We start from the raw sequence: 55,232 nt of genomic DNA on the forward strand, positions 1-55,232 counted from the left end.
CAGTGTCCCCAGGTGTGCCCGGCTGCGCCGTGGGGGGCCCCCGGGCTGGGCGGGGGGCCCCTCCCGCCGTCGTACCGGCGGCCGTCACAGCAGTGCGGCCGCGCGCCGTCACAGCGGTGCGGCCGCGCGCAGGACGAGGAACAGCGTCACCGCCGAGTTCGCAGAGGACATCGCCGACACGAGGGTGCCCGCGGCGGCGCCCCGGACGGCGAGGCCGGCCGCGGTGAACGCGGAGGGCCGGCTCCGGACCACCGGGGCCGGGCCGAGCAGGGCGGCGACCCGGCGCGGCACCGGACCGGTGGCGGCCACCGCGGCCGGCGTCGGCGCCGGAGTGCCCGCGGAGAGCAGCGCCGCCTTGCCGATGGCCCGTGCGACCGTGCGCCGGTCCCCCACCGAGCGGGCCGCCTCCTCGTCCGCCCAGCGCTCGGCCGTGTAGCGGACGGCGGTGCGCAGGGGCCGCAGGAAGGGGTTGGCGCGTGCCGCGAGGTGGACGGCGAGCAGGTGCCGGTGGTGCCGGGCGGTGAGGTGGGCGCGTTCGTGGGCGAACAGGGCCCGGCGTTCGCCCGGGGCCAGGCCGTCCAGGAGCGCGGTGGTGACGACGATCCGGTCGGGGAGCGCGTAGGCGTAGGCGGTGCTGTCGGGCAGCACGGCGACCGCGCGGCCGGGCAGTGCGGTGAGCGTCCGGCGGGCCCGCCGGGTGACGCGGCGGTGCCGGTGGAGGGTATGGCCGCCCAGGACCGCCACCGCGGCCAGGGCGGGGATGGCGGCGCGCCCGGCGATCGCGTCGTGCGGGACGGCGGCCAGCACCTCCGGGTCGGACCAGCCGTCCGGCAGGGGGTTGCCGGGGAGCTGGGCGGTGCCGACCACCATCAGCAGGGCGAGGCAGAGCGTGCTGCACCCGGCCATGACCACGGCCACCGCGGTGAGCAGCCGGGTGGCGGCACGCGGGTGCAGCCGCCCCTCGGTCAGGCGGGCGACGGGCCACGCGGTCAGCGGCAGGACCAGCGGCAGGAAGACGAAGACCCCCATGGGCGGTCAGTCTTCCGTACCGCCGTGGTCCGCGGGCGGGATGTTCCGAGTGTTCACCGGGCCCGGCCCGGCGGCCTCCAGCAGGGCCCGCAGCACCTGCTCGTCGCCGGGCGGCAGGGCGGTGACGAAGCTGGCGAGCACCGCCTCCCGGTCCCGTTCGCCGTCGAGGAGCCGGCGCATCCGCAGCGCGGCGAGCCGCGCCACGTCGGCGGTGGGCGTCCACAGAAAGGACCGGCCCTGCCGTTCGCGGGCGACGACGTCCTTGGCGAGCAGCCGGGTCAGGATGGTCACGACGGTGGTGTAGGCGAGGTCGCCGCCGAGCCGCTCCTGCACCCAGGCGGCGGTGACGGGACCGCCGGCCTCGCGCAGCGCGCCCAGCACCTGGCCCTCCAGCTCCCCCTGCCCCCGCCGGGCCCGTGCCATGGTCCCGTCTCCCTCCGGCGTCGGCATGTGGTGACACGCATCGGCGTGTCCGACCACGCTACTTCACGCCGGCCCGGCCTCCGTACGTCCGGCGGCCGCGACGGTGCGCGATCTCGCCGAGCACGATGTCCACGGCGAGGAAGGCGGCCAGCGGGATCCCCAGCAGCGGCACGAACCAGCCGAGGACCGCGACCACCGCCATCGCCGGGACGAGGACATAGGGCGGGACCTCGGCCCAGGCGCCGCGCGGGATCGGCCGGCCGAAGGCGGAGCCGCGGCCGCGCTGCCACCACATGCGGTAGCCCCACACGATCAGCAGGATCAGGGCGAGCGCGAGCAGGGCCAGGGCGAACTGGTTGACCAGGCCGAAGAGGATGCCGGTGTGCAGGTCGATGCCCCAGCGGGTGAGCTTGGCGAGCACCGGGTGGTCGGCGAAGCGCAGGACGTCGGTCACCTCGCCGGTGGCCGGGTCCACGGCGACGGAGTCCTGCTTCTCGGGCCAGCTGCGCTGGATCTGCCGCACCACGTAGGCGCTGTTCGCGTCGACGGGCGGGACGATCTCGACGGGATCGCCCAGCCCTTCCGCACGGGCGGCCGCGAGCACCTTGTCCAGGCCGACGCCGTGCCCGGCGTCACCGCCGGCCCCGGCCGCCGCACCGTGTCCCGCGTGCTCGCCGCCGGTCGCGGCCGCGGAGACGGACGGGGTGGCCTGGCCGAGCGAGGTGCGCAGTTCGTCGATGTTGGCGCCGGCGTAGGTGGACCAGGTCAGGCCGGTCGCCGAGAGGAAGACGAATCCGGCGGCGGCCCAGACCCCGACGGTGCCGTGCAGGCCCAGCGTGCGCCGCCGCCCGCTGGTGCCGCGCACCTTGCGCAGCGCCCGCCGCCGGGCGAACCACAGCACCAGGCCGCCGCCCGCGATCACCCACAGCCAGCTCGCCGCGAACTCGCTGTACAGCCGCCCGGTGTCGCCGAGGTGGAGGTCGCGGTGGAGTTCGTCGATCCAGGTGCGCAGCGGGAGCGCGCCGGTCGAGCCGTACTGTTCGAGCGCGCCGCGTACCTTGCCGGTGTACGGGTCGACGAACACCGCGAGGGTGTGGTCCGGGTTCACGCCCTTCACGCCCGACAGCAGCACCCTGGTGGTCGCGTCCGCCTCGGGAGACGGCCGTATCGCGGAGACCGTGCCCTCGGGGTGGGCCTTGCGGGCGGCGGCCACCTGCTCGGAGACCGGCAGCCTGCTGTCGCCCACCGGGACGGTCAGCTCATGGGCGTACACCAGCTTCTCGGCCTGGAAGGAGAAGGCGTACAGCAGACCGGTGGCGGCGGCGACCAGCAGGAACGGGGCGACCAGGACGCCGGCGTAGAAGTGCAGGCGCAGGACGAGGGGGCGCAGCGGGGCCCAGCGGCTCGGGGGTGCGGCCGGGACGGTGGGTTGCGGGGCCTCGTCCGTGGGGGGCGAAGGGGCGATGGACATCGGGGTCTCTCCGGGGGACTGGTGCGGAGCGGGGACGGTCCAGTAGTCGGACCGCTCGCCGGCGGAGTTCCCCGCCTCCGAAGTGACCTGAGTCACACGCCTCGCCATGGCATGCTGGCCCGATGGCATCTCCCAGTGATCACGCCCCCCTTGCCGAGCGGGTCGAGGAACTCCTCGCCCCTGGCGGCCCGTTGCCCATCGTCGCGGCCGGTGACCCGGTGCTGCGGCGCGGAACCGAGCCGTACGACGGCCAGTTGGACGCGGCCCTGCTGGCCCGCTTCGTCGAGGCGCTGCGGGTCACCATGCACGCGGCACCGGGCGTGGGCGTGGCGGCGCCCCAGGTGGGCGTCCCGCTGCGGATCGCGGTCATCGAGGACCCGGCGCCGGTGCCAAAGGAGGTGGCGGCGGCCCGGGGCCGGGTCCCGCAGCCGTTCCGGGTGCTGGTCAACCCGGTCTACGAGCCCGTCGGCACGGTCCGCGCCGCGTTCTTCGAGGGCTGCCTGAGCGTGCCGGGCTGGCAGGCGGTGGTGGCCCGGCCCGCGAGCGTCCGGCTGACCGGCACGGACGAGCACGGGCACCCGCTGGACGAGGTGTTCACGGGGTGGCCGGCCCGCATCGTCCAGCACGAGACCGACCACCTCGACGGCACGCTCTACCTGGACCGGGCGGAACTGCGCTCGCTGTCCTCCAACGCCGCCATGGCCGACCGCTGGACCCAGCCGACCCCGGCGACGGCGGCAGCCGAGCTGGGCTTCACACTGTCCTGAGCGCCGTCGCGCCCCGAAAGGGGCGCTGGGGGTACCCCCCGGCCGAAGGCCGGGGAGGAACCGCGTGGCGAGCCCCCACCGGCCCGCAGACCGCCCGCCCCCCGCGCCCCCGTCCGGCCCTACCCCCGGTAGGCCTCGAGCAGCCGCAGCCAGACCTCGCTCAACGTCGGGTAGGACGGCACCGCATGCCACAACCGGCTGATCGGCACCTCCCCGGCGATCGCGACCGTCGCCGAGTGGATCAGCTCACCCACTCCGGGCCCCACGAAGGTGACGCCGCGCAGGATCTCGGCCTCCAGATCGACCACCATCCGGGCCCGCCCCCTGTAGCCGTCGGCGTACAGGCCGGCCCCGGCGACGGACGAGAACTCGACGTCGACGGCCCGCACCCGGTACCCGGCCTGCTCCGCCTCCGCGAGGGAGAGCCCGACGGCCGCCGCCTCCGGGTCGGTGAAGACGACCTGCGGTACGGCGTGATGGTCGGCGGTGGCCACGTGCGCGCCCCACGGCGCGTCCAGCAGCGGCGTGTCCGCGACGCGCGCCGCGATCGCCGCGCCGGCGATCCGGGCCTGGTACTTGCCCTCGTGGGTGAGGAGTGCCCGGTGGTTCACGTCCCCGACGGCGTAGAGCCAGTCGGTGCCCTCGACCAGGAGGGTGTCGTCGACGGACAGCCAGGAGCCGGGCTGCAGGCCGACCGTGTCCAGGCCGATGTCGTCGGTGTGCGGGACGCGCCCCGTGGCGAAGAGGATCTCGTCGGCCTCGATGCGGTCGCCGCTGTCGGTCACGGCCACCACCGTGCCGTTCTCCCGGGTGACCGACCGGACGGAGGTGCCGGTGCGGACGTCGACGCCGGCCTCCTTGAGCCCGTCGGCGACGAGTTCGCCGGCGAACGGCTCCATGCGGTTGAGCACGCCCTTGCCGCGGACCAGGAGGGTGACCCGGGAGCCGAGGGCCTGCCAGGCGGTCGCCATCTCGGTGGCGACCACCCCGCCGCCGACGACGATCAGCCGGCCGGGTGCCTGCTGCGCGCTGGTGGCCTCGCGGCTGGTCCAGGGCCTGACTTCGGCGAGGCCCGGCAGGTCGGGCAGCTGGGCGCGGGTGCCGGTGGCGACGGCCACCGCGTGCCGGGCGGTGAGAGTGGTGAGGGTGCCGTCGGGGCCGGTCACGGTGACCGTGCGGGGTCCGGCGAGGCGGCCGTGGCCGCGGTACAGGTCGGCGTTGATGCCGTTCAGCCAGGCGACCTGGCCGTCGTCCTTCCAGTCCGAGGTGAAGTAGTTGCGGCGGGCGAGGACCGCGGCGGTGTCGAGGGGGCCCTGGACCGCCTGGGCGAGGCCCGGCAGGCGGCGGGCGTCGCCCCGGGCGATCACCGGGCGCAGCAGGGCCTTGCTGGGCATACAGGCCCAGTACGAGCATTCGCCGCCGACGAGTTCGCTCTCCACGACCGCGGTGGTGAGACCGGCCGCACGGGTGCGGTCGGCGACGTTCTCCCCCACGGGCCCGGCCCCGAGCACCACGACGTCGTAAGCGATGGATTCCGTTTCCGTCATGGGGCCAGTCTTGCGGGTGGTGTGCGCCAGGGCCACACGAGTGGGCAGCCGGAATACCTGCCCGGCCGGACATGTTGTCGCGAGCGGTTCCGCCCCGCCCCGGGGCGCCCCCCACGTCAGGAAGAGGGAAGCACGCATGAGCAGCACCGTGGAGCTCACCAAGGAGAACTTCGACCAGACGGTCAGCGAGAACGAGTTCGTCCTGATCGACTTCTGGGCGTCCTGGTGCGGCCCGTGCCGGATGTTCGCGCCGGTCTACGAGAAGGCCGCGCAGGACAACCCCGACCTGGTCTTCGGCAAGGTCGACACCGAGGCGCAGCCGGAGCTGGCGCAGGCCTTCGGCATCCAGTCGATCCCGACCCTGATGATCGTCCGTGACCAGGTCGCCGTCTTCGCCCAGCCCGGCGCCCTGCCGGAGGCCGCCCTGACGGACGTCATCGGCCAGGCCCGCAAGCTGGACATGGACGAGGTCCGCAAGAGCATCGCGGCGCAGCAGGACGGCGCACAGGGCGAGTAGCAGCCGACGGGGCGGCCGGGGCGCGGCTGTAGCAGTCGGCGGGCCGGGGTGCGGCCGTAGCGGCAGGCAGGCCTGGGGGTACGGCCGTCCGTAGCGGCAGGCAGGCCTGGGGGTACGGCCGTCCGTAGCTGCAGGCAGGCCGGGGTGCGGCCGTAGCGGCAGGCAGGCCGGTGGGCGGTCCCGGCCGGGATCAGCCGGACTCGCGTTGCACGACCGAGGCGCCGAGCACCCGGTGCGTCTCCGGTTCGGCGCAGGGTTCGCGCACCACGCGGTCGACCAGTTCGGCCAGCTCCCGGCCGGAGGGCAGGTCGATGTGGATCGTGGAGAGCCGGGGCCGCAGCAGCCGGCCGAGCATCAGGTCGTCGGCGCCGAGCACCGCGGTGTCCTCGGGGATGCGCACGCCCTCGTCCTGGAGAGCGCGCATGAACAGCATGGCGTACTCGTCGTTGTAGGCGAACACCGCGTCGATTCCCAACTCGGGCCAGCGGGCGGCGAGTTCGGCTGCCGACTGCTCGGTGTAGGCGAGCGGCACGGCGGTCACGGCGGCGTCGGTGCCGCGCAGGGCCTGGCGCACGCCTTCGAGGCGGGGCCGGGAGTAGGTCTCCAGGCCGGTCTCCTCGGGGACGACCACGCCGATCCGGCGCCGGCCGCGGGCGTACAGATGACGTCCGGCGCAGTGACCGACGGCGTCGTGGTCCATCAGCAGGGCGTGGGCGCCCTCGACGCGTTCGGGGCCGAAGGTGACCACCGCGCGGGCACCGGCCCGCTTGAGGACCGCGACCCCCTCGGGGCCGAGTCCGGCGTCGGGGACCAGCACGGCCACCGGCCTCAACTCCGCCCAGGCGCGGGCCGCTTCGTCACCGCGCAGGCCCGCGGAGCCGTACTGGACGACCGTGTAGTCGAGGCGGCTGAGGGCCCACTGGAGTTCGTTGATGAACTGCCCGTACAGCGGGCCCACCGCGATGGCCGGGGCGGGCATCAGGACCATCCTGCTGTGTCCGGCACGCAGGCTGCGGGCGGCCGCGTGGGGGACGTACCCGAGCTCCTTCGCGGCCTCGTGGACCCGGCGCCGGGTGGGCTCGCTGATCCGGACGGCACTGGTGTTGTTGAGGACGTAGGAGACGGTCGCGCGGGAGACGCCCGCCAGGCGGGCCACATCGGCGCTCGTGGGGACCGAGCGCGGGACCGGCGACGCTGCCGAGGGCGGTTTCGGGATGTGCACCATGACGTACGGCATCTTGGCAGAAGCCGGGGGCGGGGGGACCGGCGGGGCAAGGTGGTTGACGCTTCGACGAGTTGAGCCTTGATCAACCGGTCCGGGGGTCCTTCACGCGACCGGGCGAACATGTTCGTCACGAACTTGTTCGCAACGAACATGTTCGTTACCCTGGACGCATGCCAGCAACTCCCCGCTCCCGGCGGGAGCGTCCCGCCAAGCCCGCCCTGACCAGGGAGGGCATCGTCGCCGTCGCCGTGGAGATCCTGCGCGCCGAGGGCCTGCAGAAGGTCACCATGCGACGCCTGGCCCAGGAGCTCGACACCGGCCCGGCCTCGCTGTACGTCTACGTCCGCAGCACCGCCGAACTGCACGCGGCGGTCCTGGACGAACTGCTCGGCTCCGTCGGCCCGGCCCCGGCGGAGGGTGACTGGCGGGAGCGGCTGGAGCGGGTGCTCATCGCGTACACGCGGATGCTCATGGAGTATCCGAGCCTCGCCCGCTCCGCGCTGACCGCATGGCCGAGCGGCCCGCACTACCTGGACCTGATCGAGACCCTGCTGGGCCTGCTCGACGAGGGCGGGGTACCGCGCGAGCGGGCCGCCTGGGGCGTCGACCTGCTGCTCCAGCGCGCCACCGCGACCGCCGCGGAGCACGCGGGTGAGGCGTCCCAGGAGGACTGGGACGCCCTCGGCCGGGCGCTGAGCCGGGTGTCGGACCACGTCCATCCGCACATCGCCGCCGCCTCCGGGTGGCTCCTGTCGGGCGCACCCGAGGCCCGCGTGTCCTGGGCCTTCCAGGCCCTGATCAACGGCATCGAGCACACCGCCGTACCCGAACCCCACGACTAGGAGACGCACATGCCCATTCCCCACCACCCCGTGGCGATCGTCGGAGCCGGTCCCGGCGGGCTCACGCTCGCCCGGGTGCTGCGGGTGCACGGCATCGAGGCGGCCGTCTTCGACCTCGACGCGTCCGCGACGGCCCGTACCCAGGGCGGCATGCTCGACATCCACGACGACTCCGGCCAGGTGGCGCTGCGCGCGGCCGGGCTGTACGACGCGTTCCTCGCGCACGTCCACGCGGGCGGCCAGGCGACGCGGGTCCTGGACAAGGACGCCCGGGTCCTGCTGGACATCCCCGACGACGGCGCCGGCGGGCGCCCGGAGATCGACCGGGGCGACCTGCGCCGGCTGCTGGTCGGCTCCCTGCCCGAGGACGTGATCCGCTGGGGCGCGAAGGTCACCGGCGCCCGCCCGCTCGGCGACGGCCGGCACGAGGTGACCCTGGAGGACGGCGGCTCCTTCACGACGGGTCTGCTGGTCGGCGCGGACGGCGCCTGGTCCCGGATCCGCCCGCTGGTCTCGGACGCGCGGCCCGCGTACACGGGGGTCTCGTTCGTGGAGTCGGACCTGCCGGACGCGGACGTACGGCATCCGGTGAGCGCCGAGGTGGTCGGCTGGGGCATGCTGTTCGCGCTCGGCGCGGGCCGGGGCTTCCTCGGTCACCGGGAGAGCGACGGCAGCCTGCACGTGTACACGGCGCTCGAGGCGCCCGAGGAGTGGCTGGACGGGATCGACTTCACCTCCGTCGAGGCCGCCAAGCGGGCCGTGCTCGACCACTTCGGCGACTGGGACAAGAGCCTGCGGGCGCTGGTCGCGGACGCCGAGGGCCCGCTGGTGCCGCGGCGGATCCACGCCCTGCCGGTGGGCCACCGCTGGGACCGGGTCCCCGGGGTCACCCTGCTCGGCGACGCGGCGCACCTGATGTCGCCGTTCGCCGGCGAGGGCGCCAACCTGGCGCTGATCGACGGCGCCGACCTGGGCCTCGCGCTCGCCGCGCACCCGGGCGACACGGAGGCCGCCGTGGCCGCCTACGAGGAGAAGATGTTCGCGCGCGCCGCGCGGTCCGCCGCGGACTCCGCGGCGAGCGGCGCCATACTGCTCCGCGCCGACGCACCGCAGGGACTGGTCGACATGTTCACCGGGGCCGGCCCGGACGGCGGCGCGGCGGACGCCGGCGGGGTGGCTGTCAGCGGGGCGGCGCCGTCCGTGTGACGCGGTCGACCAGGTCGGTCCAGCCGGCCTCCAGGCGCTCCATCGGCATTCCGCACTGCCGGGTCAGATGGTGGATCTGGGCGGGGTCGAGGTAGGCGAGCAGCGTCTGCGCGAGCAGGTCGCAGTCGGCGTCCGGATCGATCTGCCGCAGCAGCATCGTCAGGTGGGTGCGCAGCGCCTGGATCGGCGGATTGGCGTAGCGCCGGGTGGGCTCGGGCTGGGCGGCCAGCTGGAGGTCCAGCTGCTCGGCCGCGCGGTAGAGCACCGCGACGCCGAACGCCCGCAGCCGTTCGACCGGTGGGGCGCCGGGGCCCAGGGGCGGCGGACCGCCCAGGAAGTCCGCCTGGAGCTGTCGCGAGGAGTGGTCGAGCAGCGCCATCAGCAGTCCGGTGCGGTCGCCGAAACGGCGGAAGACCGTGCCCTTGCCGACCTCGGCCGCCGCGGCCACCGCCTCCATGGTCACGCCGGCCACCCCGTGCTCGGCGATCAGCCGGGTGGCGGCCTCCAGCAGCCGGGCGCGGTTGCGGGCCGCGTCGGCGCGCAGGCACGGCCCTTCGGGAGCGGGTCCGACTTCGAGCAACTGCGGGGTGTCGAAGGGCTCCTGGGGCTGCGGGAGGGGCGGCAGGACGCTGGACATGAAGACAGCGTAAAGCATCCGGAACAGAACTGGACCGAGGTCCGTTTAGGGTGTTAGAAATTAACCGGACCGCGGTCCGGATTTATTACGGCAGTGTTTCACCCCCCTTGGAGTTCCCCATGTCTGTCCGCATCCTTGCGCTCGTCGGCAGCCTTCGCGCCGGTTCGCACAACCGCCAGCTCGCCGAGGCGGCCGTCAAGCTCGCCCCCGAGGGTGCCGTGGTCGAGGTCTTCGAGGGCCTCGCCGACATCCCGTTCTACAACGAGGACATCGACGTCGAGGGCGACGTCCCGGCCGCCGCCGCGAGGCTGCGCGAGGCCGCCCGGGCCGCCGACGCGTTCCTGCTCTTCTCCCCCGAGTACAACGGCACCATCCCGGCGGTCCTGAAGAACGCCATCGACTGGCTGTCCCGCCCGTACGGCGCCGGCGCCTTCGGCGGCAAGCCGGTCGCCGTCATCGGCACCGCCTTCGGCCAGTACGGCGGCGTGTGGGCGCAGGACGAGGCCCGCAAGGCCGTGGGCATCGCCGGCGGCAAGGTGATCGAGGACATCAAGCTGTCGATCCCCGGTTCGGTGACCCGCTTCGCCGAGACCCACCCGGCCGACGACACCGAGGTCGCCGCCCAGCTGACCGAGGTGGTCGCCCGCCTGCACGGCAACGTGGCCGTGGCCGCCTGAACCACCGCCCGAAGGGGGCCGGCACCCGCCGGCCCCCTTCGCGTCCCCCGCGTGCCGCTCCCGGTCACTCGATCCCGGCGAGCCGCTCGACGGCCGGGGCGGCGAAGGTCTCCATCCAGCCCGAGGTCTCGCCGAGGCGCGGGGACAGGATGACGGTGTCGAGGCCCAGCTCGGCGTAGCCCTCGATGTCCCGGGTGAAGGCGTCCAGGTCGCCGGCGGTGACCGGCTCGGCGCCGTACGCGATGGTCTTGCGGATGGTGTCGTAGTCCCGCCCGACGGTGTCGCAGTGGCCGCGCAGCACCTCCAGCTTGTGCCGCAGCTCCTCCGGGGAGGAGGGGATGAGGTTGCACGCGTCGGCGTACTGGGCCACCAGGCGCAGGGTCTTCTTCTCGCCCTGGCCGCCGATCATGATCTCGGGGTGCGGGGTGCTCACCGGCGCGGGCACGCAGAGCGTCTCGGCGAGCTGGTAGTACCGGCCCTCGAAGGGGCCGTTGTTCTCCGGGTCCCACATCTGCAGACAGAGTCTGAGCGTCTCCTCAAGCCGCTCGAAGCGCTCCTTGAGCGGCGGGTAGGGCACGCCGAGTCCGTGGTGCTCACGGTCGTACCAGGCGGCGCCGATGCCCAGGGTGGCCCGGCCGCCCGACACCACGTCCAGGGTGGTGGCGATCTTGGCGAGGAGTCCGGGGTGCCGGTACGTCACTCCTGTCACCAGGGCGCCGAGTCGCACGGTGGAGGTACGGCCGGCGAGGTAGCCGAGGGTGGTGTAGGCCTCCAGCATGGAGTCCTCGGCGCCGCCGTTGAACTCCATCTGGAAGTAGTGGTCCATCACCGAGACCCAGCTGACGCCCGCCGCCTCGGCCGCGGTGCCCGCGGCGGCGAGTTCGGCGCCGAGGGCGGGTCCGCCGCCGGGGTGGTTGAACCGGTTGATGTGCACGCCCACGCGCATGGCCGTTCTCCGTTCCGCCCTGAAGCTCCGCGCTGATGTCCCACACTGTCGATCCACGTCGTTCCACGCCGACGTCCGGCGCCGCCCGCCCGCATCCGCGCTGATCGTCGGCGCCCCCTCGACGCTAGATCCTGGAGCGCGCTCGAAGTCAAGCCCGGCTTCGGCGGTCCGGCGGGTCCGGGCGTGGTTCCGGACCCGCACCCGCCGGACGGCGGGGAGCTTCCGCCGACCGGCGGCCCCCGGGGGACGCACGATCGCCCGGATCATGGGCATACGAGCCGCAGAACCCCCGCCGAGGAGCCGCGATGACCGCCGTACCGCCCCCGTTCGACCCCGAACTCTCCGCCGCCCTGGAACTGATCAAGGACGCGATCTCTCCGTCGTTCACGCAGGCGGACATCGCCGAGATGCGGCAGGGCCCGGGGATACAGCTCCTCGCCGGGCTGGACCTCACCATGGAGGGCGCGTTCGAGGTGGCGGACCGTACGGTCCCCGGCCCCGCGGGCGCCCCCGAGATCTCGCTCCTGATCTGCCGCCCGGTCGCCCCGGCCGCCTCCGGTCCGCTCCCGGTGATCTACCACGTGCACGGCGGCGGCATGGTGCTCGGCAACAACCGGGTGGGCGTGGACGCCCCGCTGGCCTGGGCGAAGGAGCTGGGCGCGGTGGTGGTGTCGGTGGAGTACCGGCTGGCGCCCGAGCACCCGCACCCCGCGCCGGTCGAGGACGTGTACGCGGGGCTGCTGTGGACCGCGGAGCACGCGGAGGAGATCGGCGGCGACCCGGAACGGATCGTGATCGTGGGCGCCAGCGCGGGCGGCGGCCTCACGGCGGCCCTGGCCCTCCTCCTGAGGGACCGGCGGGGTCCGTCCGTGATCGGCCAGATGCTGCTCTGCCCGATGCTCGACGACCGCAACGACACCCCCTCCAGTCACCAGATGAAGGGCCTCGGCGTCTGGGACCACACCGCCAACGAAACGGGCTGGACGGCTCTGCTCGGCGAGCGCCGGGGCGGCCCCGACGTCTCCCCCTACGCGGCCCCGGCCCGCGCCACCGACCTCACGAACCTCCCCCCGGCCTTCCTCGACGTCGGCTCCGCCGAGACCTTCCGCGACGAGACCGTCGCCTACGCCTCCCGCATCTGGCAGTCCGGCGGCATCGCCGAACTCCACGTCTGGCCCGGCGGCTTCCACGGCTTCGACGGCTTCGCCCCCCAGGCCCCCGTCTCCCGGTCCGCACGAGCAGCACACGCGAACTGGCTGCGGCGGGTGCTGGCGCGCTGAGAGCCCGCCGGGCACCCGCTCAGCGCGGGTTCAGGCCCAGTTCGTTGCGGTAGGGGCGGCGGGGCCGGCGGTGGTTGTGATGAGGGTGGGGGCGATGGCCTCCGTGCGGGCCGTGTCCTGGCCCGCACGCGGGCGATGGAGGAGGGTGTGCCGGCCGGGGCGGGAGCGGTCCAGGTACCAGGTGCGGGCCCGGGTGAGGAAGTCGGGGGCGTTCTCGACGTCGTGGGTCCCTTTGCCGGCGTCCGCTCCCTGGAGCGCCCGGGCCAGCCGCCAGCAGGGCTGGTCCATGCTGATCGTGGTCCTGGCGGGGGCGGCGGCGGACGCGGAGATCGCCTTCACACCGCAACGGCCTTCCACGTAGTCGTAGCGGTAGACGACTTCGAGGTCTGCGGGGCGGTGCCAGGAGAGGGGGATCCTGCTGGTCGTGGTGTGGCCGGTGGCGGTCGGGGTGAGTGTGCCGGGCAGCGGTGCGCCGCGGGAGGCGCGGGGGCCCGGTGGCCGTCCACGCAGAGCCGGCGGGTCTCGAGGCCGCCCACGTCGGCCTGCCGGACGCCGGGGCGACCGGGGGCGGGGCGCCGGCCGGTGACCGGGCGGCCGCCGCTGAGGGTGACCGGCTCCAGGTGCGCGGTGCCGTAGCCGTACACCTGGTGGACCACCCGGTGGCCGAGGCGGCCGGAGTCGGCGGAGGTCGGGCGGAGGGGCGAGGTGAGGCGGTAGGTGCCGGCACGCAGGTTCACCGTGACGTCCGAGGCCGTGCCCGGGGCGACGGCCCGCACCGCGCGCTGGGCGCGGGCCGGGGCGGCGAAGGGGTGGTCGAGGGTGCCCGGCCCGTGGTCGTCGCCCCAGGGGGCCGTAGAACCGGGTCGGTGCCGGGTGGTGCGGGGCCGGTGCGCCGGCCGTCGATGCCAGGAGGGCCGCCACGGCCAGGGTCACGGCCGCACTCCCCCGTGCTGTCCTCACGTCTGGTACCTCCCGCTCGTCGGATGGACACCATCGACGGACGGGCGGGGTCGCGGGCGCGTCGGCCGGTCGTCTGTGCCCGGGCGTCCATGGTCCATGCCTCGGCATCTTTGGTCGCCGTTCGCGCGCCGGAAGGTGGCGGAGCGGGGCCGGGGCTCAACCCCCTTTCGCCGACGCCTTCTTGATCGCCTCCCTGATCCTGGAGTAGGTGCCGCAGCGGCACACGTTCTCGATGGCGTCGATGTCGGCGTCCGTGGGGTGCGGGGTGCGCTTCAGGAGGGCGGCGGCCGCCATGATCTGGCCGGGCTGGCAGAAGCCGCACTGGGCCACGTCGCAGTCCAGCCAGGCCTGTTGGACGGGGTGCAGGGTGTCGCCGTCGGCCAGGCCCTCGATGGTGGTGACCGTACGGTCCGCGCAGTCGGCGACCGGGACCGTGCACGGCTGGATCTCCGCGCCGTCGAGGTGGCTGGTGCAGGCGCGGCAGACGCCCACCCCGCAGCCGTACTTGGGGCCCGTGACGCCGAGCAGATCGCGCAGGACCCAGAGGAGGGGCATGTCGGCGGGGGCCTTCACCGTCACCGGTTTGCCGTTGAGGACGAAGGAATACGAACTCATCAGTGCCTTCTGGGGGTCGGGGACGGCGGCGGTCAGAAGTCGAGGGGGAAGCTGCGGGGCTTCCTGCCGGTGGCTCGGGCGTAGGCGTTGGCGACCGCGCCCGCCGCCGCGGGGACACCGAGTTCGCCGGCGCCGCCCGGATCCCCGCCGGACGGGACGACGTGCGCCTCGAACTCCAGCGGGGCGTGCCGCTGACGGGCGTAGTGGAAGTCGGCGAAGCTGCCCTCGCGAACCGCGCCCCGGTCGATGTGCAGCCCGGCGCGCAGCACGGTGGAGATGCCGTCGACGGCGGTGCCCATCAGTTGCGCCTGAAGGCCGCGCGGGTTGACGACCGTGCCGACGTCGGCGGCCATCACCACCTTGGTGACCCGCGGGTTCTTCGGGTCGGTGGCGTCGATCTCGGCCAGGCAGGCGACGGCGGACCCGTACTCCTCGTGGACGGCGACGCCCTGGGCGGTGCCCGCGGGCATCCGGCGCCCCCAGCGCCCGGCGGCGGCCGCCTTGGCGAGGACGGCCTTCACCGCCTTGCCGCGCAGAGTGTCACGGCGGAAGGCGACCGGGTCCCGGCCCAGCGCGCGGGCGATGTCGTCGACGACGATCTCCTCCGCCGTGCGCATGGTCCCGGAGTCCACCGAACGCCAGGCACCGAGGGGCACCGGCAGTTCGATGCCGCCCGAATCGCCGCCCACCCGGCCGAAGTTGTACAGCCCGCCGGCACTGGGCAGCGGCCGTACCACGCCGGATCGCGTGGTCAGGCCCTGCTCGTCGGAGGACTCCCGGACCGAGGCCGTCATGTGCTGGAAGGCCACCACCCGGCCCCCGGCGACGCCGGCCCGGATCCGGTGGTGGTCGGCGGGGCGCATCCTGCCGTGCCGGATGTCGTCGTTGCGGCTCCACATCAGCTTCACGGGCCGGTGGGCCGCCCTGGAGACGAGGGCCGCCTCGATCGCCTGGTCGAAGTTGAGCCGCCGCCCGAACGAGCCGCCGCCGCGCGTCACGTGGACCCGTACCGCGGTCCTGGAGAGCCCGAGCAGGTCGGCGACGGCCTCGCGGGCGTCCATCGGGGTCTGGGTGGCGAACCACAGCTCGGCCCGGTCGGAGCGGACGTCGGCGACGGCCGTGAGCACCTCCATCGGGGCATGGCTGACGAACGCGAACGCGAACTCGCCCTCGATCTGCGTCGACCCGTGCGGCGGGGTGCCGAGCCGGGGCACCGCGGCGCGCAGCCGGGCCCGGATCTCCTTGTCCGACAGGGGGACGAGCGGGCCGTCGGCCCACCTGATCCGCAGCGCGTCCCGGGCCTGGAAGGCGTGGTGGAAGGTGTCCGCCACGACGGCGACGCCGCCCGGGATCCTGACGACCGCGTGCACACCGGGCAGGGCGCGGGCCGCCGTGTCGTCGAGGGAGACCAGCCTGCCGCGCAGGGTCGGCGGCCGGGCCACCACGGTCGGCTTCGCACCCGCCACCGCCAGGTCACCGGCGTACTTCGCCGCGCCGGTGACGATGTCGCGGGCGTCGATCCTGGTCGTCGGCCTCCCGATCACCCGGTGCCGGGAGGCCGGCTTGGGCCTGCTCGACACGTCCGGGGTGCGGATCCGGGCCGCGCTCGCGGTGAGGGAGCCGAAGGTGGCCGTCCGGCCGTCGCGGGCCACGACCCGGGTGTTCCAGGTGCGCAGGGTGTGCGCGGGGAGCCGCCAGCGGCGGGCGGCCGCGGTCACCAGCCGGGCGCGGGCGGTGGCGGCCAGCTGCCGGGCCGGGCCGTACAGCGAACTGACCGAACTGGAGCCGCCGGTGTACTGGTTGCCCTTGCCGCGGGCGTCGGCGAGCGGGATCCGGACGTCGGCGAGGCGGGCGTCCAGCTCCTCGGCGATCATCATGGCGACGGCGGTCGTGATGCCCTGGCCGACCTCGACGCGGGGCAGCCGTACGACGACCTCGTTGGCGTCGGTGACCTCCAGGACGAGCATCTCGTCGTCGGTGCCGGTGACCAGGACACCGGGGGCCGCGGTGGCGCCGTCGGCCCGCGGGGTGTCGCAGCCGAGCGGGGCGGCGACCGTGAGGGTGGCCGCGGTCACCGTGTAGACCATGAATCCCCGGCGGGACGGTCCGGGGGCGGCACGCGAGGGCTCGTTGCGGTCCAAGCGGGGCTCCTGTCGGCCGGTTCCTGTGCCGGGGCTGTGTGCCGCCGGCCTCGACAGCTAGGAGGGGCGTGGGAACGCACGGGTTGCCTGCCGTGCCGGGCTCTCCTCTCCGTACCGCCGGATGACGCATCATGGCCCGTATGAAAGAGCTGGCGGGGCGGCTGGCCGCGGTGGACCCGGATGCCGGGGCCGCCGTCGCGGTCATCGCCTACTTCGACCGGCTGGCCGAGACCCGGGCCGGTCTGGAGGCGCTGGTGCGCGGGGCCGCCGTGCTCGCCGGGTGCCCGGCCCGGCTGGCGGACGAGGAGCGGCGGGTCCGGGTGCGGGTGGAGCCGGACGGCCGGCGGACGGACGTGGCGGGCGGCCCCGGGCCCGAGTGGCCGTGCACGCCGCTGGTGCCGGGCGGGCCGCCGGCGCTGTGGCTGGAGCGGGCCGGGACACAGGGGCCGAGCGTCGTCGACGCGGTGATCCTGGAGCGGGCCTCGGCGGCCGTGCGGTCCGTGCTCGACCGCACCCGGGGGCGGGCGCCGGGGCCGCCGGTGGACGACCCCGCGCTGATCGAGACCGTCCTGGACGCCGGTGCCCCGCTACCGGCCCGGCTGCACGCGGCCCGCAGGGTCGGCCTGGACACCGCCGACCCCGCGGCACGGTTCCGGGCGGTGGCGCAGGCCGACGGGCCACCCCGCATCGTCTCCGACGGACCGCCCCGGGGCACGACCGTCGGACGGTCCCGGAACACGACCGGCCGGCCGCCGCTGAGCACGACCGACGAGCCGTCCCAGGGCACGGCCTTCGGACGGTCCCGGAACACGACCGGCCGGCGGCCTCCGAGCACGACCGGCCGGCCGCCCCGGATCATGGTCGACGATCTGTCGGCGGTGCTGCCGGCGAAACGCGCGGGCGTGGGCACGGCGGTGGCCGCGGTGGACCTTCCCCGGTCCTGGGCGGCGGCCCGGACCGCGCTGCGGTTCACCTGCGACGGCGGCGCACCGGAGCCCGGCGGCCCGCCCGTCGTGTACGCCGACGACCTGGGCGGAATCGCGCTGCTCGCCGACCTCGTGGTACCCGGTGCGGAACCGGCGCCGGACGTCCGCGCGGTGCGGGCCGCCGCCGCGGACGCGCCCTGGATGCTGCGCACGCTGCACGCGGTCGCGTCGACGGCGAGCCTGCGGGCGGCGGCGGCCGGCATCAATGTCCACCACTCCACGCTCCAGGACCGGTTGACGCACGCCGAGCATCTGCTGGGCTGGCCGGTGCGCACTCCGCAGGGCCGGTTCCGGCTGCAACTCGCCCTCACCATGCACCATCTGATGGACAGCCGGTAAGGGTCAGTAGACGTCCCGGACGTAACGCCGGTCCGCGGCCAGCTGTTTGACGTACGCCGTCGCCTCGTCCTCGGTCAGCCCGCCGTGCACGCCGGCGATGTCCTTCAGGGCCCGGTCGACGTCCCTGGCCATCCGGGTGGCGTCGCCGCAGACGTAGAAGTGGGCACCGTCCTGGAGCCAGGACCACAGCAGCGGGCCGTGTTCGCGCATCCGGTCCTGGACGTAGACCTTGGCACGCTGGTCGCGGGAGAAGGCGGTGTCGAGGCGGCTCAGGGTGCCGTCGGCGAGCAGGGCGGTGAGTTCCTGCTCGTAGTAGAAGTCGGTGGCCCGGTGCTGTTCGCCGAAGAACAGCCAGTTGGGGGCGCGGTGGCCGCGGGCACGGCGCTCCTCCAGGAAGCCGACGAACGGCGCGACGCCGGTGCCGGGGCCGACCATGACCATGGGGGCCGCCGGGTCGGCCGGCGGCCGGAAGTGCGGGGCGCGCTGGACGTGCACCGCAACCGGCATGCCGGGTTCGGCGTCGGCGAGGAACGGCGAGCAGACGCCCTGCCGGGGCCGGCCGCGCAGGTTCTCGTAGCGGACGACGGAGACGGTGAGCGAGACCTGGTGGGGGTCGGTCAGCGGGCTGGACGAGATGGAGTACAGGCGGGGCTGGAGCCTGCCGAGGACGCCCGCCCACTCCTGGGCGCCGGCCCGGATCCCGAACTCGGCGACGACGTCGACCGCCTGCCGGCCCCAGGACCACTTGGCCAGTTCGTCCTTGTTGTCGGGGCGCAGCAGCGTGCGCAACTCGCGCGGGTCACGGGTGCGTTCGGCGGCGAAGCGGAGCAGGTCCGGGGTGACGCGGGTGATGTCCAGGTGGCGGGAGAGGGCCTCGGCGAGGGAGACCTCACCGACTCCGTTCACCTGCACCGCGGATGCGGCGTCCAGCCCGGTGACCTCCAGCCATTCCGCCACCAGGGCACGGGAGTTGAGGGGACGGACACCGAGCGCGTCGCCCGCCTCGTAGACCAGTGGGGTCTCGCCGTCGCGGGTGTCGAGGGTGAAGCGGCGGACCTCCTTGCCGGCGCCGGGCAGGCTGAGCAGCCGGTTGCCGACGAGGCGGGCGGTGGTGGGGGCGGGGCGCCGGGACCCGGGGGGCGCGGGGGGCGACACCGGGGGGCCGCCCTTGAGAGCGGTCAGCACCTGGTCCAGCCAGGCCGCCGCCTGGGTCTCGTAGTCCGGTTCGCAGTCGGTGCGCGGCGCGATCCGGACCGCGCCGAGCTCGTCCATCCGGCTGTCCAGGCGCCGCCCGTGCCCGCAGAAGTCGTCGTAGCTGGAGTCGCCGAAGGCCAGCACGGCGTACCGGCGGCCTTGCAGGCGCCCGGCGTCGAGGGCGGCGAGGCCGTCCCAGAAACCGGCGCCGTTGTCGGGGGCGTCGCCGTCGCCGAAGGTGCTGGTGATCAGGAGCAGGTCGGCGCCCGTGGGCAGGGCGGCCGGGTCGGCCTGGTCCATGGCGAGGAGGGAGGCCGGATGACCGCCCGCGGTGAGGCGCTCGGCCACGGTGGCGGCGAAGTCCTCGGCGTTGCCGGTCTGCGAGGCCCAGAGGACCACCACCTGGCGGCCGGGCGTGGGCAGCGGGACCGGGGTCGCGGCGGACCGGGAGTACATGCCGGCGAGGGTGCCGTTGACCCACAGGGCGTGCTCGGGGCTGAACGGCGCGTCCGGCGGCAGCACGGGGATGCCCGGGGCGCCGACCGGGACGCCGGCGAGGAAGCCGACCAGGTACCGCCGTTCGGACGCGGTGAGGACCGGCGGCGGGGCCGGGTCGAGGCCGAACACCGAGGCGGCGGAGGGCGGCGGCCCCGCCGCCGGGGGCGCGACGGCGGCGGGGCCGGGTACCACGACGGCGGCCGGGGTCCGGTCCGCACCGGGCACCTGGACGCTCACCGGCGTGGCCACCTTGGTCAGCGACACCGCGCACACCTTCAGCTCGGGCTGGAACGACAGGGGGTCGACCGCGTCGCTGGTCACCGCGTTGACGCTGAGGTACTCGCCGAACAGGTCGTTCCAGTGGAAGGGCGCGAAGCAGGAGCCGGGGAGCACCCGGTCCGTGACGACCGCGGGCAGTACCGCACGGCCACGCCGTGAGGCGACCTCCACGGAGTCGCCGTCGGCGAGTCCGAGCGCGACCGCGTCCTCGGGGTGGACCTCGACGAACGGGCCGGGGTCGAGCCTGTTCAGCTTGGCGACCCTGGCGGTCTTGGTCAGGGTGTGCCACTGGTGCTGGAGGCGCCCGGTGTTCAGGACGAACGGGTAGTCGTCGTCCGGCATCTCGGCGGGGTCCACGTGCGGCCGGGCGTGGAAGACGGCACGCCCGGAGGCGGTGGCGAAGGTGAGGGAGCCGTCGGCGTCGACGTACCGGACGGGGTTGCGGTCGGGGCCGTCGACGGTGGCGGCAGGCCACTGGACGGGGGCGGCGCGCAGCCGGTCGTAGGTCACGCCCCGCAGGTCGTAGCCGGTCTGCGGGTTGTGGAAGCGCTTGATCTCCTCGAAGATCTCCTCCGCGCTGTCGTAGCAGAAGCCGTCCTCGTACCCCATCGCGCGGGCCACGTCGGCGATCAGCCGCCAGTCGGCGGTGGCCTCGCCGGGCGGGTCGGCGGCGGGGCGGGCGAGGGTGAGGTTGCGCTCGCTGTTGACGAGGACGCCCTCGGTCTCGGTCCACAGGGCGGCGGGCAGGACGACGTCCGCGTAGGCGTTGGTCTCGGTGTCGGCGAAGACGTCCTGGGTGACGACGAACTCGGCGGCCTCCAGGCCCTCGATGACGGTCCTGCGGTTGGCGACGGAGGCGACCGGGTTGGTGCAGATGATCCAGCAGGCCTTGATCTCGCCGTCGGCCATCTTCCGGAACATCTCCACCGTGCCCTTGCCGACACCGTCGGCGCGGATCGAGCCCGGTGCCAGCCCCCACTGCTGCTCGACGAAGGCGCGGTCGGCGTCGACCAGCACCGACCGCTGGCCGGGCAGGCCCGGTCCCATGTATCCCATCTCCCGGCCGCCCATGGCGTTGGGCTGGCCGGTGAGGGAGAGCGGGCCGCTGCCGGGCCGGCAGATCTTCCCGGTCGCCAGGTGCAGGTTGACCAGGGCGTTGGTGTTCCAGGTGCCGTGCGTGGACTGGTTGAGGCCCATGGTCCAGCAGCTGGTCCACTCCCCCGCCTCGCCGATCAGCCGGGCGGCGGCGCGCAGGTCGGCCTCGGGGATGCCGGTGATCTCGCAGACGGTGGCGGGCGGGTATCCGGCGAGGAACTCCGGCATCGCCTCCCAGCCCTCGGTGTACGCGGCGACGAAGTCGGGGGCGGTGTGCCCGTTCTCGTGCAGCAGGTGGAGCAGGCCGTTCAGGAGCGCGAGGTCGGTGCCGGGCCTGACCTGGAGGAACAGGTCGGCCTTGGCGGCCGTGGCGGTGCGCCGCGGGTCGACGACGATCAGCTTCGCGCCCGCCTTCACCCGGTCCATCAGACGCAGGAAGAGGATGGGGTGGCAGTCGGCCATGTTGGCGCCGATGACGAGGAAGACGTCCGCCCGGTCGAGGTCCTCGTAGGAGCCGGGCGGGCCGTCGGCGCCGAGGGAGAGCTTGTAGCCGGTGCCGGCGCTCGCCATGCACAGCCGGGAGTTCGACTCGATGTTGTTGGTACGCAGCCAGCCCTTGGTGAGCTTGTTCGCGAGGTACTGGGCCTCCAGGCTCAGCTGCCCGGAGACGTAGAGGGCGACCGCGTCCGGGCCGTGCTCGTCGACGACCGCGCGCAGCCGCCGCGCGGTCTCGGCGACCGCCGTGTCCACGGCCGTGGGGACGGCCTCCTCGCCCCGCTCGGGCCGCAGCAGGGCGGTGGTCAGCCGGCCGGGCGCGGCGAGCAGGTCGGCGGTGGTGGCGCCCTTCGTGCAGAGCCGGCCGAAGTTCGCCGGATGCTCCTTGTCGCCGGACGCCTTCAGGACGGTACGACGGCCGTCCGGGCCGCTGCCGATGTCCAGGACCATGCCGCAGCCGACCCCGCAGTACGAGCAGACGGTCCGCACCCTGCGGGTGTCGGTGCTGCGCGAGTCCGGCGCGGCCACGGGCGCCCCCTGTTCCTGCTGGTCAGCCTCTTCCGTCCGGTCCCGACGGTAGGCACGGCTGATTACACCGGCGTCACCGCTCCCGATCAACAGGGGTTAAGGCCGCCGCACAGCCCCGCTCCGGACGGTGTGAGCGAGGACGCCCGCGACACCGGCCGGAGCGGTCCCCGGATGCGCCGTGCCGGGACCTGTTGCACGATGAGGGCGGCCGAGGGAGGGGCAGGCGAGGAGGACCGGGTGGACAGGGACACCTCCTCACGACGGCGGGCCGCAGCGGCGCCGCCGATCGCACCGACGGCCCCGACGGGAGCGGCCGCCCGGGACACCCCGGAATCACCGGGCTCGCGGAAGACCCCGAAACCGCCGGTCACACCCCTCGCGCGAGGCACACCGGCAGCGGCAGCCGCGGACGCACCCCTCGCGCCGGGCAGACCGGCACCGGCAGCCGCGGACGCACCGCCCGCCGGCATCGGCTACGCCGACATGTTGCGCGGCATCGTCGAGGACGCGGCCGTGGGCGTCGCCGTGCTCGACACCGACCTGCGCTACCTCTACGTCAACCCGCACATGGCCCGGGCCACCGGCGTGCCCGCCGCGGCCTACCCGGGCCGCGCCCAGCGCGAGGTGCTGCCGCACCTCAAACGACCCGACCAGGTGCTGCGGGACGTCATCCGCGACGGACGGCCCCGCGAGGCCGTCGTCACCGGCCGCACCTGGGTGGACTCGCCGTACCAGGTCCGGGAGTGGCGGTGCGTCTACCACCGGCTCGTGAACAGCGCGGGCCGGGTGGTGGGCCTGGCCGCGGTGGGCCTGGAGATCAGCGAGCCGCAGCAGTACGTGTACGAGCTCGAGCGCGCCCACCGCCGCCTCGCGCTGCTGGACGCGGCCGCGTCCCGGATCGGCACCGGCACCGATGTCGCCGGGACCTGCCGGGAGCTGGCGGAGTTCGTCGTACCGGAACTGGCGGACGCGGCCGGAGTGGAGCTCAGCCCGCCGGACACCGTGCCGGCGCGGCGGACGCCGACCCGGCTCGCGGCGTACGCCACCCGGCCCGGGCTGGCCACCGGTCTCGCGGCCCTCGACGCGCGCGGCGACCTGGTCGGCTGGCCACGCGGCACCGGGACCCGGCGGAGCCTGGCGGCCGGCCGGATCTGGCGGCGCAGCGCGATCACCGCGGCACAGTGGCGGTCGCTGGTCCCGCGCTGGGCGCCCGCCCGGGCGTGTCTGACCGCCCGGGTCCACTCCGTGCTCCTCGCACCGCTGGTCGCGGACGGCCGGGTGCTCGGCATCCTGCTGCTGGCCCGGGCCGGGGACTCCGCGCCGTTCTCGAACGAGGACGCCACGGTGGCCCGCGAGCTCGCCGCCCGCGCCGCCCGCGCACTGGACCGCGCGGTCCGCTTCGAACGCGAGCACACCATGGCCCTGGAGCTGCAGCGGGCCCTGCTCACCGAGCCCGGCCAGTTGCGGCAGCACGGCGGTGTGGAGACCTCGGGCCGCTACCGTCCCGCCGACGACGGCTCGATGATCGGCGGCGACTGGTACGACGTCCTGGCGCTGCCGGACGGCCGGACGATGCTGGTCATCGGGGACGTGATGGGCCACGGGGTGGACGCGGCCGTGGCGATGAGCCACTACCGTTCGACGCTGCGCGCCCTGGCTCTCGCCGGGCTCTCGCCGCGCCGCATCCTCCAGCACGCGGACCGCATGGTCGCCGACTCCGGCTTCGAGCGGGTGGCCACCTGCTTCCTCGCGCTCGGCGACTCGGACGTCGCCACCCTCACCTACGCCAGCGCCGGCCACCTGCCGCCGGTCTGGCTCTCCCCGCAGGGCGGGACACAGCTGGTCCCGGTGCCGGTCGGGCCGCCGCTGGGCAGTGGGCTCGGCCGGTACGAGCAGCGGGTCACCCCGGAGCGCGGCGGTGTGCTGCTCCTGTACACGGACGGCCTCGTGGAGCGGCGCGGCGAGGACATCGACTGTGGTCTGGCCCGGCTGACGGGGCTGTCGCTGTGTCCCACCGATCCGCTGGACAAGATCCTGGACACGGTCCTCGGGCGCCTCGCCGCCGGCTCCGAGGACGACATCGCGCTGCTCGCGGCGCGCGCGGTGCGCGGCTGAGCGCACGCCCGTACGCCGGGGCGCGCGCCCGCCGTGCCCCCGGCTGCCCGGTGACACCGCCGGGCGCGGCTCGTTCACCGCCAGGGGATCGACCAGCAGTGAGGACCGGGTATGGGGCACGAGGAGAACGGCACGGCGGCCGCCGTGGAGCAGGCGCTGCGGGACTGGCTGTCCCGGCACGCCGAGGGCCCGCTCACGGAGGTGCACCACTGGGCGCTGCACCCGCCGGGCAAACTGCTGCGGCCGGTGCTGCTGCTGGAGTCGGCGGCGGCGGTGGGCGGGGCCTACGAGCGGGTCATGCCCGCCGCGGTCGGGGTGGAGCTGGTGCATGTGGCGAGCCTGCTGCACGACGACGTCCTCGACGACGACCGGCTGCGCCGCGGCAAGCCGTCGGGGCATGCCCGGTTCGGGGCGGACGCAGCCGTCCTGGCCGGTGACGCGCTGATGTTCGCGCTGTTCGAGCAGGTGGTGGAGTGCGGTCGGCGCGGGGTGCCGGAGGCGGCCGTGAACCGGGCCGTGGGCCTGCTGGCGCGGGCCGGCGGGCGGATGGCGCGGGGGGTGGCCAGGGAACTGGACCCGGTCCCGGCGCCGGACGTGGTCGGCGGGTATCTGGAGATGGTCCGGCTGAAGACGGGGGCGCTGCTGAGCGCGTGCTGCGCCACGGGCGCGGTGCTGGGCGGCGGCTCGCCGGAGCAGGCGCGGGCGCTGGCCGGGTACGGCGAGGCGCTCGGAGTGGCGTTCCAGATCCGTGACGACCTGCTGCCGTACGGCCCGGAGGCCGGGCGGGAGGGCAAGCCCGCGGACAGCGATCTGCGCAACGACCGGCCCAGCCTGCCCCTGCTGCTGGCCGGGCCGGTCGCGAGGGATCCGGAAAAGGTGGGGCGACTGCTGGTGGAGACGGGCGCTTTGGCGGAGTGCACGCGGCTGGGGCGCAGTTACGTGGAGCGGGCCCGGCGGGAGCTGGAGGCGCTGCCGCGGGGCCCGCACCGGGCCGCGCTGTGCCGGACGGCCGAGGCGCTGGCACCCGGGCCGTGGCGCGCGGGCGGTGTCGGTTGACGGCGACGCGGCTGTCCGGTCACCTGGAGACGCTGCGCCCGTACGACCTGGTGGTCGCCCCGGTGGTCACCGCGCTCGGCGCCGTGCTGGCCGCCCCCGCCGTGCCGCCCTGGCGGCTGCTGCCGGCGGCGGCGCTCGGGCTCACGGCGTGTGCGGGGGCGCTCTACGCCGCCGACTACCTCACCCGGCACGAGGACGCCCGGACCAAGCCGCACCGCCCCATTCCCTCGGGGCGGCTGCCGGCCGCCGCCGCACGCCGGTGCGCGGTCCTCCTCTGGCTGGCGGCGTTCGTCCTGGCCACGCTCCTCGCCTGGCGGTCCCTGCTCTTCGTCGGCCTCGCGGTCCTCGCCCAGGACGCCTACGGGCGGTGCCTGAAGGACCGGGGGCTGTGGGGGGACGTGGCGGTCGGCTTCTCGGGCTGGTCGTGCCCGCTGCTCGCCGGGGCCTGCTGCACCGCGCCCTGGCCGCCGGCCCACCTGACGGCGCCGGCGCTGCTGCTGGGCGTGCAGGGCACCTTCGGCAATCTGCTGCTCGCCGCCGACGACCGCCCGCACGACCTGCGCGCGGGCTGCGGCACCCTGCCGGTACGGCACGGCTCCGGCCGGGCGTGGGCCGTGCTGGCCGCACTGGCGGTGGCCGAGTACGCCGGGGCGCCGCTGCTCCCGGTCCGGACCGGGCCGCGTACCGCACCGGTGTTCCTGCCGCTGGTCCTGGCGGGCGCGGCCACGGCCGCCGCGGTGCTCGTCACCGTCCGGCGGCGGCCGGACCGGGCCGTCGGACTGCACATGTACGAGCGGGTGCTGCTGCCGGCGGCCCTGTGGGCGCTGACCGGCGAGGGCTACGCGGCCGTGGCGGTCGCGGCGGCCTCGGCCGGGGTGCTGCGCCTGACGTCCCGGCCGATGCTGCGTCCCGGACCGTACGAGGAGGGCGGCGCGGTCGGTGCGTGACGCTCAGTCGTAGGTGAGGACCATGCGGAAGCGCGCGGCTCCGGTGAGCATCTTCTGGTACGCCTCGTCCGCCTGCTCCAGCGGTACGGTCTCGATCGTCGGGCGGATCCCGTGCAGGGCGCTGAACTCCATGGTGTCCTGCACGTCCTGCGCGGTGCCGGACGGATGGCCGCGGATCTCCCGCGCGGCCCTGAGCAGCTGGAGCGGACTGATCCCGAGCGGCTCGGGGTCGATGCCGATCACCACCAGCTCGCCTCTGGTTCCCAGCCCGTCCACGGCCGCCGAGATCGCCTGGGAGTTGCCCGCGGTGGCGAGTACGACCTTGGCACCGCCGAGCGACTGCAGGGCCTCCGCGACCGGGGTCTCGGCGGTGGAGTCGATGTAGTGGTGGGCGCCGAGCTGCTTCGCGAAGTCCGCCTTCTCGGCACCGCGGGCGATGGCCACCGTCTCGAAGCCCATGGCCACCGCGTACTTCACGCCGAGGTGTCCGAGTCCGCCGAGGCCGACGACGGCGACCAGGTCACCGGGCTCGGCCGGGCTGCGCCGCAGGCCGTTGAAGGTGGTCACGCCCGCGCAGCCCAGCGGCGCCGCGTCGGCCGAGGTCAGCCCGTCGGGTATGCGGGCCAGGGCGTCGACGGGCGCGATCACCTGCTGGCCGAAGCCGCCGTCGTAGGTCCAGCCGGGCACCTTCAGGTTCTCGCAGACGATGAAGTCGCCCTGGCGGCAGGGCTTGCAGTGGCCACAGCTGCCGCCGAACCAGCCGACCCCCACGCGGTCGCCGAGCCGCCAGCCCCAGTCCTCGATGCCCTCGCCGATCTCCTCGATCCGTCCGGCGATCTCGTGGCCGGGCACCACCGGGAACGTGACACCGGGCAGTGCGGCGGTGACGAAGAAGGTGTCGCTGTGGCAGATGCCGCAGGCCTCGACGGCGATCCGTACGTGGCCGGGGCCCGGTCTCGGCACCTCCCGCTCGACGATCTCGAACGGCCCGCCCAGGGCGGTCACCTGCGCGACTCGGTAGGTACTCATGCGTCTCTCCCGGAACGGGTACGACGGGTGGGGTCCGAAGCCCCCTCACCCAGCACACCAGCTCCGGGCCGATCGCGCGCGTCGAGGCCGCCCGTCGCCGCGCCCCTTCCCCGCGCCCCTCGCCCGCGCCGCTCGCCGGGCACGGGAAAGGGGCTCCTACGGCTCCGGCCCCGATCAGGAGGTGATGCCGTTGTACTGGTCCCAGGTGTAGGCGAGGTCCGGCGCGGAGGGCTTGCCGGGCCAGTTGAAGTAGTCCCAGACGAGTTCGGCGGGGTTGGTGGCGAGGTAGCCCCGGCCGGGCAGGTCGTCGCCGTCGTCCCAGGCCCAGGGCGGGTTGGCGGCGTCGGTGTCGCACGCTCCGTTGGCCGGGCCGAGGACGCCGCCGGCGCCGCACTTGGCGCCGTAGGGGTTGGAGCTGTCGTCGCCCGCGAAGTTGTCCGGCGTCGCGAAGAGCGTGGTGAGGGTGCGGTTGGCCCACATGCCGTCGGCGGCGAAGACGTCGGTCAGCGTGTACTGCACGTCGCGGTCGTTGGACCCGGACGGCACCTCGGCGGTGGAGCCGGGGTAGTAGACGATGCCGTCACCGCTCGCGTACTGGCTGCGTTCCTGGGACAGGTAGCCCTCGGCCCACGCGGCGTGGGTGTTCGGCTGCTGGGTGGTGAACGGGCGGCCGTGCCCGTCGTCGTGCGGGTCGCCCTGCAGCTTCAGTGTGCCGTCGACGCTCTCCTGGCCGCTGGTGAAGTCGCTGCCGGCGGGCACCCAGGAGTAGAAGTTGCTGTGCGCGACGGTGATCGCGGCCTTCAACCGGCCGTGCGCGGAGCCGTCGTCGGCCACGACGACGAGGACGCCCTCGGCGTCGTTCTCGTGCTCGGTGAGGTCCTCCTGGTAGTTGTCGAGGACGCCGTCGGACCAGTCGCGCGGGTGGAAGTACGTGTACAGCAGGTAGGAGAAGGACGGGGTCTGGACGACCGAGTAGTAGACGTGCGCGGCGAGCGGGAACTGGCTGGTGTTCTCCCAGTTGTTGCGGCCGTTGAGGTCGCCGTCGTAGTCGTAGGACGTGATGTAGTCGGACTTGCCGCCGAGCGCGGTCTCGCCGGTGGAGTCGACGTCCTGGAAGTTGACCGGCGCCCACCACTGGGCGAGGGCGGCGCGGTCGGCGGCGGCGTCCGCGTGGGCCGCGGTCGGCTGGGTGAGGCCGGCACCGCAGACGGCGGCGAGGGCGGCCGTCACGGCGAGGGATCTGCGTCGGGTCAGAGGCACACAAAAACGGTGGGGGCGGCTGGTTGCCACGGTTCCTCCGGGGGGCGGCGGAAGGAACCGGCACGTCGGTCAAGTCGACGTGCCGGTAGGGGAGTTGACGCGCGTTCCGGTGGTGCGTGTGATGCCGCGGGTACGATACAGCGCGGTACGGGCGGCCGGGCAGCCCTCAGCAGGTGATGGTGCCCCTGCGCAGCGCGTGACCGCTGTCGTTGCTGTCGTCGGACCACCACACGGGCTTGGTGCCGCCGCTGCACGCGTCGGAGCCGGAGACGGCGAAGCCCTCGTTGTTGAAGTTGTCCATGCCGGACGGCCGGTTGTAGACGGCCGTGGTGGCGAAGACGCCGGACGAGTTGATCTGCAGGGTGCGGTGCTGGCCGGAGCAGGTGTCGTCGCAGACCACCCAGAGACGGGACGCCTGCGGCTCCCACTGGAGCTCCATGACACCGGCCATGCCGCTGCTGACGGACGACACCCGGGTGAAGGTGCCGCCGTCCTTGAGGACGTAGCCGTAGATCATGCCGGTGCCCTCGACGCCGACGAAGAACACGCCGCCGGCGTGCGAGCCGTAGTTCGCGGGGTTGTAGGCGGCGCCGGTGGAGGCGTCCTTGAACCCGGCGGCGGTCAGGGTGGCGTCCGGGACCCAGGTGATGCCCTCCAGGCCGAGGTTGGAGCCGACCGACGGCAGGTCGGAGGTCAAGTTCCACTCGGTGGCGGCGGTGATGGTGGTGGCGGTGCCGCTGACGTCGTACTTGAGGACGGAGAGCCTGCTGGTGCCGGACGAGTCGGCGTTGCGCTCACTCGCCACGTACACGCCGCCGCCGGAGCCGGAGCCGGTCAGTGTGACGCCCTCGTCGTCGGGCGTGCCCGAACCGCTCGGGAACCTGAGCGTCTTGCCGGACGACCAGCCGTCGGCGGTGTCGGCCTTCCAGGCGGTGGAGCCGCCTGGCACCAGGCGCCAGAGCTTGCCGCTGTTCTGTGCCGCCCACAGCACGCTCCCCTCCTGGTAGAGGCCGCTCATGTCGGAGCCGAAGGCGTTCTTGGTGTCGGCGGTGGCGACGGAGCTGCCGCCCGGCCACGCGGTCGCCGACATGCCGCCGGAGCCGCAGGCATTGGGGGCACCGAGGGTCAGCGCGGCGGAACCGAAGGCACCGGTGCCGTCGGGGCAGCGCGACCACGACGGGTCGGAGTGCTCGGTCCAGCTGAAGCTGTCGACCAGGGTGGTGCCGTCCGCGAGGTAGAGGCGCGCCTCGTCGTCGGAGCCCAGGCCGAAGGCGTTGTGCACGTCGAAGGCGACGAAGCCGCCGGGCGCGAGGGTCGTCCCGGACGCTATCGCGTACTTGGAGCTGTCGTTGTCGTCCCGGAGGATCCAGCCGGAGAGGTCCACCGTGGCGGTGCCCTTGTTGTAGAGCTCCACGGAGTCGTTGACGTCCCCGGTGGTCACCACCTCGTTGATCCGGATGTCGTCGGCCGCCGCCGCGTGGGCGGGGGACGCCGTCAGGGCGCCGACGGCGAGCGTCGGTCCGACGACGGCGACGAGCAGAACACGGAGGCTGCGACGCCACCGGCGAGCACGTGATTCGGTCACGAAATCCGTCCTGGGGTTTCGTTGTGACAGGCCGCCAGGACCCTTCCTGCGCAGCCGGAACGGCCGCCTTCGCACAGGTGAGGGGGTGGTGAACGGTGAGCGAACCACCAAGACGGGAGACCACGATGCAGAAGTTCGACACCCCCGCCCCCGATCTCCGCCGTCCTGGACATCCCCGCCGGACGCGTCCAGCTCATCGCCGCGGACCGCGCCGACACCACGGTCGAGGTCCTGCCCGCCGACCCCGCCAGGAGCCGCGACGTCAAGGCGGCGGAGCAGACCGCCGTCTCCTATGCCGACGGCGTCCTGCGGATCGCGGCCGGGGCCTCCGGGAACCAGCTCTTCGGCGCCTCCGGCTCGGTGAAGGTCACCGTCCGGCTGCCCGCCGGCTCCGGCGTCGAGGCGAAGGCGGCCGGCACCGAACTGCGCGGGGTCGGACGTCTCGGCGACATCGTCTTCGACGGCGCCTACCGCGAGGTCGAGATCGACGAGGTCGCGAGCCTCCGCCTCACCGCGACTGACGGCGACGTCGAGGTCGGCCGGCTGGGCGGCGCGGCGGAGATCGGCACCGCCCGGGGCGACATCCGGATCGGCGAGGCGACCCGCGGCACGGTCGTACCGCGCACCCAGGACGGCGACATCTCGGTCACCGCGGCCACCGGCGTCTCGGCCACCCCGGACGCCGGCACCGGCCGCGGGCGTGTCAGCAACACCCTCAGGAACGACGGCACCGCCGAACTCGACATCCGCGCCGCCACGTCCCGCGGCGACATCACCGCCCGCAGCCCGCAGGCGGGCTGATCGGCCACCCACCCCAACGGGTGGTTCACATCTCTGAACCTTGCGCACATGTATGTACGCGTGCGTCGCCGCATGCGAGACTCCTTCAACTCCCGCGCTCACCAGTTCAGTTGGAGAGGAAGGCACCCATGCACATGTCCCGCAGGGCCGTGCTGGCCACCGCAGGCGGCGCCGCGGCGGCGTACGCCGCCGTACCTCAGTCCGCGCAGGCGCTCACCGGCCGGCCGCCGGCCGCGACGGAGGCGGTGCTGCGTGACGCGGCGGACTACGCGGTCGCCAAGGTGCAGGCCGTCGCGTCCGGGGTGAGCGCCTTTCCGGTCGGGACGAAGTTCGAGAAGTGGGTCTACTCCCAGAACGGCGACTGGGTCGGCGGGTTCTGGCCCGGCGTCCTCTGGATGAGCTGGCTCCACAGCGGCGACGACCGCCTGCGCACCCTAGCCCTGGCATCCGCCGCGAAGCTCGCCCCCCGCAGGTACGACACCGGCACGCACGACCTCGGATTCCTGTTCACCCCGTCCTGGGTCACCGCCTGGCGGCTGACCGGCGACACGTCATGGCGGGACGGCGCCGTACAGGCGGCCCGCTCACTGCTCCAGCGCTACAACCCCCGTGGCCGCTACCTGCGGGCCTGGGGTGCCCTCGGCACCTCCGACAACGCCGGGCGCATGATCATCGACACGATGATGAACCTCGACCTGCTCGTCTTCGCCGCCCGGGAGACCGGCGAGAGCGCGTTCATGGACGCGGCCGTGGGACACGCGCAGACCGCGCAGCGCCTCTTCCCCCGGCCGGACGGCTCCACCCCGCACGTCTACGACCTCGACCCCGCCACCGGCACCCCCATCGGCCCGAACACCGTCCAGGGCTACAGCCCCACCTCCTGCTGGGCCCGCGGACAGGCCTGGGGCATCTACGGCTTCACCACGATGTACCGCCGCACCGGCGACCACCAGTTCCTCGCCACCGCCCGCGCACTCGCCGACTACGCGGTCCAGGCCCTCGGTTCGGACCACGTGCCCGTCTGGGACTATCGCGCACCGCAGCAGCCGTACGACGTCAAGGACGCCTCGGCCGGGACCGTCATGGCCTGCGGGCTGCTCGACCTGGCCGCCGCCACGGGCAACCGGTCCTACCGCACCACCGCGCTGCGCATCCTCGGCGCCCTGTGCGAGACCTGCCTCACCACCGGCTCCACCCGCGCCGAGGCCGTCGTGGCCCGCTGCACCCGCAACCGCCCCGCCGAGGACGGCATCGAGATCTCACTCCCGTACGCCGACTACTACCTCCTCGAGGCGATCCTGCGCGTCCTGCGGCCCCACGACCTGGACCGCGCGATCGACCTCTCGACGGTCTGACGGAACGCCACTAGGGGGCGGTGCCCGCCGGCCGGGAGGCGTTCGCCGGCGGTGCGGTGAGGGGGGACGGCGGCGGCGGGGACGCTTCGCCGGAGTCGGCCTGCACGACGAGGACGACCGCGATGACCGCCGTGGTCAGGGCGGCCATCGTGGCCAGCCACCAGATCCCGATCGCTTTCGCGTGAGCGGCCATGGCACCCTCCTTCGACGCGGAGCGTACGCCGTTGCCCGGATACGGGACTCCCTTTTCACAGCACGCGACAGCCGACGCCCCACACCACCGGCCTCACCGCCACATTCTGGCGGTCTTCCCCGGTTGTCGCGCCGAATTGAGAAATCCGCAAGGTAATTGACCCGGTATCAGCGGAAACCGCCGGCGATCCCCGACCGCCCTGCCCCTCGCGCGCGGTCGTCCGACCGCCCGGGCGCCCCGCGTCGCCGGGGCTCCGTCCCCCACGGCGACCGCCGCATGCTCATGACCGCCCGGCGACGGGCTTGTGGAGGTGATGTGCGGGCATACGGGATTCCACCCTTCGAGAGGAGCCCGCTCATGGCCGGCATCGTCGCAGCAGTCCTGTTCTTCATCGCCTTCCTGATCAACGCCGCGGACATCAGCACCAACGACACGTTCACCTCGACGAACGTCATGCTGCTGGGGCTGACCGCCCTGGCCCTGCACGTGGCGGGGATCGGCACCGCCCGGTCGTACCGGCGTCGGCGCTGACCGCGGGCCCGTGACCGCCCCGCCGCGCGACAGGCGGACGGCATCACCCGCAACCCTTGTGACACCTATCGAATTTCGATAGATTTCCATCGCAACTCGATGGAAGGACAGGTCGTGGGAAAGCTGGCAGTGCACACGCTGCGCGCCGTGCTCGCGCTGGTGCTCACCGGCACCGGGCTCATACAGGCAATGATGGTCTGGACGTTGGTCAGCGGGAACGACCCGGAGGACGGGACGCTCCCGCTGACCGCACTGCGCCTGATCACCATCCTGGGCATGGTCACGGTCCAGGTCGCGGTGGTCTGCGTATGGCGGCTGGTGACGATGGTGCGGCGCGGAACCGTGTTCTCCCACGCCGCCTTCCGATACGTGGACGGCGTGATCGGCTCGATCGTGGCAGCTGCCCTCGGGTGGTTCGCGGTCACGGCCGTCAACGCGCCGGGCCAGCGGGACGACCCTGGCGTCACCCTCATCATGGGCGGCATCGGCGTCGCCGTTCTCGGGGTCGCACTCATCGTGCTCGTGCTGCGGATGCTGCTCGCCCAGGCCGTCGCCCGGGACGTCGAAGCGGTCCAGATGCAGGCCGAGTTGGACCAGGTGATCTGATGCCGATCGCCGTCGACATCGACGTGATGCTGGCCAAGCGGAAGATGTCCGTGGGCGAGCTGGCCGACCGCGTGGGAATCACGCCCGCCAACCTGGCGGTGCTCAAGAACGGCCGCGCCAAGGCGGTGCGCTTCGCGACCCTTGCCGCACTCTGCGAGGTACTCGAGTGCCAGCCGGGCGACCTGCTGCGCTGGGAGGCCGAGGGCGCGGCAGCGGCCGCCGGCTGACGCGGGCGTGGCCCGCGGGACCGGACCGTGAACCACGGGCCGGAAGTCCGTCCGGCAGGGCTGGGCCGATCAGGGGATGACGTGCGGTGCACGGAAGCGCGGCCGCCCGGTGGCCCGTTCGGGTGAACGCGGCACCGGACACCCGGCCCGTCGGCCCGGCCCGCTCGCAGCGGCGCCTGTGGCGGGCTACCAGATCAGGCACCAGTAGTCGCCGTAGTGCCCGATGCCGATGCGCCCGACCTGCGGCACGAGGCTCGGGTTCGGCTGTCCCACGGCCGACAGCGAGCAGACCGGGTCGCCGACCGTCCTGGCATCCGCCATCCGCTTGGCGGCCGCCACGGCCTGCGGCGACGTGACCCAGATGGTCGTTCCCGGGGCGATACCGGTAGGCGTCGGGGCCGGGGTCATGGGCCCAGGAGTCCGCGACGGCCGCGAGGTGACCGGGGGTGGGCTCGGCCGGGTCGCCGTGAGGGACGGCGAGGGCGGGGGCGCGCTCGGCAGCGCGGTCATGGCGGACGGCGGGGGCGGGGGCGCGCTCGGCCGCGCGGTCGTGGGGGGCACCGAGGGCAGGCTCGGCGGCGCTGTCGTGGGGGGCACCGAGGGCGGGCTCGGCGGCGTGGTCGTGGGGGGCGCCGAGGGCGGGGGCGCGCTGGGCCCGTGCGGGGTCACGGACGGTGTGGGCGTCGGTGTGTGGGGAAGGGCCGGCTTCGTGGTCGGCGTGTGCACCGGCGGCGGGAGAACCGGGGCCGTCGGCTGGGCCGCCGACCGGGTGCCGGCCGGCACCGGCGGTACGGCCGGGGGCAGCACCGGCGGTACGGTCCGGGTCGGCCTCGGTGCGGGGGTCCGGGTGGGCTTCCGCGTCGTCGGGGCCGGTGAGCTCGGGGCCGACGACCGCGGCGGGAGGGACGGGGACGGACTCGGCGCCGACGGTGTCACCACGGGGGGCGGCGTCGGGTGGGAGGCGTTGCCGCCGTGGTCGGACGACAGCAGCGCCCAAGCTGCCAGACCGCCCCCCAGGGCGATCACGGCCGCTCCGCCCGCTATCCACGGAGCCCGCCGTGATGGCTGCCGGTGCCGGTTCATGATTCTCACTGTCCATCCGATCGCCGACGGCCTCAAGCCGGAGCCGGGCCGCCGCACGCTTCCGGCGGCCGTCCGCCGGTGCCCCACTCCCGGCCTGGCACGGCATGCGAGCGGCCGCACCGGGCTCGTCCGGCGCCCGGTCGTCGTGGACACACCGCGGGGCCGTCCGGCACGCCTTCGTCCGCGCCTGCACGGGCCATCGGGCGCCGCGCCGGGCGGGGTGGCTCATCCCTGCGGGACGGTGTGTCCGCCTGCGTCACTTCGGTGAAGAGGCCCCGGTCGTGCTGGCGTTGGCTGCTCCTGTGTGGTTCTCTGTCTCCATGACCGTGCTTGTGACCCGCCGCCACGTGGACTACGTGCGTGTCACCACGACAGGTTGTCGCGCCGAGAGCTGACGCTCCGCTCCGGCCCTTCCTTCATCTCCCCTGGGCTTTCTCTCCCTCGGTTCCGTCCGTTCCGTCTCTCCACCCCGCCACGGCCGCGTGCCCGCACACGCGCGCCGTCGCACCCTCACGCCTGCCCGCACAAGGAGCACCCGCCATGAGCCAGCCCGTCGACTCCGTCACCGCCGGTCACACCACCGACGAGACGCCCGCCGGACCCGACACCTCGGCCTGGTCCTTCGAGACCAAGCAGATTCACGCCGGGGCCGTGCCGGACCCCACGACGGGAGCCCGGGCGACGCCGATCTACCAGACGACGTCGTTCGTGTTCCGCGACACCCAGCACGCCGCCGACCTGTTCGCCCTGGCCGAGCCCGGCAACATCTACACCCGCATCCACAACCCCACCCAGGACGTCTTCGAACAGCGCGTCGCCGCGCTGGAAGGCGGTGTCGCGGCCGTGGCGCTGTCCTCCGGTCAGGCGGCCGAGACGCTGGCCATCCTGACGCTGGCGAGTTCCGGGGACCACATCGTCTCCAGCACGTCGCTCTACGGCGGCACGTACAACCTGTTCCGGCACACGCTCCCGAAGCTGGGCATCGAGGTGTCCTTCGTCGACGATCCGGACGACGTCGACGCCTGGCGGGCGGCGATCCGGCCAGGCACCAAGGCGCTGTTCGCGGAGACGCTGGGCAACCCGCGCGGCAACGTGCTCGACGTGCGGGCCGTCGCGGACGCCGCGCACGCGGCGGGCGTGCCGCTGATCGTGGACAACACGGTGCCGACTCCCTATCTGCTGCGGCCCATCGAGCACGGCGCGGACATCGTCGTGCACTCGGCCACCAAGTTCCTCGGTGGACACGGCACCGCCATCGCGGGCGTCGTCGTGGACGGCGGCACCTTCGACTTCGGTGCGCACGCCGAGCGGTTCCCCGACTTCACCGAGCCCGACCCGAGCTACCACGGGCTGCGGTACTGGCCGGCGCTCGGCCCCGGCGCCTTCGCGATCAAGCTGCGCGTGCAGTTGCTGCGCGACCTCGGCCCGGCCCTCTCCCCACACTCCGCGTTCCTGCTGCTGCAGGGCGTGGAGACGCTGAGCCTGCGCATCGAGCGGCACTCCGCGAACGCGCTGGCGCTGGCCGAGTGGCTGGAGCAGCGGGACGAGGTCGCCGCCGTTCACTACCCGGGCCTGGCGTCCAGCCGGTGGTACGAGGCGGGGCGGAGGTACCTGCCGCGCGGTGCCGGCGCGGTGGTCTCGTTCGAGCTGCGGGACGGCGTCGAGGCGGGCAAGCGGTTCGTGGACGCGGTCGAGCTGTTCAGCCACCTCGCCAACATCGGTGACGTGCGCAGCCTGATCATCCACCCCGCCTCCACCACCCACAGCCAACTGGACGCGGAGCAGCTGGCGGCGACCGGGACCTCGCCGGGCCTGGTGCGCCTGTCGGTCGGTATCGAGAACCTCGCCGACCTCAGGGCCGACCTGGAGGCCGGTTTCCGCGCGGCCAAGGGCGCGTCCTGAACGCCGTACCCACCACCGGGGTTCCCCTTCCGCCGGCCACCGGGGCCTGGCGGGAGGGGGATCCGGCCGGGCACCGGCAGTGGTACGCGGCCGAGAAGCCGCTGTCCCTGGAGGCGGGCGGTGAACTGCCCGGCGCCCGGCTGGCGTTCGAGACGTGGGGGCGGCTCGCGCCGGACCGCTCCAATGCCGTGCTCGTCCTGCACGCCCTCACCGGTGACAGCCATGTCGCCGGAAGCGCCGGGCCCGGCCATCCGACCCCGGGCTGGTGGGACGGGCTCGTCGGGCCGGGGCTGGCGCTGGACACCGACCGCTGGTTCGTCGTCGCCCCGAACGTCCTGGGCGGCTGCCAGGGCAGTACGGGACCGGCCTCGCCGCGTCCCGACGGACGTCGGCGCTGGGGCGGCGCCTTCCCGTTCCTGACCCAGCGCGACCAGGTCGCCGCCGAGGCCGGGCTGGCCGACGCACTGGGTGTCGAGCGGTGGGCGCTGGTCGTCGGCGGGTCGATGGGCGGGATGCGCGCCGTGGAATGGGCGGTGACCCACCCGGAGCGCACCGGCGCGTTGCTGCTGCTCGCCACCACGGCGGCGGCGAGCGCGGAGCACATCGCCTGGGCGAACATCCAGCTACACGCCATCCGCAGCGATCCGCACTGGCAGGGCGGCGACTACCACGACACCGGCCACGGCCCGCACGCCGGCCTCGGCCTCGCCCGCCGCCTGGCCCATGTCACCTACCGCAGCGAGCCGGAACTCCAAGTCCGCTTCGGCCGTGCGCCCCAGGGTACCGAGGACCCGTTCGGCGGCGGCCGATACCAGGTCGAGTCGTACCTCGACCACCATGCCGCCAAGCTGGTCCGGCGCTTCGACGCGGGCAGTTACCTGGTGCTGTCCGAGGCGATGAACGCGCATGACGTCGGCCGGGACCGCGGGGGTGTCCGAGCCGCCCTCGGTCGCGTGACCGCCCGCACCCTGGTAGCGGGCGTCGACTCCGATCGCCTCTACCCGCTCGCCCAACAGGCCGAACTGGCGGCGGGCATCGCCTCGGCGGACGACGTCCGGGTCATCGAATCCCCCCACGGGCACGACGGTTTCCTGATCGAGACCGAGCAGGTCGCCGCACTCGTGGCCGAGTTGGTGCCCCGGGCCGTACCCGACGGCCCGCCGCAGCCTTCCCGTCTCTCCGCGGAACGATCCTGAACGGCGGTGGCGTGCGGCCGGGCCGTGCCGGTCACCTGGCCTGGGCGAGCTGGACCGCGTCGGGGCCGGCCGGGAAGCGGAGCTGGCCGGTGGTGTCGTGGACGGCTCGCCACACCGTCTCGGCGACGTCGCTCTCCCGGGTGAACAGCTCCTGGCCCGTGAAGTCGGCCATGGCCTTCCTCGCCCAGGGCGCGTACGGCGCCGGGACCAGCTCGTCGGGCGGGGTGCCGTTCGTCGCCCTGGCGGCGAAGTTCGTCGTCAGGCAGGCACCCGGTTCGACCGTCTTGGCGAACACCCCGAACGGCGCGAGTTCCAGGGCGAGGGACGCGGTGAACCCCTCGACGGCCATCTTGCTCGCCTTGTAGACGGCCGAGAGCGGCATGTGCCCGAGCACCACACTGGAGGTCACGTTGACGATCACGCCGCTGCCACGTTCCCGGAAGAGGGGCAGGACCGCCTGGGTCGTCGCCATCACGCCGAAGGTGTTGGTCTCGAAGACCTCGCGGACCCGGGCCATCGGGGTGCCCTCGAACACGCTGATCGAGGGGACCCCGGCGTTGTTGACCAGGGCGTCGACGGGGCCGGCCGCGTCCAGTGCGGCGGCGATGCTCTCCGGGTCGGTGACGTCGAGTGCGATCACCCGCAGCCGGTCCGAGGCGGGCAGGGTGTCCGGGCGGGGGGTGCGCATGGTGGCGACGACGTGCCACCCCTGCTCGTGGAAGTGGAGGGCGGTCCGGCGGCCGTAGCCGGAGGAGGTGCCGGTGATGAGTACGGTCTTCATGGTGTGGTCCTCACGACGGGAGGGGATCCGCGGTCGGACAGGCACTTTCCTGCTTCGCCGCGGAATCGGTAATCCCCATTGAAACGCCGCGATCTGCATAAACAGTAGAACTATCCTCGCTCACTCCTGCACGATCCTCTACAACGCGAACCTCTACAGCACTCCGGTCCGATCAGGGGAGGGCGCTTGCCGGCGCCTGAGGGGCGCCGCGCAGCCGGGTGGCGTCCCGGCTCGGGGGCGTGCCGAACTGGCGGCGGTACTCCCTGCTGAACTGCGAGGCGTTGTCGTAGCCGACCCGCCGGCCGACCCCGGTGACGTCGCCGGGGTGGGTGGCCAGGAGCAGGCGGGCCTCCTGGAGCCGGATCTGTTTCTGGAACTGGATGGGGCTCATCGCCGTGACCGCCTGGAAGTTGCGGTAGAACGCGGAGACGCTCATACCGGACATGCGTGCCACGTCCTCCACGCGGAAGGACTGCGCGTAGTGCTCGCGGATCCAGCGCACGGCCCGCGAGACATGGCTGAGTCCGCTGTCGGCCAGGCCGAGTTCGCGTACCGTCGCCCCCTGCTCGCCGGTGATCAGCCGCCACAGGATCTCGCGTTTGACCAGCGGCGCGAGCACGGCCCGGTCGCGCGGCTCGTCGAGCAGGCGCAGCAGCCGGACCACCGCGTCGAGCAGCGCGGCCGGAGCGTCGCTGACCGCGATCCCCGACGGCACGCCGCCGCCGGCCCGCGGAAGGTCGCCGGGGCCTGCCTGCAACAGCAGTTCGGCGACGGCGGACGGCTCCAGGGTGAGACCGAACCCCAGGGCCGGGTGCTCGCGACCGATCCGGGTGAACTGCCCCGTGACCGGCAGGTCGACGGAGGCGACCAGATACTGCCCCGCACCGTACTCGTAGACCCGGTCGCCGAGCGCGAGGCGCTTGGCGCCCTGGGCGATGACCGCCAGGACGGTTCCGGTCATCGAGGGCGCCGGCGGGTCCGGCCGGTCGATCTTCGAGATGAGGACGCCGTCGATGGCGGTGGTCCAGTCGGGCCGGGCGTGCCGGTCCAGCAGGCCGCGGAACTCGTCGAGAAGCATGCCCCCATTGCACCACCGCCCCGCCGAACACTCCCCCGGCCGCGAGGATCGTGCACGGGCAAGCGAGGATCGCTCTAACATCTGCCCAGGTCAGCGGGCTTGAATGGAATCACCGCACTCCACCACTCGAAAGAGGATTCCATGATTGCCGCCTACGGCTTCAGCGCCACCCTGACCGCCGCGCCCGGAAACGGGGACCAGCTGGTCGACCTTCTGCTGACCGGCCTGGACGAGGGCAGCCCCGGCGCGAGCGAACACTGCGTCGTCTACCTCGTCTCCCGCTCCGCCTCCGACCCGGACGTCGTCCACGTCACCGAGGGGTGGACCAGCGAGGAGGACCACCACCGGATCTTCGCCGGCGAAGCCGCCCAGGCCATCGTGGCGCGGATCGGCGGACTGCTGGCCAAGGAAGCCGAGTACACCGACTACGTCCCGGTCCGTGGCAGGACCGCCTTCTGAACCGCCCCCCGTCGCCTCCTGTCCCCCTCAGCCTCCCCCTCACCCTCATCGCCAGCCGCCACCCGACACCCGTCACTCGCAGAAAGGCCCGCCGTCATGAGCGCCGCCCGCCCCGCCCTTGACCCCGAACTGAGCGAACTGCTCGCCGACATGCCCCTCATGTCCCAGCTCACCCCTGAACTCCTCGCCCGGTTGCGGCTGCTCCCCTCCACCCCCGTCGACGACCTCCTCGCGCACCGCCGGGCCGTCCGGCGGGAGATCACCGTTCCGGCCGAGGACGGTGCCGAGATCCGCCTCTCGGTGCTCAGCCCCGCGCACACCGGCCATGCCGCCGCCCCGGCACCCTGCGTCTACTGGATCCACGGCGGCGGGATGGTCATGGGCGACCGCTTCTCGCAGATCGACATCCCGCTGGAGTGGCTCGACGAGTTCGGCGCGGTCGTCGTCTCCGTCGACTACCGGCTCGCGCCGGAGGCCAACGGCACCACGCTCGTCGACGACTGCTACCAGGGCCTGCTCTGGACCGTCGGACACGCCGCCGAACTGGGCATCGACCCGGCCAGGATCATCGTCGCCGGTGCCAGCGCGGGCGGCGGTCTCGCCGCCGGGCTCACGCTGCTGGCCCGCGACCTGGGCACCCCGCCGATCGCCGCGCAGGTGCTGATCTGCCCCATGCTCGACCACCGCAACACCACGGTCTCCAGCCGCCAGTTCACCGGCACACCCGGGATCTGGACCGGCGAGATGAACGCCTTCGGATGGCACGCCGTCCTCGGCGACCGCACCGGCGACGACGTGCCCGCCCATGTCTCCCCCGCGCTGGCCGACGACCTCTCCGGCCTGCCCGCCACGTACATCGACACCGGCTCCGCCGAGGTCTTCCGCGACGAGGACACCGACTACGCCGGCCGCATCTGGGCCGCCGGCGGACAGGCCGAACTCCACGTCTGGGCCGGCGGCTTCCACGGCTTCGACGCCCTCTACCCGCAGGCCCGCATCTCCGCCACGGCCCGCCGCACCCGCACCGACTGGCTGGCACGGCTCCTGTCCGCGAGCGGCACCGACGGCGCCGCGTAGGCGCGGCCGACGACGGAGTCGGCGCGCCCCACGCGGCCGCGCCGGCCCCGTGGAGAGGTCATGACCGGAACGGTACCGCTGCGGCCTCGGCGTCCGCGGACCCGTCCGCTGTCGTCGCGGCGTGCTGGAGGATGCGTGTACGGCTCCGGGAGCAGCCCGTCGAGCCGGGTGCGGCTCGCCGCCGTGACGACCGTCGTCGTCGGGCAGGCACCCGGCTCCACGTCCGCCACGGCGGCGGCCCCGGACCGGGAGAGGCGGCACCGACGTCAGGCCTGGGCGCCGGCCATGCCACTGGTGACGACGATCGCGGCCACGTCGCCGGTCGCGCTCCGCCCCAGCCAGACGACGCCGCCCGACTGCGCCGTGAACGTCACCAGATCGGCCTGTCGCGACTCGTCGCTGATCCGCTCGCACCCGTCTGGCAGCTCTCCACCGTCACGCGGCGCCCAACGGCCGTCCACACAGGTGCGAAACGGCGCGGACAACGTCGTCCACGCGCCGGCGTCGGCGAAGCAGCCGACATTGTGGTCCGCGCCGAACCGGGGAACCTCGCCCGGCGGCAATTGGTCGACGTCCTCGCCGAGACCCAGTGCCATCTCCCACCCGACCACGGCGGCGTCGCTGATGCGCAACCGGGTCGCCGCGCACTCGACACCGTCGAAGTGCTCGCCGAAGAACTCGTACGGGCCCGCGGTCCACGCGATCTCCACCCGGTGGACGCCCGGGGGGATGCGCACCGCCAGCTCCCGCGGTGGCCTCGTCGGCAACCCGCGCTCGTATCTCCAGCCGTCCTCGTCGTCCCACGGCGCGTCGACCACGAGACGGCCGCTGGGTACACGGATCGTCGTCACCTCCTCGACGCTCGTCACGACGACGGGCGTGGTCGGATCGTCGTACACCGTCCCCAGGTGCGCACCGGGCGTGAAGGCCGTCTCCAAGTACCAGGTGGCCTCCGGCCCGGCCGCCAGCCGCGCGTCCCCGACCCACGTCATGTCTCCCCCTCCTTGCCGCCCGGCCGGGCGCTCGACCAGAACGTACGCGGGCCCACTGACATCGGCACCTCGTGCAGCACCGCGCACCGCGCCCGCTTCCCGAGCCCCGCGCCGGGACCCGGAGCTCCCTCCCGCGGGTCGCCGACGCGTTCGCCCAGGTCAGGCCCAGGCCGTCACCGGCACGAACGAGCTGTCCCGGCGGAACAGGTCGGTGCCGTTCGTGATGTCCACGCGGAGTTGGTAGTTGTAGTGGCGCAGGTAGTGGCCCGGGTAGTTGTAGGACTCGAAGCGGACCGAGCCGTCGGCCGTGCCCGTGCGGGCGATGAACGTGGCGTCCTGGGCGAAGGTCGTCGTGCCGTCGTTCGTGTCGAAGCGGCCGCGGAAGTCGTAGTGGCGCAGGTAGTTGCCGGAGGCGTCGCGGAAGGAGCAGCCGTCGGCGTCGGCGAGGCCCGCGACGACCGTGAAGGTGGCCGCCTGTCTGTCGGCGGTGGCGCTGGAGCTGGTCACCACCGGCAGGTTGAGGAGGGCGGACACCTCTTCCCAGTACCTGGTGGGGTAGTTGGCCGACCGCAGGGAGCGGGTCGCGTTCTTCGGCACCGACGGGCCGCCCGGCACCGTCTCCTTGATCACCGTGAAGTGCCGGGCCGTCCCCGAGAGGGTCGGCAGGGCGGTCGGCGCGGACCACGTCGCGAACGTGTCGTGGCTGTCGCTGTAGTAGTAGGTGCCGTCGCCGTAGCCGTCGAAGAAGATCCGCCGGCCGCCGTTGTCGAGCTGGATCACGGAGGGGCCCTCGCGGTAGCTGCCCCAGCCCGCCCAGTCGCCGGTCCTGGAGATCGTGTACGGGCCCTCGAGAGCGCCGGCCGTGCCGTACTCGATGTACTTCGCCGTCTCGTTCTTCGTGAAGGCGTGGTAGGTCGAGCCGATCTTCACGATGTACGTGTCGATGTGGTTCGGGCCGATGCCGGAGAGCTCGGTCGGTGAGGTCCACGCCGTGAGGGCGGAGTCGGTCGCCGTCAGGACGTACGGGGTGAAGATCCACTCGTCGTCCGTGGTCGAGCAGGACACGATGACGTTGACGCTGCCGTCGTCGTCCACGAACCACTCGGGCGCCCAGGCCCGCGACAGGTCGGTGAGGGGGATCGGGTAGTCGTACAGGAACGTCCAGGCGACCCGGTCGGCGCTCCGGGCGAAGCCGATCGTGGTGCTCTCGTCCTGCCAGGTGTGGGTGGTGTAGGTGACGTAGTAGTAGCCGTCCGTGTGCTTGAAGATGCTCGCGTCCCGGATGCGGTTGTCGGGCGGCGTGTAGGCCGAGGACTGCAGGAGGCGGAAGTCGGTGGCGTCGTCGGACTGGTAGACGTTCACCGTGCCGTCGTCGCTGTTGAGGAACGGGACGATGGTGTAGCGGGTGGCGTAGCCGCTCGCGGGGGCGGCGTCGGCGGTGTCGAGCAGGCCGGGCAGTTCGCCCAGGGCCGGCGCCGACGCGGGCAGGGCGGCCAGCGCGCGCAGCAGGGTGCGGCGGGACGGGGCGGGGGGAGGTGTGGTCACGGCGGCTCTCCGGGGCTCGTGCAGACACGGACACGGCATTGCGTCCGGTATCTCGAACTGGGTTCGAGGAGTCGACGCAGAAAGTAGGAGTCACGCCAGGTGCACGTCAATGCTTTGGGCAGGACTGGGGCTCGGCTGGACGCCGCCTGTGCGAAACCTGTCCCGACGGACCCGGATCGACGTTACTCTCCGGTAAACACCGCGCCCCGGAGGTGGGTTCCCCTATGCCGTACGACCGTTCCGCAGGGCTCGCCGAGTCCGTACGCGCCCTGGCCGCGGGTGAACTGACCTCGCGTCAGCTGGTCGAGGAGAGTCTCGCGCGCATCGAGGCCACCCAGGACTCCCTCAACGCCTTCCGGATCGTGCGCCGTACCGCCGCCCTCGCCGAAGCGGACGCCGCCGACCGGGAGTTGACCGCCGGAGCGCGGCGGCCCCTGCTGGGGGTGCCGGTCGCGGTGAAGGACGACACGGACGTGGCCGGTGAACCGACCGCCTTCGGCTGCCCGGGCGAGTTCCCGCCGGCGGCCGAGGACGGGGAGGCGGTGCGACGGCTGCGCGCGGCCGGGGCCGTGATCGTCGGCAAGACCAACACGTGCGAGCTCGGGCAGTGGCCGTTCACCGAGGGGCGTGCCTTCGGTGCCACCCGCAACCCGTGGCAGCCCGGGCACACTCCGGGCGGGTCCTCGGGCGGGTCGGCGGCAGCCGTCGCGGCGGGTCTGGTGCCGGCCGCGCTCGGCTCGGACGGTGCCGGATCCGTACGCATCCCGGCCGCCTGGACCCACCTCGTCGGCATCAAGCCGCAGCGCGGCCGCATCTCCACCTGGCCGCACGGCGAGTCCTTCCAGGGCATCACGGTCAACGGCACCCTGGCCCGCACGGTCGCCGACGCGGCACTGCTGCTGGACGCGGCGAGCGGGAACCATCCGCAGGATCCGCACCGGCCGGCCCGGGTGACGCTCACCGAGGCGGTCGGCCGGGACCCCGGGCGGCTGCGCATCGCCCTCTCCCTCAAGCCGCCGTTCACCGCGCTCCCCGCCCGTCTGCAGCCGGAGGTGCGCACCCGTGTCGTAGAACTCGCCGAAACGCTCACCGAGTTGGGCCACACCGTCGAGGAGGCCGACCCGCCCTACGGCCAGATCGGGCTCACCTTCGTCCCGCGCGCCACGGCCGGGATCGCCGAGCGGGTCCGCGAGGTGCCGCACCCGGACCTTCTCGACCCGCGCACCCTGGAGGCGGCCCGCCTGGGCCGGCTGCTCGGCGGGGCCCCGCTGCGGGCCGCCCGGCGTGCCGAGGCCACCCTGCGGGGCAGGATCGGCGCCTTCTTCGCGTCGTACGACCTGGTCCTCGCGCCGACCACGGCCGCTCCCCCGCCCCGCGTCGGCGCACTGCTGGGGCTCGGCCAGTTCGCCACCGACCGGGCGATGATCGCCGCCTGCCCCTACGCCTGGCCGTGGAACGTACTGGGGTGGCCGGGGGTGAACGTGCCCGCCGGGTTCGTCGGGGGCGGGCTCCCGGTGGGCGCGCAGTTGCTCGGGCCGGCGGACAGCGAGCCGTTGCTGGTCTCCGTCGCCGCCCAGGTGGAGGCCGAACGGCGCTGGCACGAGCTCTGGCCACCACGCGCCACGGCCGTCGACGCCCCGGCGGCGTAGCGGCAGGCGGGGGCGGGCCGGACGCGGGCCGCTTCCCCGCCGCCCGCACAACTCCCTTTCCCGCCGCCTGACCTGCCCGTACCCTCTGACCATGGACGATGCGTCGATGGTCGGGCTCGTGGGGCGGGTCAGCGGAGCGATCGGGCCCGGGCTCGTCGGCGAGGTGATCGTCCGGGTCCGCGGGGGCGCCGAGCACTTCCTCGCGTACGCCGCCGACGGCACCGGCCGGATCGAGCGGGGCACGGTGGTGATGGTGGTCGAGTACCTGCCGCCGCGGACGGTCTACGTCACGCCCGCATACGACAGTTGAGCGGTCATAGCCCCAGGTGAGGGGCGCATGCGTCAAGATTGCAACAAGGAATCGTCAGCGTCTTCACCCGGCGCTCGCGCGGGCGCACACTCCCTTCGTTCGGTGCCGAAAGGGCACCATTCAAAGGGGGCGTATGCCGATGGTTGTCGGCGTCGTTGCGGGGGTGGCGGTTCTCGCCGTTCTCGTGCTGATCGGTGTGTTCAAGATGATGTGGCGGGTCGCCGAGCCGAACGAGGCGCTCATCATCTCCGGTTCGAAGCATCGGACCGAGGGGCTCGAAGAGGGCATGGGGTTCCGGATCGTCACGGGGCGCGGCACGCTGGTACTGCCGGGCGTGCAGGCGGTGCGCAAGCTGTCCCTGGACCTCAACGAGACCGAGTTGTCGGTGGACTGCGTGACCCAGCAGGGCATTCCGCTGAAGGTGCGGGGTGTGGTCATCTTCAAGGTGGGCGACGACTTCGTGTCGATCGCCAACGCGGGCCGCCGGTTCCTGGACCAGCAGAAGATGATGTCCGAGCGGGTGCACAACGTGTTCGCCGGTCATCTGCGGTCCATCGTCGGCGGGTTGACGGTCGAGGACATGATCCGCGACCGGGACAAGCTCACCGGGCAGACCCGGGCCGCCTGCGGCACCGAGATGGAGAAGCTGGGGCTCATCGTGGACTCCCTGCAGATCCACGAGATCGAGGATCCGACCGGGTACATCCAGAACCTGGCGATGCCGCACGCGGCGGCCGTGCAGCGGGACGCGCGGATCGCGCAGGCGGAGGCGAACCGGCTCGCCACCGAGGCGGAGCAGCAGTCGTTCGCCCGGATGGCGGAGGCCACCCGGGACAGCGAGATCCTCCAGGCCGGTTACCAGGCCGAGCGGGACAAGGCGGCCGCCCAGGCCCGTCAAGCGGGTCCGCTCGCCGACGCGGCCGCCCGGCAGGAGGTCGTGGTCCAGGAGACGCGGGTCGCCGAACTGGAGGCGCACCGGCGCGAGCAGCAGCTCCAGGCGGACGTCCGCAAGCCCGCGGACGCCAGGGCGTACGAGAAGCGGACGCTGGCCGAGGCCGAGCGCGACGCGCGTATCTCGGCGGCCCAGGCGAAGGCGAAGGAGACCGAGTTGGCGGCCGCCGCCGAGGCGACCCGGGTCAAGACGGCCGCGGGTGCCGAGGCCGAGGCGACCAGGTCCCGGGGTACGGCCAGCGCGGCGGCGACCCGGGCGACCGGTGAGGCCGAGGCGGCCGCCGCACAGGCCAGGGGTCTGGCGGAGGCCGAGGCGGCCAAGGCGAAGGGGCTCGCGGAGGCGGAGGCCATCAAGGCCCGTGCCGCCGCCCTCGCGGAGAACCAGGAAGCGGTCGTCGCCCAGCAACTCGCCGAGAACTGGCCGGAGATCGTCAAGGCCGGTGCCTCCGCCTTCGGCAACGTCGACAACATGGTGCTGCTCAACGGCGCCGACGGCATGGCCGAGTTGTTCGCCAAGGCGCTCACCATGGGCGGCACGGGGCTCGGACTCGCCCGGCAGCTGCTCGCGTCGATGAACCAGAGCGGGCAGCCGTCGGGCGCGACTTCGCCGGTCCTCAACGGGGTCACGGCTCCGAAGCCGCAGAAGGTGCAGGTGGAGGAGGGCGGCGAGTAACGGCCGAGGAACGACCCAAGCGCAGGGGTGCCTCCGGCCGCGGCCGGGGGCACCCCCCCGTCATTCCTGGGCGTTGAGCCGCCGCAGCAGCTCCAGCAGCGTCGCCCGCTCCGCGGCCGACAGCGCGGCGAAGCAGCCGTCGAGCACCTCGCCGGCCACCCCGTGCCCGGCCGCGAGCGTCCGCTCCCCGTCGGGGGTGAGGTGGTGCTGGATCCGCCGTCCGTGCCCCGGCCGCCGTTCCACCAGCCCCTGCGCGGCCAGCCGCCCCACCAGCGTGCCGAAGGCCTGCTCGCTCTGGAAGGTGGCCGCGGCCAGCTCGCGCGCCGAGGCACCGGGCGACCGGTCGATGGCGCGCAGCGCGTCCCACTGCGCCAGGGTGGTGCCGACGGCGGCGAGCGCGCTGTCCATCGCCCGGTGCTGGCGGTACTGGGCCTGTTTCACCGCTCTTCCGAGAACTTGCAGGTCATCGTGCATGGCTCCACTGTATCCGATGACTAAGCTTGTTTATATCAACATCCTTAGTTAGATTGAGCGGCATGACGACGAACCGCACCGCCCAGGTGTACCCCGACCTTCCCGTCTCCCTGACCGAGGCCGGTTCCGGCCGCCCGGTGCTCGTGCTCCACGGAGGCGGCGGCCCGGCCACGGTCGCCGGCCTCGCCGCCCGCCTCGCCGGGGCGGCCCACACCATCACCCCGGTCCACCCCGGCTGGGACGGCACGCCCCGCCCCGACTGGCTGACCGACGTCGACGACCTCGCCGTCGCCTATCTCCATCTGCTCCAGGACGCGGAGTCGACCGACGTCCTGGTCATCGGCTCCTCGCTGGGCGGCCGACTGGCCGCCGAGATGGCGATACGCGACACGGCCGGGCTGATCACCGGCCTGGTCCTCGTCAACGCGGTCGGCGCGGACATCGAAGGCGAGCCGGTCACGGACTTCTTCGCGCTGGACCCGCGCGCCCAGGCCGAGCACTCCTGGCACGAACCGGACCGCTTCTACGTCGACCCGGCCACCCTCCCCGCCGCCGAACTCGCACGCCGCCAGGCCAACATGGAGACCATGCGGCTGCTCACCGACGGCGGCAGGATGACCGACCCGAAGCTGCTCCCCCGGCTGGGGCGGGTGCGCGTACCCGCGCTGCTGATCTGGGGCGAGAGCGACCGGATCGTCACGCCCGGGTACGGGGCCGCCTACGCGAAGGCCTTCCCGCAGGGCCGGTTCGAGCCGGTCCCCGAGGCCGGTCACCTGCCGCACCTGGAACGCCCCGACGTGACGGCGGAGTTGATCGAGGCGGAGCTGCGCCGCACCGGGACCCCGCCTGCCCTCGCCGGCTGAGGCCCCTTAAGGTGCCCTCGTGACTGCGTATATCGACGACGAGAACATCCCCGGCCGCTACGGCTCCACCGCCACCACCGAGGCCGACCCGCGCGAGGTCGGCACGGTGCGCACCGAGTACGCCCCCGCCCACGACGGCGACCCCGACCCCGGTGAGATCGTGTGGACCTGGGTGCCCTTCGAGGAGAACGACGGGCGGGGCAAGGACCGGCCGGTCCTGGTCGTCGCCCGGGAGGCGGCCGGCACCCTGCTCGCCGTCCAGCTGTCCAGCAAGCGGCACGACAACGACCGCGAGTGGGTGGCGATAGGCAGCGGGCCGTGGGACCGCACGGGCCGCGACTCCTGGGTGGACGTGGACCGCGTGCTGCGGCTGCACGAGGACGGCATGCGGCGCGAGGCCTGCGCGCTCGACCGGGGCCGCTTCAACCTCGTCCGCCACCGGCTGCACGAGCGCTACGGCTGGAACTGACCCGGGGGCCCCGCCGGTTGCGCGGGTCATTCACCGCGGGCCGGTGGGGGCCGGCCGCGCCCACGCGGCGGTGGCCGCGTCCCCGCTGCAGCCCCGCGCCCCTACCGGGGCGCGACCGTCCGGAACGCCTCCGTGAAGGCACCCCGGACCACCGATCCCGGTGTGCGGTCCAGAACCCCGAACGCCACGTGGGCGAAGGCCCCCGCGAACCGTCCGCCGGGGCCGAGCAGCCCCCGGAAGGCGTCCGCGACCTGTGCGGGCTCGTTCTGGAACACCCCGCAGCCCCAGGCGCCCAGGACCAGCCGCCGGTAGCCGTGCGCGGCGGCCACCTCCAGGACCCGCTCGGCACGCGCGGCGAGGGCCCCCGGTAGTTCACCGACCCGCTCCGGGGCCGTACGCCGGATCACGCCGGCGTTGGGCGCGGCGGCCGTGAGGAAGCCCGCGCGGTAGGGCTCGGCGAGCAGGGCGCCCCGGTCGTCACGGAAGACCGGAACGGCCGGGGAGTGGATCACGCGGTCCGTGTAGAAGGGGTCGCGGTGCGCGCGGTGGTGCTCGTAGTAACCGGCGGCCTCGCGCACGCACGCGTACAGCGCGGAGGCCCGGCAGAGGGCCTCCTCCTGCGCCTGGGCGCCGTTCAGGTAGCCGCCGCCCGGGTTGCGGGCGGAGGCGAAGTTGAGCACGGCCACCGGCGCGTCGGCGAGGCGGCGGGCGGCCTCCAGGCTGCTCTCGCCGGTGACCTCGAAGACGGTGTCCGAGTCCGGGCCGGGGGCTGTGGGGACCGGTACCGGTGCCGGGCCGTACAGCCGCGTCCCCGCCCGGGCGGCCGCGATGTCGGCGGCCAGCAGGACTTCCCGCCCGTCGGGCGTGCGGTAGCTGCCCGCCGCCACGATCTCCTCGGTCTGCCGTGCGATGCCGCGCAGGCGCGCGCTCATGGCGCCACCCCCGTGGACGCCATGGCCGCGGCCCGCGCGGCCTCCCCCGTCGTGCTCATGCACGCATCCTGGGTGATGCTGGTGGTGCCGTGCAACGGAGTTTCCCTGGCCCGAAACGGCCGGAAACACGCAAGGAAGCCGAGGTTACCGATCTAGAACGTCCCGATAGGCACCCTTGTGCGAATCGACGTGACGGTCTTGGGTGGGACGGACGATGCCGCCCCGGGCGTATCCCCGGCCGGGACGGCGGCATGGTGGAATCTCAGGAGGATCCCGACATGTCCGACTCGATATCCGACAGCGGCGACTGTACCGACGGGTCGGTGCGAACCGACTTCTCGGACGACCGCACGGCTGTCACCGAAGCCGAGGTGGAAGCCCTGGTCAAGGGCATCTGCTTCAAGACCGGCCCACCCCGCACGCTCGGGGTCGAGGTGGAATGGCTGGTCCACGAGCTGCGCGCACCGCAGCTCCCGGTGACACCCGAACGACTCGACGCGGCCTACGCCGCACTGCGCACGGTGCCCCTGGGGTCGGCGCTCACCGTCGAACCCGGCGGCCAGCTGGAGCTCAGCTCGCCGCCCGCCGCCTCCCTCACGGAGTGCGTCGGCACCGTCTCCGCCGACCTGGACGCCGTCCGCAAGGTCCTCGCAGCACAGGACCTCGGGCTCGTGGGCGTCGGTCACGATCCCTGGCACACTCCCCGCCGTTTCCTGCGCGAGCCGCGCTACGACGCGATGGAGCGCTGCCTGGACCGTACCGGCACGGCGGGCCGCCACATGATGTGCTCCTCGGCGTCCGTCCAGGTCTGCGTGGACGCCGGCCACGAGGAGCCCGGCCCGCTCGGCCACACCCGGCGCTGGTGGCTGGCCCATCAGCTGGGCCCGGTGCTGGTGGCCGCGTTCGCGAACTCCCCACTGGTCGGGCACCGGCCCACCGGCTGGGTCTCCACCCGGCAGCTGCTGTGGATGGAGATCGGCGCGGGCCGCGCAGGCGCGCCCCCGCTGGACGGCGACCCGCGCACCGCCTGGGCCCGGCACGTCCTCGACGCACCGGTGATGTGCGTACGGCGGGACGGCGGCCCCTGGGAAGTCCCCGAGGGGCTGACCTTCCGGGACTGGACCCGGTCGGGGACGCCCGGCCCGCCCACCGGCGCGGATCTCGCGTACCACCTGACCACGCTGTTCCCGCCGGTCAGGCCGCGCGGTCACCTGGAGTTGCGGATGATCGACGCGCAGCCCGGTGACGACGGGTGGATCGTGCCGCTGGCGGTGACGGCGGCGCTGTTCGACGACCCGGAGGCCGCGGAGACCGCGTACCGGACGGTGAAACCGCTGGCCGAGCGGGCGGGGTCACGGCCCGCCCCGAACAACCCGCTGTGGCTCGACGCGGCCCGTTCCGGGCTCCGCGACCCGGAGCTGCACGAGGCAGCCGTCGCCTGTTTCACGGCGGCGCTCGCCGCCCTGCCACGGATCGGCGCGAGCTCCGAGGTGGTGGACGCCGTGGCGGCGTTCCGGGACCGGTACGTGCTGCGCGGCCGCTGCCCGGCCGACGACCTGCTGGACCGACTGCGCGGCACGGCCGGTCGCGCCCATGGGAAGGACATCAGCGCATGACCGAGACCGACGTCGACATCGATATCGAGACCCTGCGGGACCGGGCGCTGAAGTCCCTGACCACGGCCCGCGACCGCACCACGCTGCTGACCAGCTGCGTGGAGGGGCCCGACCTCACCGCCCAGCACTCCCCGCTGATGTCCCCGCTGGTCTGGGACCTCGCGCACATCGGCAACCAGGAGGAGCTCTGGCTGCTGCGCAACGTCGGCGGCCGGGAGGCGATGCGGCCCGAGATCGACAGCCTCTACGACGCCTTCGAGCACCCGCGCTCCGAGCGGCCCTCGCTGCCGCTGCTGCCGCCCGCCGAGGCCCGGCAGTACGCGGCCGAGGTACGCGGCCGGGCCCTGGACCTGCTGGAGGGCGCGGCGTTCAGCGGCACCCGGCTGACCGAGGCGGGCTTCGCCTTCGGGATGATCGCGCAGCACGAACAGCAGCACGACGAGACGATGCTGATCACCCATCAGCTCCGCAAGGGCCCCCAGGCCCTGACCGCCCCGGACCCGGCTCCGGCGCCGCCGTTCACCGGCCCGTCCGAAGTCCTGGTCCCCGGAGGCCCGTTCACCATGGGCACCTCCACCGAGCCCTGGGCGCTGGACAACGAACGCCCCGCGCACCGGCGGGAGGTGGCGCCCTACTGGATCGACACCACCCCGGTGACCAACGGTCGGTACCTGGCGTTCATCGAGGACGGCGGTTACGAGCAGGAGCGCTGGTGGACGCCCGAGGGCTGGGCGCACGTCCGGAAGCACTCGATCACCGCGCCGCACTTCTGGCACCGGGAGGGCGGCCAGTGGCTGCGCCGCCGGTTCGGGGTCACGGAGGTCGTGCCGCCCGAGGAGCCGGTGCTGCACGTGTGCTGGTACGAGGCGGACGCCTACGCCCGCTGGGCCGGCCGCCGGCTGCCCACCGAGGCCGAGTGGGAGAAGGCCGCCCGGCACCACCCCGGCGAGAGCCGGTCCCGGCGCTACCCGTGGGGCGACGCCGACCCGGCGCCGCACCACGCCAACCTGGGCCAGCGGCATCTGCGCCCGGCCCCGGCGGGCAGCTACCCGGAGGGCGAATCGCCGCTCGGCGTAAGGCAGTTGATCGGCGACGTCTGGGAGTGGACGGCCAGCGACTTCCTCCCCTACCCCGGCTTCACCGCCTTCCCGTACAAGGAGTACTCGGAGGTGTTCTTCGGGCCCGAGTACAAGGTGCTGCGCGGTGGTTCGTTCGCCGTGGACCAGGTGGCCTGCCGGGGGACGTTCCGCAACTGGGACTACCCGATCCGGCGGCAGATCTTCTCCGGATTCCGCACCGCGCGGTCGGCGGAGGCCTCCTGATGTGCCGTCACCTGGCCTGTCTGGGACCCGAGGAGCCGCTCGGCCGGGTCCTCGTCGAGCCCGAGCACTCCCTGTACCGGCAGTCGTGGGCACCCCGCTGCCAGCGGTACGGGACGGTGAACGCGGACGGCTTCGGCGTGGGCTGGTACGCCCCGGACGATCCGCAGCCGGCCCGCTACCGGCGCGCCGGGCCGGTCTGGGCCGATCAGTCCTTCGCCGACCTGGCCCGGGTCGTGCGCACCGGCGCGCTGCTGGCCGCCGTCCGGGACGCGACCCTGGCGGGCGCGGACGCGGAGGCCGCGGCGGCGCCGTTCGCCGCGGGCCGCTGGCTGTTCAGCCACAACGGGGCGATCCCCGGGTGGCCCGGGGCCATGGCACCCCTGGTCCCGCTGCTGCCCCCGGCCGACCTGCTGTCGCTGGAGGCCCGCACCGACTCGGCGTTCGTCTGGGCGCTGGCCCTGCACCGGCTGCGGTCCGGCACGGAGCCGGGCCGCGCCCTTGCCGAAACGGTTCAGCAGGTGGCCGAGGCAGCCCCCTCGGCCCGGCTCAACCTCCTGCTCACCGACGGCGAGACCATCACCGCCACCGCCTGGGGCGACAGCCTCCACTACCTCGCGGAACCCGGCCTGCGCACCGTCGTCGCCTCCGAGCCGTACGACGACGACCCGCGCTGGCAGGAGGTCCCCGACCGCACGCTGCTCACCGCGAGCCGCGCGGGCGTCGTCCTCACGCCCGTCGAGAACCCGGTCGAGGACCTGGCATCGGTACCACCTAAGGAGCCCTGTACGTGAGTCCCTTCCGTGTCACCCGCACCCTTCCCGAGGACGCGACGGACGCCGCGCTGCGCGCCGATGTCCTGACCGGCCTCACCGCCACGCCCAAGACGCTGCCGCCGAAGTGGTTCTACGACGCCCGGGGCAGCGAGCTGTTCGAGCAGATCACCGAGCTGCCCGAGTACTACCCGACCCGGGCCGAGCGGGAGATCCTGCACGCCCGGTCCGGCGAGATCGCCGCCGCGAGCGGTGCCCGCACCCTGGTGGAACTGGGCTCGGGCTCCTCCGAGAAGACCCGCCTGCTCATCGACGCGCTCAGCGCCCTCGAGGTGTACGTCCCGGTCGACGTCAGCGAGAGCGCGCTGACCCAGGCCGGCGAGGCGCTCGTCGCGGAGCGGCCGGGGCTGTCCGTGCACGCCCTGATCGCCGACTTCACCGGCCGCCTCGAACTGCCCGAGACGCCGGGACCCCGGCTCCTGGTGTTCCTCGGCGGCACGATCGGCAACCTGCTGCCCGCCGAGCGGGCGGAGTTCCTGGCCGCGATGCGCAGGCGGCTCGCGCCCGGCGACGCGCTGCTGCTCGGTACCGACCTGGTCAAGGACGAGGGGGTGCTGGTCCGGGCGTACGACGACGCGGCCGGGGTCACGGCCGCGTTCAACAAGAACGTCCTCGCCGTCGTGGACCGGGAGCTGGACGCGGACTTCGACCCGGAGGCCTTCGACCACGTCGCCCTGTGGGACGCGGAGAACGAGTGGATCGAGATGCGGCTGCGGTCCCGGGTGGCGCAGACCGTGAAGGTGCCGGCGCTCGATCTGGCCGTGGACTTCGCGGCGGGCGAGGAGCTGCGCACCGAGGTGTCGGCGAAGTTCCGGCGGGCCGGGGTCACCACGGAACTGGCCGGCGCCGGGCTGGAGCTGACGCACTGGTGGACCGACGCGCAGGAGCGCTTCGCGCTGTCGCTGAGCGTGGCCCGCTGAGTGCTCCGCGGACGCGCCGTGTCGTCGGTGGTCTGCGACGCCGTCATGGCTGGTCGCGCAGTTCCCCATGCGCCTGTGGGGCGCTGCGGAACCGGGCGCCGGTCACCCGAAGTCCGGTGCGAGTAGTTCGGTGATGCGGCGGGAGGCGCGGCGGGCCTCGGTCTCGGGGTCCGCTCCGCCGAGCACCTTGGTCATGTAGCCCTTGATCGGGTTGTCGGCCTCCACCGCCGGCCAGTCCGGGGTGTGGGGGGTCGCCCGCCCTCGCGCGGCGCCCGCCGCCATGGCGGCGGCCCCCTCCTCGCCCGCCACCGCGCCCGCCAGCGTGGTCTTGTTGGGCACGTAGTCCATGGTGCGCGCCAGGTCGGTGTCCCACTTGGCGCCGGTCAGCGCGCCCACGACGGCGGTCGCGTCGTAGGGCCGGTCGGTGTTCTGCGGTACGACGAGGTCGGAGCCGCCGGTGAAGACGGCACCGGGGTGGTCCGCGGTGAGTCCCGGCACCGGGAAGTAGCCGATCTCGTCCTTCAGTTCGGGATTCTCCTGCACGACGGACTGGGCGAGCCCGGGCACCGCGACGATCTGCGCGACCTGTCCGCCGGCGAACACCTGGGCCTGGGGCGGGTGTTCCTCGTCGGCGTCGACCGGGCCCTTGCCGAGGGACTGGAGTTGCCGGTAGAAGTCCATCCCGCGCAGCGCGGCCGGGCTGTCGAG

The 55,232-nt window shown here is 73.8% G+C and carries 51 protein-coding genes and 1 pseudogene (1 of these 52 running past the window's edge); 29 read left to right on the forward strand and 23 right to left on the reverse strand.

The annotated features are described in order from the left end of the window. Positions 1–108: 108 nt before the first annotated feature. Genes AB0472_RS13460 through AB0472_RS13470 form a run of 3 tightly spaced genes read right to left on the reverse strand, consistent with a single transcriptional unit; the run spans position 109 to position 2,923 of the window. Positions 109–1,029, reverse strand: coding sequence for a M56 family metallopeptidase (locus tag AB0472_RS13460; protein ID WP_366356154.1), 921 nt, complete (start codon positions 1,027–1,029; stop codon positions 109–111). Positions 1,030–1,035: 6 nt separating this feature from the next. Further along, on the reverse strand, positions 1,036–1,452 hold the full coding sequence (locus AB0472_RS13465; protein WP_366356156.1) for a BlaI/MecI/CopY family transcriptional regulator: 417 nt from the start codon (positions 1,450–1,452) through the stop codon (positions 1,036–1,038). A 58-nt stretch (positions 1,453–1,510) separates the two neighbouring features. After that, positions 1,511–2,923 (reverse strand): PepSY-associated TM helix domain-containing protein, encoded by a 1,413-nt coding sequence (locus AB0472_RS13470; RefSeq protein ID WP_366356536.1) that lies wholly within the window; start codon positions 2,921–2,923, stop codon positions 1,511–1,513. A gap of 122 nt (positions 2,924–3,045) precedes the next feature. On the opposite strand from AB0472_RS13470, the gene AB0472_RS13475 reads away from it, so the two are divergent. Beyond that, positions 3,046–3,690, forward strand: a complete 645-nt coding sequence (locus AB0472_RS13475) for a peptide deformylase (protein ID WP_366356157.1) — start codon at positions 3,046–3,048, stop codon at positions 3,688–3,690. A gap of 119 nt (positions 3,691–3,809) precedes the next feature. On the opposite strand, the gene AB0472_RS13480 is transcribed toward AB0472_RS13475, so the two are convergent. Then, positions 3,810–5,237 (reverse strand): NAD(P)/FAD-dependent oxidoreductase, encoded by a 1,428-nt coding sequence (locus AB0472_RS13480; protein WP_366356158.1) that lies wholly within the window; start codon positions 5,235–5,237, stop codon positions 3,810–3,812. Between the two features lie 136 nt (positions 5,238–5,373). Here AB0472_RS13480 and trxA point away from each other — a divergent pair, with 136 nt between their 5' ends. After that, positions 5,374–5,754, forward strand: coding sequence for a thioredoxin (trxA, locus tag AB0472_RS13485; protein ID WP_366356160.1), 381 nt, complete (start codon positions 5,374–5,376; stop codon positions 5,752–5,754). Positions 5,755–5,944: 190 nt separating this feature from the next. Here trxA and AB0472_RS13490 read toward each other — a convergent pair whose 3' ends face one another. Beyond that, entirely contained in the window at positions 5,945–6,991 is a 1,047-nt protein-coding gene (locus tag AB0472_RS13490) for a LacI family DNA-binding transcriptional regulator (protein ID WP_366356161.1), read from the reverse strand. Positions 6,992–7,149: 158 nt separating this feature from the next. Between AB0472_RS13490 and AB0472_RS13495 the strand changes: the two genes are divergently transcribed. Next, entirely contained in the window at positions 7,150–7,821 is a 672-nt protein-coding gene (locus tag AB0472_RS13495; protein WP_366356163.1) for a TetR/AcrR family transcriptional regulator, read from the forward strand. A gap of 9 nt (positions 7,822–7,830) precedes the next feature. Then, positions 7,831–9,027 carry an NAD(P)/FAD-dependent oxidoreductase gene (locus AB0472_RS13500; RefSeq protein WP_366356164.1) on the forward strand — a complete coding sequence of 399 codons (1,197 nt, stop codon included), beginning with the start codon at positions 7,831–7,833 and terminating at the stop codon, positions 9,025–9,027. Here AB0472_RS13500 and AB0472_RS13505 read toward each other — a convergent pair. Beyond that, positions 9,002–9,682, reverse strand: coding sequence for a TetR/AcrR family transcriptional regulator (locus AB0472_RS13505; RefSeq protein WP_366356166.1), 681 nt, complete (start codon positions 9,680–9,682; stop codon positions 9,002–9,004). The two genes, AB0472_RS13500 and AB0472_RS13505, sit on opposite strands and share 26 nt — an antisense overlap. 101 nt (positions 9,683–9,783) lie before the next feature. Here AB0472_RS13505 and AB0472_RS13510 point away from each other — a divergent pair, with 101 nt between their 5' ends. After that, positions 9,784–10,341, forward strand: coding sequence for an NADPH-dependent FMN reductase (locus AB0472_RS13510; RefSeq protein WP_366356167.1), 558 nt, complete (start codon positions 9,784–9,786; stop codon positions 10,339–10,341). A gap of 64 nt (positions 10,342–10,405) precedes the next feature. On the opposite strand, the gene AB0472_RS13515 is transcribed toward AB0472_RS13510, so the two are convergent. After that, positions 10,406–11,287 carry an LLM class F420-dependent oxidoreductase gene (locus AB0472_RS13515; RefSeq protein WP_366356169.1) on the reverse strand — a complete coding sequence of 294 codons (882 nt, stop codon included), beginning with the start codon at positions 11,285–11,287 and terminating at the stop codon, positions 10,406–10,408. 305 nt (positions 11,288–11,592) lie between these two features. Between AB0472_RS13515 and AB0472_RS13520 the strand changes: the two genes are divergently transcribed. Continuing rightward, positions 11,593–12,567, forward strand: a complete 975-nt coding sequence (locus AB0472_RS13520) for an alpha/beta hydrolase (RefSeq protein WP_366356171.1) — start codon at positions 11,593–11,595, stop codon at positions 12,565–12,567. 30 nt (positions 12,568–12,597) lie between these two features. Here the strand turns inward: AB0472_RS13520 and AB0472_RS13525 are convergent, their stop codons facing one another. The 3 genes from AB0472_RS13525 to AB0472_RS13535 form a co-directional block, all read right to left on the reverse strand. Then, positions 12,598–12,906 carry a hypothetical protein gene (locus AB0472_RS13525; protein WP_366356173.1) on the reverse strand — a complete coding sequence of 103 codons (309 nt, stop codon included), beginning with the start codon at positions 12,904–12,906 and terminating at the stop codon, positions 12,598–12,600. A 777-nt stretch (positions 12,907–13,683) separates the two neighbouring features. Continuing rightward, a complete protein-coding gene (locus AB0472_RS13530) occupies positions 13,684–14,142 on the reverse strand; it encodes a (2Fe-2S)-binding protein (RefSeq protein ID WP_366356175.1) in 459 nt (152 codons plus the stop codon). 32 nt (positions 14,143–14,174) lie between these two features. Continuing rightward, complete coding sequence (locus AB0472_RS13535; protein ID WP_366356538.1) at positions 14,175–16,229, reverse strand: molybdopterin cofactor-binding domain-containing protein; 2,055 nt, start codon at positions 16,227–16,229, stop codon at positions 14,175–14,177. Between the two features lie 194 nt (positions 16,230–16,423). Between AB0472_RS13535 and AB0472_RS13540 the strand changes: the two genes are divergently transcribed. Next, complete coding sequence (locus AB0472_RS13540; protein ID WP_366356177.1) at positions 16,424–17,608, forward strand: helix-turn-helix domain-containing protein; 1,185 nt, start codon at positions 16,424–16,426, stop codon at positions 17,606–17,608. A 3-nt stretch (positions 17,609–17,611) separates the two neighbouring features. Here the strand turns inward: AB0472_RS13540 and AB0472_RS13545 are convergent, their stop codons facing one another. Next, positions 17,612–21,697, reverse strand: coding sequence for a bifunctional nitrate reductase/sulfite reductase flavoprotein subunit alpha (locus AB0472_RS13545; protein ID WP_366356178.1), 4,086 nt, complete (start codon positions 21,695–21,697; stop codon positions 17,612–17,614). Positions 21,698–21,934: 237 nt separating this feature from the next. Here AB0472_RS13545 and AB0472_RS13550 point away from each other — a divergent pair, with 237 nt between their 5' ends. From AB0472_RS13550 to AB0472_RS13560, 3 genes are all read left to right on the forward strand, one after another. Beyond that, positions 21,935–23,812 (forward strand): SpoIIE family protein phosphatase, encoded by a 1,878-nt coding sequence (locus AB0472_RS13550; RefSeq protein WP_366356180.1) that lies wholly within the window; start codon positions 21,935–21,937, stop codon positions 23,810–23,812. 111 nt (positions 23,813–23,923) lie between these two features. Next, positions 23,924–24,868, forward strand: coding sequence for a polyprenyl synthetase family protein (locus AB0472_RS13555; RefSeq protein ID WP_366356182.1), 945 nt, complete (start codon positions 23,924–23,926; stop codon positions 24,866–24,868). Continuing rightward, positions 24,865–25,815: a UbiA family prenyltransferase gene (locus AB0472_RS13560; RefSeq protein WP_366356184.1), complete on the forward strand. Its 951-nt coding sequence runs from the start codon at positions 24,865–24,867 to the stop codon at positions 25,813–25,815. Before AB0472_RS13555 ends, AB0472_RS13560 begins: the two co-directional genes overlap by 4 nt. A gap of 3 nt (positions 25,816–25,818) precedes the next feature. Here AB0472_RS13560 and AB0472_RS13565 read toward each other — a convergent pair whose 3' ends face one another. From AB0472_RS13565 to AB0472_RS13575, 3 genes are all read right to left on the reverse strand, one after another. After that, on the reverse strand, positions 25,819–26,844 hold the full coding sequence (locus tag AB0472_RS13565; RefSeq protein WP_366356186.1) for an alcohol dehydrogenase: 1,026 nt from the start codon (positions 26,842–26,844) through the stop codon (positions 25,819–25,821). A 174-nt stretch (positions 26,845–27,018) separates the two neighbouring features. Further along, on the reverse strand, positions 27,019–28,104 hold the full coding sequence (locus AB0472_RS13570; RefSeq protein WP_366356188.1) for a hypothetical protein: 1,086 nt from the start codon (positions 28,102–28,104) through the stop codon (positions 27,019–27,021). A gap of 166 nt (positions 28,105–28,270) precedes the next feature. Then, positions 28,271–29,689, reverse strand: a complete 1,419-nt coding sequence (locus AB0472_RS13575; RefSeq protein ID WP_366356189.1) for a lamin tail domain-containing protein — start codon at positions 29,687–29,689, stop codon at positions 28,271–28,273. Positions 29,690–29,814: 125 nt separating this feature from the next. On the opposite strand from AB0472_RS13575, the pseudogene AB0472_RS13580 reads away from it, so the two are divergent. Further along, positions 29,815–30,490 (forward strand): annotated as a pseudogene (locus tag AB0472_RS13580) (DUF4097 family beta strand repeat-containing protein). A gap of 128 nt (positions 30,491–30,618) precedes the next feature. Further along, the gene (locus AB0472_RS13585; protein WP_366356190.1) at positions 30,619–31,845 is read left to right on the forward strand and encodes a glucuronyl hydrolase; all 1,227 of its coding nucleotides are present in this window, start codon (positions 30,619–30,621) and stop codon (positions 31,843–31,845) included. 10 nt (positions 31,846–31,855) lie between these two features. Here AB0472_RS13585 and AB0472_RS13590 read toward each other — a convergent pair whose 3' ends face one another. Further along, positions 31,856–32,038 carry a hypothetical protein gene (locus tag AB0472_RS13590; RefSeq protein ID WP_366356192.1) on the reverse strand — a complete coding sequence of 61 codons (183 nt, stop codon included), beginning with the start codon at positions 32,036–32,038 and terminating at the stop codon, positions 31,856–31,858. A gap of 357 nt (positions 32,039–32,395) precedes the next feature. Here AB0472_RS13590 and AB0472_RS13595 point away from each other — a divergent pair, with 357 nt between their 5' ends. The 3 genes from AB0472_RS13595 (at position 32,396) to AB0472_RS13605 (ending at position 33,402) form a co-directional block, all read left to right on the forward strand. After that, positions 32,396–32,569 (forward strand): hypothetical protein, encoded by a 174-nt coding sequence (locus AB0472_RS13595; protein WP_366356193.1) that lies wholly within the window; start codon positions 32,396–32,398, stop codon positions 32,567–32,569. Between the two features lie 114 nt (positions 32,570–32,683). Then, on the forward strand, positions 32,684–33,175 hold the full coding sequence (locus tag AB0472_RS13600; protein WP_366356195.1) for a DUF2975 domain-containing protein: 492 nt from the start codon (positions 32,684–32,686) through the stop codon (positions 33,173–33,175). Further along, positions 33,175–33,402 (forward strand): helix-turn-helix transcriptional regulator, encoded by a 228-nt coding sequence (locus AB0472_RS13605; protein ID WP_366356196.1) that lies wholly within the window; start codon positions 33,175–33,177, stop codon positions 33,400–33,402. Before AB0472_RS13600 ends, AB0472_RS13605 begins: the two co-directional genes overlap by 1 nt. Before the next feature lie 186 nt (positions 33,403–33,588). Here the strand turns inward: AB0472_RS13605 and AB0472_RS13610 are convergent, their stop codons facing one another. Then, complete coding sequence (locus AB0472_RS13610; protein ID WP_366356198.1) at positions 33,589–33,810, reverse strand: hypothetical protein; 222 nt, start codon at positions 33,808–33,810, stop codon at positions 33,589–33,591. On the opposite strand from AB0472_RS13610, the gene AB0472_RS13615 reads away from it, so the two are divergent. The 3 genes from AB0472_RS13615 to AB0472_RS13625 all read left to right on the forward strand — a co-directional run bounded on the left by AB0472_RS13615 (position 33,809) and on the right by AB0472_RS13625 (position 37,583). Further along, positions 33,809–34,753, forward strand: coding sequence for a hypothetical protein (locus tag AB0472_RS13615; RefSeq protein ID WP_366356199.1), 945 nt, complete (start codon positions 33,809–33,811; stop codon positions 34,751–34,753). The two genes, AB0472_RS13610 and AB0472_RS13615, sit on opposite strands and share 2 nt — an antisense overlap. Positions 34,754–35,025: 272 nt before the next feature. Next, positions 35,026–36,387 (forward strand): bifunctional o-acetylhomoserine/o-acetylserine sulfhydrylase, encoded by a 1,362-nt coding sequence (locus tag AB0472_RS13620; RefSeq protein ID WP_366356201.1) that lies wholly within the window; start codon positions 35,026–35,028, stop codon positions 36,385–36,387. Further along, positions 36,384–37,583, forward strand: coding sequence for a homoserine O-acetyltransferase (locus tag AB0472_RS13625; RefSeq protein ID WP_366356539.1), 1,200 nt, complete (start codon positions 36,384–36,386; stop codon positions 37,581–37,583). The genes AB0472_RS13620 and AB0472_RS13625 overlap by 4 nt, the downstream gene beginning before the upstream one ends. A gap of 31 nt (positions 37,584–37,614) precedes the next feature. On the opposite strand, the gene AB0472_RS13630 is transcribed toward AB0472_RS13625, so the two are convergent. Both AB0472_RS13630 and AB0472_RS13635 read right to left on the reverse strand, forming a co-directional pair. Continuing rightward, the gene (locus tag AB0472_RS13630; RefSeq protein WP_366356203.1) at positions 37,615–38,364 is read right to left on the reverse strand and encodes an SDR family oxidoreductase; all 750 of its coding nucleotides are present in this window, start codon (positions 38,362–38,364) and stop codon (positions 37,615–37,617) included. 172 nt (positions 38,365–38,536) lie between these two features. Beyond that, on the reverse strand, positions 38,537–39,442 hold the full coding sequence (locus tag AB0472_RS13635; protein WP_366356204.1) for an AraC family transcriptional regulator: 906 nt from the start codon (positions 39,440–39,442) through the stop codon (positions 38,537–38,539). A gap of 141 nt (positions 39,443–39,583) precedes the next feature. Here AB0472_RS13635 and AB0472_RS13640 point away from each other — a divergent pair, with 141 nt between their 5' ends. Both AB0472_RS13640 and AB0472_RS13645 read left to right on the forward strand, forming a co-directional pair. Next, complete coding sequence (locus AB0472_RS13640) at positions 39,584–39,901, forward strand: antibiotic biosynthesis monooxygenase (RefSeq protein ID WP_366356206.1); 318 nt, start codon at positions 39,584–39,586, stop codon at positions 39,899–39,901. A 96-nt stretch (positions 39,902–39,997) separates the two neighbouring features. Beyond that, a complete protein-coding gene (locus AB0472_RS13645) occupies positions 39,998–40,978 on the forward strand; it encodes an alpha/beta hydrolase (RefSeq protein WP_366356208.1) in 981 nt (326 codons plus the stop codon). Positions 40,979–41,244: 266 nt separating this feature from the next. Here the strand turns inward: AB0472_RS13645 and AB0472_RS13650 are convergent, their stop codons facing one another. Then, on the reverse strand, positions 41,245–41,970 hold the full coding sequence (locus AB0472_RS13650) for a DUF4241 domain-containing protein (RefSeq protein WP_366356210.1): 726 nt from the start codon (positions 41,968–41,970) through the stop codon (positions 41,245–41,247). Between the two features lie 159 nt (positions 41,971–42,129). Then, the gene (locus tag AB0472_RS13655) at positions 42,130–43,515 is read right to left on the reverse strand and encodes an AbfB domain-containing protein (RefSeq protein WP_366356212.1); all 1,386 of its coding nucleotides are present in this window, start codon (positions 43,513–43,515) and stop codon (positions 42,130–42,132) included. A gap of 224 nt (positions 43,516–43,739) precedes the next feature. On the opposite strand from AB0472_RS13655, the gene AB0472_RS13660 reads away from it, so the two are divergent. From AB0472_RS13660 to AB0472_RS13670, 3 genes are all read left to right on the forward strand, one after another. Continuing rightward, the gene (locus AB0472_RS13660) at positions 43,740–45,164 is read left to right on the forward strand and encodes an amidase (RefSeq protein ID WP_366356214.1); all 1,425 of its coding nucleotides are present in this window, start codon (positions 43,740–43,742) and stop codon (positions 45,162–45,164) included. A 91-nt stretch (positions 45,165–45,255) separates the two neighbouring features. Next, positions 45,256–45,474 (forward strand): hypothetical protein, encoded by a 219-nt coding sequence (locus AB0472_RS13665; RefSeq protein WP_366356216.1) that lies wholly within the window; start codon positions 45,256–45,258, stop codon positions 45,472–45,474. Positions 45,475–45,607: 133 nt separating this feature from the next. Beyond that, positions 45,608–47,098 carry an SPFH domain-containing protein gene (locus AB0472_RS13670; RefSeq protein WP_366356218.1) on the forward strand — a complete coding sequence of 497 codons (1,491 nt, stop codon included), beginning with the start codon at positions 45,608–45,610 and terminating at the stop codon, positions 47,096–47,098. A gap of 60 nt (positions 47,099–47,158) precedes the next feature. Here the strand turns inward: AB0472_RS13670 and AB0472_RS13675 are convergent, their stop codons facing one another. After that, positions 47,159–47,572: a MarR family winged helix-turn-helix transcriptional regulator gene (locus AB0472_RS13675; RefSeq protein ID WP_366356220.1), complete on the reverse strand. Its 414-nt coding sequence runs from the start codon at positions 47,570–47,572 to the stop codon at positions 47,159–47,161. 62 nt (positions 47,573–47,634) lie between these two features. Between AB0472_RS13675 and AB0472_RS13680 the strand changes: the two genes are divergently transcribed. Together AB0472_RS13680 and AB0472_RS13685 are read left to right on the forward strand one after the other, a co-directional pair. Then, the gene (locus AB0472_RS13680) at positions 47,635–48,435 is read left to right on the forward strand and encodes an alpha/beta hydrolase (RefSeq protein ID WP_366356222.1); all 801 of its coding nucleotides are present in this window, start codon (positions 47,635–47,637) and stop codon (positions 48,433–48,435) included. A 19-nt stretch (positions 48,436–48,454) separates the two neighbouring features. Beyond that, positions 48,455–48,904, forward strand: a complete 450-nt coding sequence (locus AB0472_RS13685; protein ID WP_366356224.1) for a type II toxin-antitoxin system PemK/MazF family toxin — start codon at positions 48,455–48,457, stop codon at positions 48,902–48,904. Positions 48,905–49,005: 101 nt separating this feature from the next. Here the strand turns inward: AB0472_RS13685 and AB0472_RS13690 are convergent, their stop codons facing one another. Beyond that, complete coding sequence (locus tag AB0472_RS13690; RefSeq protein ID WP_366356226.1) at positions 49,006–49,836, reverse strand: TIGR02452 family protein; 831 nt, start codon at positions 49,834–49,836, stop codon at positions 49,006–49,008. Positions 49,837–50,114: 278 nt separating this feature from the next. On the opposite strand from AB0472_RS13690, the gene egtA reads away from it, so the two are divergent. The 4 genes from egtA to egtD are packed head-to-tail and all read left to right on the forward strand — an operon-like array spanning position 50,115 to position 54,524. Then, positions 50,115–51,452 (forward strand): ergothioneine biosynthesis glutamate--cysteine ligase EgtA, encoded by a 1,338-nt coding sequence (gene egtA, locus AB0472_RS13695; protein WP_366356228.1) that lies wholly within the window; start codon positions 50,115–50,117, stop codon positions 51,450–51,452. Then, the gene (egtB, locus tag AB0472_RS13700) at positions 51,449–52,774 is read left to right on the forward strand and encodes an ergothioneine biosynthesis protein EgtB (RefSeq protein ID WP_366356230.1); all 1,326 of its coding nucleotides are present in this window, start codon (positions 51,449–51,451) and stop codon (positions 52,772–52,774) included. The genes egtA and egtB overlap by 4 nt, the downstream gene beginning before the upstream one ends. Next, on the forward strand, positions 52,774–53,565 hold the full coding sequence (gene egtC, locus AB0472_RS13705) for an ergothioneine biosynthesis protein EgtC (protein WP_366356232.1): 792 nt from the start codon (positions 52,774–52,776) through the stop codon (positions 53,563–53,565). Before egtB ends, egtC begins: the two co-directional genes overlap by 1 nt. Next, positions 53,562–54,524 carry an L-histidine N(alpha)-methyltransferase gene (gene egtD / locus AB0472_RS13710; RefSeq protein WP_366356234.1) on the forward strand — a complete coding sequence of 321 codons (963 nt, stop codon included), beginning with the start codon at positions 53,562–53,564 and terminating at the stop codon, positions 54,522–54,524. The genes egtC and egtD overlap by 4 nt, the downstream gene beginning before the upstream one ends. A gap of 102 nt (positions 54,525–54,626) precedes the next feature. Here egtD and AB0472_RS13715 read toward each other — a convergent pair whose 3' ends face one another. Then, positions 54,627–55,232: the final stretch of an extracellular solute-binding protein gene (locus AB0472_RS13715; protein WP_366356236.1), read on the reverse strand. 657 nt of this gene lie beyond the right edge of the window; only the last 606 of its 1,263 coding nucleotides appear in the window; its start codon lies beyond the right edge, outside the window — the gene reads right to left on this strand; the stop codon is at positions 54,627–54,629.

Source organism: Streptomyces sp. NPDC086777 (genome assembly GCF_040702065.1).
GTDB lineage: Bacteria > Actinomycetota > Actinomycetes > Streptomycetales > Streptomycetaceae > Streptomyces.

What these genes read in the sequence shown, in the direction of transcription:
- AB0472_RS13520 (WP_366356171.1), top strand. Translation starts at nt 11,593, where the DNA reads ATGACCGCCGTACCGCCCCCGTTCGACCCCGAACTCTCCGCCGCCCTG.
- AB0472_RS13530 (WP_366356175.1), bottom strand. Translation starts at nt 14,142, where the DNA reads ATGAGTTCGTATTCCTTCGTCCTCAACGGCAAACCGGTGACGGTGAAG.
- AB0472_RS13470 (WP_366356536.1), bottom strand. Translation starts at nt 2,923, where the DNA reads ATGTCCATCGCCCCTTCGCCCCCCACGGACGAGGCCCCGCAACCCACC.
- trxA (WP_366356160.1), top strand. Translation starts at nt 5,374, where the DNA reads ATGAGCAGCACCGTGGAGCTCACCAAGGAGAACTTCGACCAGACGGTC.
- egtC (WP_366356232.1), top strand. Translation starts at nt 52,774, where the DNA reads ATGTGCCGTCACCTGGCCTGTCTGGGACCCGAGGAGCCGCTCGGCCGG.
- AB0472_RS13490 (WP_366356161.1), bottom strand. Translation starts at nt 6,991, where the DNA reads ATGCCGTACGTCATGGTGCACATCCCGAAACCGCCCTCGGCAGCGTCG.
- AB0472_RS13635 (WP_366356204.1), bottom strand. Translation starts at nt 39,442, where the DNA reads ATGCTTCTCGACGAGTTCCGCGGCCTGCTGGACCGGCACGCCCGGCCC.
- AB0472_RS13615 (WP_366356199.1), top strand. Translation starts at nt 33,809, where the DNA reads ATGGGCCCAGGAGTCCGCGACGGCCGCGAGGTGACCGGGGGTGGGCTC.
- AB0472_RS13535 (WP_366356538.1), bottom strand. Translation starts at nt 16,229, where the DNA reads ATGGTCTACACGGTGACCGCGGCCACCCTCACGGTCGCCGCCCCGCTC.
- AB0472_RS13505 (WP_366356166.1), bottom strand. Translation starts at nt 9,682, where the DNA reads ATGCTTTACGCTGTCTTCATGTCCAGCGTCCTGCCGCCCCTCCCGCAG.
- AB0472_RS13690 (WP_366356226.1), bottom strand. Translation starts at nt 49,836, where the DNA reads ATGAGCGCGCGCCTGCGCGGCATCGCACGGCAGACCGAGGAGATCGTG.
- AB0472_RS13585 (WP_366356190.1), top strand. Translation starts at nt 30,619, where the DNA reads ATGCACATGTCCCGCAGGGCCGTGCTGGCCACCGCAGGCGGCGCCGCG.
- AB0472_RS13555 (WP_366356182.1), top strand. Translation starts at nt 23,924, where the DNA reads ATGGGGCACGAGGAGAACGGCACGGCGGCCGCCGTGGAGCAGGCGCTG.
- AB0472_RS13610 (WP_366356198.1), bottom strand. Translation starts at nt 33,810, where the DNA reads ATGACCCCGGCCCCGACGCCTACCGGTATCGCCCCGGGAACGACCATC.
- AB0472_RS13620 (WP_366356201.1), top strand. Translation starts at nt 35,026, where the DNA reads ATGAGCCAGCCCGTCGACTCCGTCACCGCCGGTCACACCACCGACGAG.
- AB0472_RS13630 (WP_366356203.1), bottom strand. Translation starts at nt 38,364, where the DNA reads ATGAAGACCGTACTCATCACCGGCACCTCCTCCGGCTACGGCCGCCGG.
- AB0472_RS13500 (WP_366356164.1), top strand. Translation starts at nt 7,831, where the DNA reads ATGCCCATTCCCCACCACCCCGTGGCGATCGTCGGAGCCGGTCCCGGC.
- AB0472_RS13515 (WP_366356169.1), bottom strand. Translation starts at nt 11,287, where the DNA reads ATGCGCGTGGGCGTGCACATCAACCGGTTCAACCACCCCGGCGGCGGA.
- AB0472_RS13670 (WP_366356218.1), top strand. Translation starts at nt 45,608, where the DNA reads ATGCCGATGGTTGTCGGCGTCGTTGCGGGGGTGGCGGTTCTCGCCGTT.
- AB0472_RS13510 (WP_366356167.1), top strand. Translation starts at nt 9,784, where the DNA reads ATGTCTGTCCGCATCCTTGCGCTCGTCGGCAGCCTTCGCGCCGGTTCG.
- AB0472_RS13650 (WP_366356210.1), bottom strand. Translation starts at nt 41,970, where the DNA reads ATGACGTGGGTCGGGGACGCGCGGCTGGCGGCCGGGCCGGAGGCCACC.
- AB0472_RS13475 (WP_366356157.1), top strand. Translation starts at nt 3,046, where the DNA reads ATGGCATCTCCCAGTGATCACGCCCCCCTTGCCGAGCGGGTCGAGGAA.
- AB0472_RS13595 (WP_366356193.1), top strand. Translation starts at nt 32,396, where the DNA reads ATGGCCGGCATCGTCGCAGCAGTCCTGTTCTTCATCGCCTTCCTGATC.
- egtB (WP_366356230.1), top strand. Translation starts at nt 51,449, where the DNA reads ATGACCGAGACCGACGTCGACATCGATATCGAGACCCTGCGGGACCGG.
- AB0472_RS13495 (WP_366356163.1), top strand. Translation starts at nt 7,150, where the DNA reads ATGCCAGCAACTCCCCGCTCCCGGCGGGAGCGTCCCGCCAAGCCCGCC.
- AB0472_RS13460 (WP_366356154.1), bottom strand. Translation starts at nt 1,029, where the DNA reads ATGGGGGTCTTCGTCTTCCTGCCGCTGGTCCTGCCGCTGACCGCGTGG.
- AB0472_RS13540 (WP_366356177.1), top strand. Translation starts at nt 16,424, where the DNA reads ATGAAAGAGCTGGCGGGGCGGCTGGCCGCGGTGGACCCGGATGCCGGG.
- AB0472_RS13465 (WP_366356156.1), bottom strand. Translation starts at nt 1,452, where the DNA reads ATGGCACGGGCCCGGCGGGGGCAGGGGGAGCTGGAGGGCCAGGTGCTG.
- egtA (WP_366356228.1), top strand. Translation starts at nt 50,115, where the DNA reads ATGTCCGACTCGATATCCGACAGCGGCGACTGTACCGACGGGTCGGTG.
- AB0472_RS13665 (WP_366356216.1), top strand. Translation starts at nt 45,256, where the DNA reads ATGGACGATGCGTCGATGGTCGGGCTCGTGGGGCGGGTCAGCGGAGCG.
- AB0472_RS13645 (WP_366356208.1), top strand. Translation starts at nt 39,998, where the DNA reads ATGAGCGCCGCCCGCCCCGCCCTTGACCCCGAACTGAGCGAACTGCTC.
- AB0472_RS13680 (WP_366356222.1), top strand. Translation starts at nt 47,635, where the DNA reads ATGACGACGAACCGCACCGCCCAGGTGTACCCCGACCTTCCCGTCTCC.
- AB0472_RS13480 (WP_366356158.1), bottom strand. Translation starts at nt 5,237, where the DNA reads ATGACGGAAACGGAATCCATCGCTTACGACGTCGTGGTGCTCGGGGCC.
- AB0472_RS13590 (WP_366356192.1), bottom strand. Translation starts at nt 32,038, where the DNA reads ATGGCCGCTCACGCGAAAGCGATCGGGATCTGGTGGCTGGCCACGATG.
- AB0472_RS13660 (WP_366356214.1), top strand. Translation starts at nt 43,740, where the DNA reads ATGCCGTACGACCGTTCCGCAGGGCTCGCCGAGTCCGTACGCGCCCTG.
- AB0472_RS13675 (WP_366356220.1), bottom strand. Translation starts at nt 47,572, where the DNA reads ATGCACGATGACCTGCAAGTTCTCGGAAGAGCGGTGAAACAGGCCCAG.
- AB0472_RS13565 (WP_366356186.1), bottom strand. Translation starts at nt 26,844, where the DNA reads ATGAGTACCTACCGAGTCGCGCAGGTGACCGCCCTGGGCGGGCCGTTC.
- AB0472_RS13605 (WP_366356196.1), top strand. Translation starts at nt 33,175, where the DNA reads ATGCCGATCGCCGTCGACATCGACGTGATGCTGGCCAAGCGGAAGATG.
- AB0472_RS13640 (WP_366356206.1), top strand. Translation starts at nt 39,584, where the DNA reads ATGATTGCCGCCTACGGCTTCAGCGCCACCCTGACCGCCGCGCCCGGA.